This window comes from Oligoflexus sp., from assembly GCF_035712445.1.
GTDB lineage: Bacteria > Bdellovibrionota_B > Oligoflexia > Oligoflexales > Oligoflexaceae > Oligoflexus.
In genome coordinates, this window is record NZ_DASTAT010000055.1 from 55,568 (window position 1) to 111,391 (window position 55,824).

Below are 55,824 nucleotides of genomic sequence, written 5' to 3' on the forward strand. Positions count from 1 at the left end.
CCATCCCCTTGAAATGATTAACCCGTATGAGCCCACAGAACACTTCGTTCTTTGAGCCTTGCGAGCTTTTTCGCTTCCTGTAGGATGACCTTAGTGAAGGAAATTACGTTAGCGAGGAATGCCTTATGAAAATCGTTCAATCCGCTCTACTGGCCCTTATGTTCTTTGGTCCTGCCGTGATCAGCAGCTCGGCACAAGCACAATCGTTCGACTGCTATGCAACGCAAAATGAATCGGAAGAAGCCGCCTGCGCTCTTCTCGGAACCGCACGCCTGGCTTTCAATGCCTTGAGTGATCTGGATTCCAATGCCGATGTGCAGAACGCCCGTCGCTATGCGCGAAACATCATCACCGGCAGCAACACCCTCGGCGAACTGCTTTACAGCTCGGCCTCGGACACTGCGGTTTTGAACCAACTCGATAAACTCAGGACCCTCGTGCTGCAGCTCGACGCCACCAAGCGCAAGCTTGAAAACCGTTATCCGAACAATAACGAGCTGAGCACGCGTTTGACTCGCGTTCGTACAACTTACTACTATCTGGAAGGCTTGCTTCTTCCAGTTGAAGAGTGAGTTTCGATAAGTATATTGAGAATCAGGGATCGCCTGCTAAATCACGAAGGTTGAGGAGCATTCCTTCGGGTGAGCCCCTGGTTCTCGCTTTACTCCATCCCCCCGTAATCCCCCGCTTTTTCCCAATTTCTCAAGTTTTCCACGCAAAGGTCCGATAAGACTAAGACCACACTGCCAGGAGTCAACCATGCGACTGCGTTGGACTGAGCTTATTGTGTCTTTGAGCCTTTTCACGTTCTCCTGTTCAGGCGGGAATTTCAACGGCGGCTCCAGTCAAGGAGAAGCGCCGACAGCTGGCAGTATCTCCGGTTCGGAAAACTCGATACCCAACGGCGGCACCGCCGATGGCGAGCCCGCACCCTTGCCCCCGGTGGACAAGGTCGCCGAGCTGAAAGATAAATGCGCGAAGGCTCAGGAAGCCAGTTTCAAAATCGCGGAGCAAACTCTCAATTATCCCGAACGAAAGACCTGCAGCTTTGGAATGAATTCCAATCTGGCCCGTAAGGACGCCTTTGTGCAGGCTTCCGAAGTCTCCCCAGGCACCCTGACTCTGCCGGCCGGTGAAATCTGTGCGATTGACATCGATTCGCCTGCGGATGCACGGCTTCATTACGATGACTTTCTCATCCTATCCATCGATCAGCGCATTGTCTTCATGAGCAACAGCGGTCTTCAAAATTATCTGGATGCGCCTCAGCAGGGCATACTCACCTGGGATTTCACCAAGGTCGTCGGTCAGCCCATCAAGAACTTCGAAGCGGCCTCGTACTGCCTCGGCAAAGGCAGCGCCTGCGTTCTTCCAGGTCATGACAAGGAAGGCCCGGTCGCCCTGCATCTGACCGCCAACGAGATCGCGCCCATCGCCGCTTCGCTTTCGGGGAAAGCCTCGGTCTCCATGGACCTCACGGCGACCGGGGATAACGATGACACCGACTGCTATCACACAGCGCTGTCCGTCAAAGTCAAAATAAAATATCTTCCCTAATGCGTTCGATAGAAACGCCTAAGACAAGGAGCTGCCTCATGCTGCTGGAAATCGATTTTGCCAAGAAAAAGAAAAAACCGGCGCCACCCGCGGCTATCGTCATGCCGCTCTATCCGGGGCTGCCCGAGCCGCAAGCGAAGAAGAAGAAAAAAGATGTCGAGCATCTGACGCTTTCGATCTAGAGGCCTAATCTTTCCCAACGAAATACTCAAATCAGCCAGCCAGGACGAACCTTTCGTCCTGTATTTTTTTGGGCAAACCCCCGGTCTTTTGCCAGGATTTCCCGGGCCGGGGCGGCCGCCGCTCCCACACTCCGAAACAGAGCGTTACGGAGTCAGGAGACAGGCATGCCCATCAAAATCGGCTTCATCAACTTCACCGCGCTCGATGCGCCAGCGCCTACGGAATATGCCGCCTATAAGAAACTGGCCCGCATTCTGGAACCTCATGGTCATGTGAAATCGCTCGCTGAATCGCATCCTCCCATGCCGCCCATAAGATTCGAACCGCCGGCGCTGAACCGCACGCCAGACACGCGCCTTTATAAATTGGCCGCGGAACTCGCCCCCTGGATGGATGAGTTCCATCACCGCGTTCTGGATCGCGCCCGGATTCACGAGCGGCTCAAGATGATCGAGCGCACGCGCTTTCAGAATGATCTGGCGGAAATCAAATACTATCGGCAGGTGGATCGCCTGCACGCCTGGATCACCGAGCTTCTTTTCGAACGCATATACCAGCGTGTGGGCCGCAATCTTCAGATGTTCGACAAGGTCGCGCAACGCGAGTGGCAGGACCTCAAACACTGGCATGAGGTGCATAAGGAGCAGAGGCTGAAAGAGGCGAAAGCCTATCCTGAGCTGCATAAAAAAGAGCTGGTCCATCCCTATCGCTTTGAAATCAAGCTTCCCAATGATAAAAAAGCCGTGGAATTGGGCGAGGAACACATCCTAAAGGAAAGGCACATCGTCCAGGAGGCCCGCCTGCATGCGCATCAGCTGCGGCTTGTTCTGCATGACATCATCTTTGATGAGGTCAAGCAGGAGCTGAAGCGCCAGTACATGAACCGTCGCGATCATTATGAGCAGCAGGGCCGCTGGCACATGCATGATGTCCTGCGCGCCTTTGATAAGGCCTGGATGCATGCCTGGGACAGCCGTGACACCTTCCGTGAGCTGGTCCGCCGCGGCATCTTCAAACAGGCCGAGCTTTATCCGAAACTTTTCAAGCAAAGTCTGGTGGATCTCTGGGAAACGGAAATACGCGAGCCCAATGAAAAGAATCATCATCAGAAGTTTCAGGTTCATCTGGATGCCGAGCGCCGGCAGCAGAAATTGGTCCAGCTTGAAACCGAAGCTGGGCGCAAACTGCTCAAAACCAACAAGGTCGAACTGGAAAACTATCGCCAGGTCAGCAGCGAGCATATCGAAGTGGTGCAGGATGATAGCCAATGGCAAAAGCACGTCCTGGTGGAACGCAGGGATCAAAAGAACCTGGAAAGCCGGGAACACGTGAATGATGCCAAACGGGTGGAAAGCCAGGGCTACCAGCTGCTGGCCGGTCGCATGGTTCCGCAGCCGCGCTTTGGCATTGATGCCGACATCGTTACGCAGGTGCCGCTCGCTTTGGGCGTCAACGGGGACCCCCGCGCGCCTGAGCACGTCGTGCCCACACCGATTCGCATGATTCCCGCGGAGCAGAAAAAGAACTGGCAGAAGATTCATGCTGAGGCGGAAGAGGAGCTGCGCGGGGTTTTGTCGAGCGACATCAGCGGCTGGCATGAAAAGACTCAAGGCATTCGGCAAAACCTCGCGGCCCTTGATTATGCCGAGCAGTCCACGCGGGAAGTCCAAAGGCCCGAGCCCCAGACCCTGGGCGATATTCCCGGGCGCGAGGATACCGTAAAGGCCAGCGCTCGACTGGAATCCGTTGCGGAATCACGGACGGCTCTTTCCACGGATGCCCAAGCGGATCTCCCGAGTCCTGGCCCGAAGAAAGACCAAAAGGCGTCGTAGTCGTCTGTTCGTGTCCAGCCGCGGAGTTTAAGGATAAAAGGATTCAGGCGACCAAGGCTTTTTTTACGATCTGGACCAGCATATCGTGGTCATAGGGCTTCAGGACCCAACCCTGAACGCCCAGAGTCTTGGCTTTCTTCAGCACACCGACTTCGCGCACTGACGTCAGCATCACCACCGGCAGGTCCTTCCGCTGCAAACGTCCGCGAATGATCGCCAGCATCTCCAGACCGTCCATATTGGGCATTTCCACGTCGCTGATCACAAGGTCGGCCCGACCACCATTCTGCAGAAAACGAATCGCCTGGGCGGCATCTGCGGCCTCCACAACGTCGAATCCGCTTTTGCTCAAAAGGCTTCGGGTGACACTGCGCACACTGGGGGAATCATCGACGATAAGAACCGTGCGGCGACCCACTCCGGCGTCGGCCAGACGATCTTCGGCTTTGTGAAAACCGCCTTTTTCAGCCATATCGTAATAACTTTCGGCGGCTTTCTTATCCACGGGCACACCCGGAGCGCCATTTTCATAGATGACGCCAAGGTAAAGGGCCGCGACCGGATCACCGGCCTTGGCGGATTGCGCATAGAGTTTCGCAGCCTCGGCGGGACTGGCCTGCGGTATCAAACCCAATTCATTGAGCATGGCCAGGGCGCTTTGAGATTCCAGATTGCCGTTTTTGGCTTCCGCCTGCAATTCTTCGATTGGTCTTTTGGTATACTCCTGACCCATGAGCTTTGCCCTCCAGCCCCGCCATCGACAGGACCCGAGCCGGCCTTGAGGCGCTCAGCCCGTCGCGCCTTATTTTCCCTTAGAAAACGGAGTCTTACAAGGATTCAGGAGGCCTCCCGGCAGAATTCCTTGAGCACCTTGACCAGCTGAATTTCATGCCCGACATGAATTTCATGACTGGCGCCTTTGATTTCCTGAAGGGACGAACCGGGCACGAGCTTATGCATGCGCCGCGTGTTGGAATGGGGAACAAGGCCATCCAAGGATCCGTAAACGAAAAGAATGGGCACGTCCCCCTCTTTCAGGCGTCCCCGTATGGTGAAGCGTGCGGCCGCGACCAGCTGCTTCAGCACGGATTCCATAGGCAGCCCCTCCTCCTCGCGAATCGCAGCCCATTTCTGCAAAATTTCCGGGCCACGGACTTTGGCCACGGCCGAAGGTATGGTGCGAGCCAGAAGAGCCTCATGCAATTGCCCGCGAATCCGTCCGATCACAATATCCTTGATCGCCAGGGGATCCAGGCGAAAGCCCGGGTAGTCCGCGCTCGATGCATTGGCAATCACGAGGGAACGGCAGCGCGCGGCATGGCGGGAGCCGAGACGCAAAGCCACCATCCCACCCAAAGAAAGTCCAAACACATGTGCGCTTTTTATTTTCAGATGATCCAGAAGGGCGACGCAATCGTCGGCGAGATCATCCATGCTATCCGTCCACGCCATGGGCAGACTGGTGCGGCCGAGACCGCGCATATCCATCTGAATCACTTTAAAGGATTTGGCGAGCCGCTGTTCAAATCCCAGCCAGTATCGGGAGGAACGGCCGAGTCCCCGCAGCATCAGCAGCGGCTCACCCTTGCCCATGGTTTCATAATGAATCTGACCGGACTCTCTTTTTAAAAAAGCCATAAAGCCTCCGGGACGAACTTATCTCTTTGGGAGCAGTTTAACCCAGGAGGCTGATTGCACAAGAAAAATTTCAGAGAAGGGCTGCCTTTCGCCGCTTTTGGCGATAAAGCAGCAGCTGCTCCACACTCAGGCCGAGGAGCGAGATCCAGATGAGTCCAAAGCTCAGCATGCGATGCGAATCAAAGGGTTCGTTATAAAGAACGACGGCGCAGAGCAGCTGCAGGGTCGGCGCGATATACTGGAAAAACCCTAGGGTCGAGTAAGGCAAAAGCCGGGCCGCAATCCCGAAGGCAAAGAGCGGAATGAGTGTGATGATGCCGCTTAAAAAGAATAACGCATGCTCGCCAGCGGAAAGGTCGGTGTAAAAATGCGTTCCGGGATAGTGGCGATGGATAAGAAAAAAGGCGATGGGCAGCATCAGAACAGTTTCCAAACCCAGGGAAAACGCAGCATGCAGCGGCAGAAGTTTCTTCACCATCCCATAGAAGGCGAAACTGCCGGCCAGGATCAAAGAGATCCAGGGCACCTCACCATGCCCCAGGACGAGAATGGCCACAGCCAGCAAAGCCAGGGCAAAAGCCATCCAGCGGACGATGCTCAAACGCTCTTTAAAGAAGAAAATCCCGATCATGATATTGCCGAGCGGATTCAGATAGTACCCAAGGCTCGCTTCCACGATGCGGCTCTGCGTGACCGCCCAGATATAGGTGAACCAGTTGATGGAAATCAGAAGGGTCGCGACCACGATCAGCACGAGCCTTTTTCTATCGCGCAGGAATTGCAGCTGACCACGGACAAAGGCCCGATAGAGAAGGCCCAGGGCGACGAGGATACCGCACGACCACGCCACCCGGAAGCCGAGCATGGCCTCGGCCGGAAACCGCAGCAGCTGCTTCCAGAAAATCGGCGTGATGCCCCAACTCACATAAGCGATGATTGCGTAAATACTGCCTGCAAAGCTGCTCCGCGCTGCTGCCGTTTCCGTCATTCCATGCCGTCCTGAAAGTTCTTCATAAAGAGGCGCGCCACCCGCCATGCTTCATCTTCGTTTTGGGGATAATCGAGCAGTTGGTAGAAGGCCTTGAGCTTTTCCAGACGGTGCAGTTCCAGAGTCGCGCTGCGGAAGACCTGCCAAAGGGCCAAAAGCAAAAGGGTATAGCCGCGCGGCAGGCTTTCAAAGTCCTGACCGTGAAAGCCCCAGGCTTCGCGGGTGAAAGCAAAGTACCTTTGCATGAAATTTTCAAGCTGCGGCATGAAATCCTGCAAAGCCGCGCTCAGGCTGTCCTTGTTCTGCAGTCCGGCCGCGTTCAGCATGCGGATCAGGTAATCGGGAAAAAAGACCTGTGCCCCCATGCTTTTTTTCAGAGCCTGGGCCAGGCGCTGGTCCGCGCTCAACACAGCCGACGTTTCGACCAGCGTTTCAAGGCTCAGAACATCCCAGGGCAAATCCAGAGGACGGCCTTCCAAACCGGAATGCAGATCCCGCGCGTAACTTTCCATCGTCTTGCGCAGCTCGACGAATTCCGCATCCGCGATCTCAAGCAGCCCGGCCAGGCGGGAAAAGCGCCGGCGCACGGGCTGCGGCACGGCTTCCGGATATTTGTAACCCAGATCGTGTTCAATCTCGGCCCAGGCATGCTGGAGTATCGTTCGAATCTGGATCTCAAAGGGAAACTTCGCGATCAGCTCATCCCCGGGGGCCGAAAGACGGCAGACATAGTGCAGCGAACGATAACCGAAGCGACTCGGGTCTTCCTGGAGGCGCTTATCAATCGACTTCTCCCAGTCCACCGCGAAATGCTTTTCGATCAGATGCGCAACGCTTTCGATATTGTCTTCGAAATAAGTGACCACCCGCAGGCCGATCACGTCGGTGATATCATCGAGGCTTTTATAGATGCGATCCGGTCGCGAGGCCTTCTGCACGAGGCTGGCAGCGGTTTTGACTCGGGAACTGATGTCGTGGACGGGTATACCGCTTTCATCGAGCAGACGACTGAGCCGCCGCTGCAGCTCGACCGCCTGCTGCTCAAGCCCCGGCCGGTAGCGGTGGTAGGCGTCGATGAGTTTTTGATCTTGCATAGGGACTCTCCCAGCTGACCTTGCGTACTTCAGGTGCTTGATTAGATAGTATGGATGGACTCCGAAGGCAACGCCAACATTCAGACAAAAAAAAGCCCGCCCCCGAGAAGGGGCAGGCCCGAGAGGGTATAAATGCATCAGTGGCTCGTGAAAACGACGTCAACGTTGAAGTATTGATAGCTTGGGCCTGGGCCCTGCAGAAGCAGCAGCATGTTGGGGTTGTCGTGCATCTGGTCCGGCCCTTCCAAAACTTCGTCCCCGCTGCGGGTTGCAAACCCACCATACTGTTTCCGTTCGGCGCGGAAGGGCTCGAAGTCCGATTTTTCGTCCACAGTCTGGCTCGGCCTCAGCTGGAACAGGGCCTCGGCCTCGTCGAAGGTCAGGCTGGAGTTGTAGGCATCCTTCACCAGCATATATTGAATGGACCCCAGGGCAATTCCATTGCAGGTCGGTGATCCGTCATCACCGATTTTGATGGTCTTCAGACAGTCCAGGTGAAAAACGAACTGCCCGGCTCCCATGGCCGTCAAACCCACGAATTCAGTTTTCCGAATCCGAAAACCAGGGGCCTCCTGCCCTTCCATCCCGGCAGCCAGAAGGGTTTTGCTGCCTTCACTCGGGGCCGCATCGCTGCGACTCACCGTGAAATAAACATTTTCCGCGAGCGAAGGCGTGCTGGAAAGCTGATGATCGACATGCACATCGAGCGATTCCAGCGAACCATCCACGGCTTTGAAGCGGAGCGTATCGCCCGTCTTCCAATCACTTTGCGCCGAGGCGCTATGAAAAACCCGGTCCCCTATCTGAAGTTCCTGAATCGCCACGCGACAACCGATGGCCTCATCGGACAGCGTGATCCTGTTATCCTGGAAGGTTTGTTCGATCTGCCCTGTGCAGTTCACCAGGGCGAATTTTCCGCTCGCAGCGCTGAGGCCGTCTTCCAACTTTAAAAAGGCTTTGACGGTATGTTCGGGCGCCAGCCGCGTATCGGTTTCCTGTTCGTCCTTGTCTCCTTCTTCCTTATCCATGTTCTTCAGCGCCTCGGGGTCCACGCCACAGCCCACCATCAGCTCCAGCAGCGGCACACCCAGCAGAGCACTCAGTTTGTGGAACATCGGACGCATGACGATGACTCCGGTGAAAGCGCCTCACTTGAGACTTATGAATTCGATCGGGCCCCAAAGATGTCGTCTGAGTTCGGCATTTAACCCCCTGTATTGACGAGATTCCAGGACATCTTTTCAAAGGGGTAAGACGAAGACCCTTGGGTGAAAAGCTGGATTCTGCCCTCGGGAAAACATCCCAATCCCCCGCCCCTTCTTTCTTACCGGAATAAAAGTCACGGCGCGCTGTCCCTGTATTCACTCACAAAGATCAGCTGAGGTTTATGCCGAGGGCCCCGGGTCCGAGAGTTTTTACGTCTGACACTTTTGAGGAGTTTGTGTTCATGGGAAAGAAGAAAGATAAAGCTACGGAAAGTAAGAACGAGAAAGCGGAAAAGTCGAAAGCCGAAAGTTTTCTTGATAATCTCCGTCCGACGACTGGCAAGTCTGAAAATACTAGAGGAACAGGCAACACCAAGATCGAGACCAACAAACCAGCTATGAATGATAAGACCAAAAAGGCTGTAGCCGGCGGTATCGTCGCTGTAGCCATCGGTGCGCTGACGCTCGTGGGTCTGAACATGACCTCGACGCATGCACCGGATGATCCTGTTGTTCAGCAGGCGGCGCCAGCGGCCCTTGCCATCGAGCAGCAGCCTGCTCGCGCGACGAGTGAAGCTGCAGCGGCCAGCATGCTGCCACAGCCTCTGGCTCCCCAGAAGGCCCGTTTAGCGGAACCTTCGAAGGCCTCGACCGAGGTGGCGAAGCCGAGCAAAACCAGCACCAAGAAAAGCGCCAAGCTCGCAAGCAAGACCAAGGGCAAGGAGACTGTGAAAAAATCAGTCGCCAGCGCGAAGAAGCAAAAGGCCACAGCGAAGAAGCCCAAGAAGACACTCGCAGCCAAATCCATCGATTGATCTGAAATCGTGGAGCCTGGGTGAAGGTTCGCCTTCCCCAGGCTTTGCTCATTTTCAGACCAGGATGCGCGACCAGGAGTCAAGCGCCGATGACCTGTTTGATGAGCTGACGCCGACGCAGGTTCATCAATTCCGTTTCAATCTGCCTGGGCAGGAAATTGAAGTAAACGGAACCGCTGGTGGCCCCACCCATGGTGAAACCCTCGTGCAGCGCTGCAACAATTACGGCTCCCGGACTGACCGGGCGTCCCGAGTTCCATTCGATCAGCGCCCCGATACGTTCCGGCAGGCAGTTGCTTTTCTGCCATTGGGAAAAACGAGTGGATTTGCCAATACTGCGAAGGAATTCCACGGCGTCGTTGGCTTGCTGCAGATAAAGGGCATTGTTGAGGAAGTCCTGACGTTTGGAGTTGAAGTCTGCAGCCAGCGGAGAGGTGATACCATCGGCGGTAAGATGAGGCACTTTCTGTACCACCTCATTGAATTCCTTACGCATCATATAAGGTCTCCTTATTCGGACAAAGATTCACTCCAGATGGATGACAACTTCAGAAAGCAAAACTGCCAGCGGATTGATGAGAGGATCATGAACCATGGAAAGGACTTACTTTTTAAGAGGAATTGGTCGAGCTGGAATGAGTCGGAAAAGCTCAGCCGTTCCTGGGACTTGGGAAGGCCGCGCCGGGCCTGCCGCCTGGGCCGGGGCTTCACCTTTAGGCCTGATCTGCCGATATCTCCAGGGTCCCGTTCCGATTCCGTGCCATCTGGGAAAGGGTGACGCCCTTGGATAACAAACAGCTCCAGTCTTCAAAAAAATTTATCATCAAAGATTCAACGCGCAAGCGCTGCAAGATCTTTGCGGCCGATGAGGCCACTCTGCAGCAATTCCGCCCCATCAGCCTTGAGCTTTTCGCTTATCTTTGGGAAGTACCGACCATCGAGTTCTCGATCTACATCCGTGTCGAGGAGGAGATGATCGAATACATTCGTCCCTCCGAACTCAGCCCCGAGCTTTTGCAGCACGTTTGGGCAGCATCCCTGAAAGATAACGGCGGCGTGGAAGTCTTCATCGCGAAGAAGGACTATCCAAAATTCGAGCATACCCTTTCCTACGTCCGAACGCGGAAGATCAATGCCCTTTTAGAGAAAGACCCGTCCCTTGACCGCAAGACTCTGGAGATCTTCAGCGACCTCAGCGGTGCGAGCCAGATGGTTCTGCGCGGCGGCGTGAATAAGCAGGTCGCCGAACGCGTGAAGAGCGCGGCGGCCTTCATGGTGAATCAACTCATGGCCAATGACCTGGCCATGAGCACCCTCAGCCGCATGATCACCATTGACCCCTCTCTTTACGATCACAGCGCCTCCGTTGCCATGTTCTCGACCATCATGGCCAAGCAATACATAGATCCGAAGCTGCCCTTCAAGGACGCGGAAGTCATCGCCCAGTGCGGCATGTATCATGATGCAGGGAAATCTTGTATTCCTAACGCAATTTTGAATAAGCCTGGCGCTTTCACCCCGGATGAATTCGAGGTCATGAAGACCCACGTCCAGTTCGGGCACAAAGAGCTTATGAATGCGATTCAAAACGGAGCCCCGATCGACGAGATCGTCGCCCGCGTCGCGCTGGAACACCACGAGCGCTTCACCGGCAAAGGCTACCCCGCCGGCAAACGCGGCCGTTGGGAGGAAGATCCCGAACTCGGTATTCACGTCTATTCGCGCATCATTTCGATCGCAGATGCCTATTCCGCCCTTCTCATGAAGCGCGTCTACAAACCGGCGCTGCCTGCTGAAAAAGCTCTGGAACTCATGGAACGCTCCGCTCCAGATGACTTCGATCCCGAGATTTTCAAACCCTTCGTCGATGGTGTTCGCGTGAGCCTTGCTACCTTGAAAAAACGGAAGGATGTGGTCGAGGCGAACACCGGCGCGATCTTTATGATTGATTCCGATGAGAAGCTGGTGAAGCAGATCCAGGAGTCGCGCAAGCAGGCAACTGCCGCTGTGAAAAAGTCGAGTTGACCGTTTCAACATCTAATCCCATGATTTCGGCAGTATAAGGCCGGAGTTGAGCTTTTTTTCAATTAGAGCTGAAGCTCAATTGATCCCTTTTCCCCTCGATGCCCCTCGCACCGGACTCCCGGATTTCCCGCATCCTGCGCTACCATGCGGCCTGTACGCGCAGACAGAGTGGAAGCGCCCACAGGCATCAATGCGGTGACCTATTCCATTGAATGCACCAGGTCGCTGATTAAGGACGTCCTGAAGCCGACGTTTGACAACTCAGAGTTTGGGGTGCCGACTTAGTGGGCGTTTAAACACTTCTCTCGATAATTCCAGCGAATATAGCACCTGGATCAGCGGTATCTTCGGAGAAAGCGTGGATGGCTCGCAGATGCGAAAGCAGGGAATTATAGTCTCCAAAGTCGAGCGCAGCCGTCAGATTTTGGGCTCTGGCCAGCATTTTAATGTAAGCCGCTGGCTCACCAGCTCTTGTCAGCTTTCTCATGGCATCAAGGTAATTTCCGCGATAGACGGTTGTAATGATAATGGGCAACTCCCCAACTGCAAGCAGCTCACGGTTCATAAAAATTCGACTGAGTCGACCGTTTCCATCGGTGAAAGGGTGAACCTCGGCTATTAAGAACTTGAGGAAGGCTGCTCGTGAAAACCCTTCGGGCAGGGCGCGATATAGATCAAATGCTACTCGCAAAGTTCCTTGCACAAGCCCCGGCTCTACGAAAGCCGTTGATCCCGCGAAGTTTAGCTTTTGTTTGAATTCGCCAGGATAAAGCCCAGAGTGCGATGCCATGAGATGTTTATGGGTACTTTTCAATTCTTTCTGAAAATCGTCGTATCTATCAAAGGCTGCAGGCTTCTGCTCAACGTTTGTCCTGAGTAGTTCAAAAGTGGCCTTGACATCGTGCCCATCGGGCCTGTGCGGCGGGATTTTACCGTAGCGCACGATTTCGAGCGCTTCGGAGATCTCAAATTTTGTTCCTTCGATATAGTTTGAAAAATAGGCATCGAAAAAACAAAGGTTCGTCACGCCTTCACTTGTTATTTCTTTTGGCAACTCGTGCCGTTGGATGCCTCCCGCATTTACTCTAAGACTGCTGAAAAGCGTCTCGAAAAGCTTGAGACGCCCGGGATCGTAAGGATGGCCCTCGGCCCTTTTTTTGGCGAGATCGCTTTTAAGCACACCCTTTGCAGGACTCTCCCCTGAGAGAGCTTCCACGATCGCGATAAAGCGCTGAAGTGAATTCTCAAGCCCGAGCTTGTCAGCGATTTGTTCCATGATTGGAAGGCGCTCTTTTAGGGCTTCGATGCCGGACCGTCTTATCCTGGCGTCGATCTCCTCCTCTAGCGTTTCCTGGGGTAAGATCCGGCTAAAGCCATGGGCCTTGGTCGGCCGCAGGTTTTCCAGCCAGGCTCGTTCTGGTGAGGCGATGAAGAGTCCCTGGCCGATAGGCATATCCCCGTGCAGTTGCCCCTCGGGAGCTTCGACCAGGTGCACGATTAGACCAGGAAGTCTCACTTTTTTGGTGTAGCTGTAGCTGAGTACAATATGACCTTCTCGAGGACCCGTTTCTATTGCGCTCCTGTGGCTTATGACGGCTCCGGGATAGAGGTGTCCGAGTATACGGTAAAGGTTCTGTAGCAGGACCTCCTCAGGGCGAGCCTTCGAAGTCGTGTAGACAGTGGGGCAGAGTTTTTTCAGGCTCCCGTCTTTGAGGGCGGGAGCCAGGAGGCGGTTAATGGCAGCTGCTTCGGGACCCTCGCCACCAGTAAGGAGAATGTCTCCCTTCAATTTATCTCTGAGTGTCTTGTGCAGCATGGTGCCTGGCTCCTTTTTCCAAAAAGAAGATGGTTCCAGGAGAATATCGGATAAAATTATCCAAAATCAAGGCAATATTGAATAAAATTTTCCAAATACCCACCGCAGATGAACCCAGACTCAAATATCCAATAAAAACGGTATTGTACGGGAAATGCGCGGACAAATTTTCCAGAATGAAGTGCAGGGGGGAAGAATATCAGATAACATTTTCCAAATACATGTCGAATGTGAATTAAATTTTCCAACATACTTGGTGAGTCGCATGGCTCCCTGCGCATACTAGACCACTAAGATAAAGAGCTGGTCACGGGCTCGCGACTGAGCCACGTACTGCAAGTGCTTGTTCTTCCTTTCATATTCTATCAATGCCTTCTTATTCGATCGAATCCAGTCGGGAACTGGAGTCTTCTGCTCGTTATCCTCAAGAATAAACACAGATTCGAATTCCAAACCCTTGCTATTGTGCATAGTTAAAAGACTGACCGCCCCCTCATCAGCAAGGGGATTGTCCCGCTCAATAAACCGAACATCAATTCCCGCATCTCGAAATCGGGATTCAGCTTCTTCCAGAGTTCATCTAAATCTAGCGATCACAGCCAGACGATGGCGACCTTTCTTGTGCAGCTCCAAAGTTACTTCAACCAGCCAATCCATTCTCTTCGATTTTGACGAAAATTTCCTCATCTCCGGAGACGGACCGTGCCTCAAAGATTTCGGCAAATCAATCGCCTGCAATCCGCAATCGATGAGAGTATCATGGGCGACTTTGCTGATTTCTTCGGTCGTCCGATAATTCACATAGAGCTTAATGCTCCTCTTGCCGGCAACATTGATCCCGAGTGCTTTCAAAGAATACCCGGGGCCGTAGATTCTTTGCTTACCATCTTCCAACAGGGTCAATTGATTTTCGCCCGAAGCCTGCTCGGCAAGGAATGCCAAATCCACGGCTCTCAGATCCTGCACCTCATCGACGACAATGGCTTCGTCATCGTGCTTACGCAATTTCAGGTCCATGGCATAATGAGCAACCAATTCAAAAGGAATTTTCTTCTGCGCCAGCGCCAGCTGCCAGGCGCATTCATAGATATTCCAAAGATCCTCTTTTTGTTCCATCGACAGTTGGATAAGAGCACCCTTTCTCGGAGCCCGAACATAGTCACCAACCGATTTCAATTGCTGGACCGCAATGATATCCACAATTTCCCGAAACACTCCTTCCATCATTTCCTTCGTGTGCGGCAAATGTTGCGGTTGCAGTTTAGCGAATCACCTTCCGATGGGACGCTCCGCGGTGAGGGCGCGCGAAGAAGGGTTGACTCGAACCCGCCACCTGCCGCAGATAGGGTCTGGTGAAAAAATCTTAGCCCGGAGCACCCCCTCATGAATCACCTGGATACTCTCATCATCGGCGCAGGGATGGCTGGTTTAACAGCCGCGCGCCTACTGACCCATCGTTCCGAGTCCCTGGCCCTGGTCGACAAAGGCCGCGGCGTGGGTGGACGTGTGGCCACGCGCCGATGGGGTGACGCCCGAGCGGATCATGGGGCCGCGTGTTTTCGCTTGCAAGGTGAAACGCAGAAACTTTGGAACGACATATACCCGGGCCTTTCTTTGCAAGACGCACCTCACGAACTGGACCCTGGAGCCTGGACCTGCCCGGCGGGCATGAGCGCTCTGCCGAAAGCGATGGCTCAGGATTTGCCAGTAGAGCTGCAGCAAAGCATCGAAACGGTCGAACGGAAGGATGAAATCTGGATTGCACGCAGCAAAGAAGGGAAGATCTGGACCGCGCACAAGATCCTGATCACAAGCCCGCTTTGGCAAACTGCGGATTTTTTTAAGACGACGCAGCCGCAGCTGGGCCTGGAAATCCAGGACCTCGCCCGCCTTGTGGAGTATGAGCCGCAGTGGACGCTTATCATAAAGCTGCCTTCCCCTTCGCAAAGCCTGGGCGCGGTCTATCAAAAGAATCCACATCCTGACATCGCCAGTCTTTACGATCAGGGCCGCAAGGGTCTGCCCCATGCCGCGGGACTTTGGGTTCTGCATGCAAGCCAGGGCTTTTCCGCGACGCATCTCGAAGCCGACCCTTCATGGGTGATGGATCGCATGATGACCGCTCTGCGCTCGCTCGGATGGAAGCTGGAAAACGCGGAAGCCCAGGCCCATCGTTGGCGCTATGCGCGGGTGAAAAAACCACTCGGACGGAGTTTTGTCACCTTCGCGTCGGCACCAGGATTATATCTGGCCGGTGATTTCTGCCTCGGTTCCCAGGTCGAGCTTGCAGCCCAAAGCGGATGGGCCGCGGCGGATGCCCTGTGATCATTTCGTTTTTAAAATGTTTCGTACATATTATCGAGTCTTATCATTTCATGGCTCCGGCTTTAAAGTCCCCAGGAGATTAAACCCATCGTCGAAGGTCTTTGAACCTTGGGAGTGTCGTACCATGAATCGACCTTATGTTCGTTTGGATCGCAACAACGCGGCCGTGCTTCTCGTGGATCATCAGGCAGGTCTTCTGTCCCTTGTCCGCGATATTGAACCCGACAGGTTTAAAAACAATGTCCTGGCCCTTGCGGATCTTGCTCAGTATTTCAAGCTGCCCACGATACTGACCACCAGCTTTGAAGACGGGCCCAACGGTCCCCTGGTCCCCGAGCTGAAGCAAAAATTTCCTGAGTCCCCTTTCATTCCGCGTCCGGGACAGATCAACGCCTGGGATAATGCGGATTTTGTGAATGCCGTGAAGGCCAGCGGCCGGCGCCAGCTGATTCTTGCCGGCGTCGTCACCGAAGTCTGCGTGGCGTTCCCGGCGCTTTCGGCTCTTGAGGAAGGCTTTGATGTCTTTGTCGTGACGGATGCTTCAGGAACTTTCAATGAACTGACGCGACACTCGGCCTGGGAGCGCATGACCGCTGCAGGCGCTCAACTCATGACATGGTTTGGAATCGCCTGTGAATTGCATCGGGACTGGCGCAATGATGTCGAAGGGCTCGGCGCGCTCTTTTCCAATCACATTCCTGACTATCGCAATCTGATGACCAGCTATGCATCCATGAAACCCCGTTCCTAGACCCATCAAGGCCCTGTCTGCTGTTGGAAAACGCAGACAGGGATGTCGCCTCGCGAGGACTTTTGAAACGGTTCGCAGTATGAGGCTGGCATCTCGCAACGGAGAGGCGTAGGATTTCTCTGGAAGGCCTAAATCAGGAGGTCCTTATGTTCGCACTCATTTCGCTGGCTGCTGCCCTGACCATGGACCAGCCTATTCATTTTGATGAATGCTCCCATCATGCCCCGCAGAGCGAGCTTCGCATTGGTCCCACGGCCCTCGGCCCCTATGGTGTGGAATGGAAGACCACCACCTACTACGGGACCTGCGTGGCCTACGAGGTTCTGGACCTTCGCGACGATCGCTTTCTGACGACAGGATCCTTTGGTCCCGACTGCCCGAGTGGGCCGCCCATGATGCTGGCGCCCGAGGTCCTTGATAAAGATTCACCCGATTACCAACCGCACCTGGACGCCTGGATCGAGACGCTGGATCACGTGGCTCTGGGATATGCCTGTCATCCTCCCCAGCCCGAGTTGGAGCCCTTGATCGCGTATCTGCAGAAGCTGAAAGCCCGGCAGCTGGATTAGCGTCACTCCACTTCCTGCATGATCGTTTCCGCCTGAGCCATGCGTATGGAGTGATTCTGAGTTTTATCACGGCTTGATCCGATCAGAAAAAGGATCAGGTCGTCCAGCTGCAAAGTTCCCTCGTTCAGGAGCATTGCCGTCATATCCCGCACCATGCGCGATGTCCCCTGATTACGTTCCAGGACCCGCGGAATCACACCCCAGAGCAAAGATAGACGCTGATAGGTAGCATGATCCGGCGTGAACGCATAAATGGAAGAGCGTGGCCTCTCTGCTGCGATCAATCCTGCTGTATATCCTGTGCGGGTGAAGACGACGATGGCCTTGGGATTGAATTCGTGAGAGGCATGCGCGACAAGACGAGCCATGGCCGAGGCCTGCGGCTTTGCAATCTGATCCGCCAGCGGTAGACAGCCGCGTTCGAAAGGAAAGAGGTTCTGCTCGGTGGTCTCTGCAACCGCTGCCATGCTCTCGACAGCATGGACCGGGAAATTTCCTGCGGCCGTTTCACCGGAAAGCATCATCACGTCGGTGCCGTCGAGGATGCTGTTGGCGATATCGGTGACCTCGGCCCTTGTGGGCGCGACATTCATGATCATCGACTCCAGCATCTCCGTCGCTGTGATCACGGGCTTTCCGTATTGATTGGCGAGCTTGATGATCTTTTTCTGATAGAAGGGAATCCATTCCAGGCTCGCCTCCACACCCAGATCACCCCGAGCGACCATGACGCCGTCTGAAACCTTCACAATGTCGTCCAGATTATCCAGAGCTTCCACGGTTTCGATTTTGGAGACGATCGGAACATGGCCGCCTTTTTCCAAAAGCCAGTTGCGGAGTATTGTGACATCTTCGGCCTGCCTTACAAAGGACAGCGCGATGTAATCCACCCCAAGCGCGAGGCCCAGGACAGCGTCCTCGCGATCCTTTTCCGTCAGGGATGGGATACGGGTCTTGACTCCGGGAAGAAAGAGACCTTTGCGCGAGGATACAGCGCCGCCGCGATCGACCAGACAATGGATCTCTGTTCCTGCGACCCTCGTGACGGTCAAACGAATGCGGCCTTCGTCGATCAGAATTTTATTCCCAGGCTTAACGTCGAGGTGCAGTTCGGTGTAGGAGGTCGCAAAGCGTTCCGCGGTCCCTTCGATCGGGCTGGTGGTCAGGATCGTCGAGGCTCCCGTCACGAGTTCCATGTGATTGCCGCGTATCAGTCCCAGACGAATTTTAGGACCCTGAAGATCCTGCAGGATGGCCACCGAACGTCCGGCTTTTTGTGCAGCCTCGCGAATGCGTCCGTACATGGATTTATGCCAATCATGATCGCCATGCGAAAAATTAAGGCGAAAGGCATTCACACCCGCGGCGAGAAGATTTTGCACCTGGGCTTCGGTTTCCGTCGCTGGACCAAGGGTTGCGAGAATTTTTGTATGACGCATAGGAATACTCCGCAGGAAGGGGAACATTAATTGCAAGTCGCCTTTGGGGGACCGCTTGGCACCTCGGCCGAACGGATGATAGCATTTTTCCCCGCGACTCGGCTCACGTTCACCAGCATCATTTTGCAAAGGAGATCATTTATGGGTTACCCCGCACAAGACCTTCTCCTGCCAAGGTCTGCGATCCAAAGCTGGCCCCGGAAAGCTGGATTCTTCCGAAGTCTGGATTACGAGAACATAGCGCGTATGGCCGGCATAGTGGGGCTCGGCTTTCTGGCTATTCAAACGCTGAAGATGCTGGTGCGCGGCAAAGCCCGTTGAACGCACGACCCATCCCTTTTTGCGACGCTCAACTCTTGACCGCCTTCAGCAGGACATAATGCAGAAGGCCTGTGCGCAAGAGTTGGCGGGCTGCGGCCGCTGTCGCTTCGACTTTCCACCAGCCGGCTGAACATCGCTCCCGCCCCTTCAATTCCCCGCGTCGTCGCCCGACAAAACGAGTGAATCCTTCGAGCACCTCGCGATCGAGATTCTCGCATTCGAGTGCATGAAATCCCGCGGCGCCGAATAAGTCTGGCAGTTCCTCTTCGGCCACCAGACTCGCGGCGGGAATAAGGGCGCCTGCGGCAAGCTTGAAAACAAGGCTTTTTTGCCAGGATTTTGCCTGGGCCCAGTTTGACCCCATGACAAGCGTGGTGAAAGCGAGGCGGCCGCCGGATCGCAGTCTTCCGCTGCTTCCTTCAAGAAAAGCGCGCAAGCCAGTAAAGTGATAGGCCGCATCCACGACCACTATCGCATCGTATGACGTGTCCTTTGGCCAAGGCATCTTTTGCGACAGAATCGAATTCAGATCGGCCTGCCACAGATCACGCAAGGCTTCGGGGCGATCACTGTCCAGTGAAGCCAGAGCCCGCGTCTGCCGTTCGATGACATCGACCACCCGAACGCCAAAGACCTCGGACCAAACGTCAAGGCTCGCGCCGTAACCACAGGCCAGTTCAAGCAGAGTGTCGGAAGGCCCGAGTTCGGCAGCGCGACCTACGCGGCAGGCCAAAGCATGGCAGGCCGCACTGTAATCAAGCGTCCTGGACCAGTCGCCCAGATTCGACCAGGGGCGCCTCGAAAGTCCTGCATCGAGCAAATTCGTCGGGATCGCGAGTTGCTCCTGGATCTTCCGTTCCTGGCGATTCACGGTGTGGCACCCAGAATATACTGGGCCATGGTGCGATAGCCGGCCTCCTCCGCCTTGGGTTTTTGCAGCCAGGGTGTTTCCATACCAAGCTGCTGCGTGACGGCCATGGCCGACCGCACCGCGGATTCCAGCAAAGGCACGCCTGCAGCTGCCCAGGAGCCGCAGAAGAAGACCCGGCGATCAGCTTCGGCATGCAAACGTTGCAAATCCTTCCAGGCTTCGCGATTGCGCGCAGTCGTGACCGCTCTTTGCAAGGGGAGGCGGCTCATGATCGTGCCCGGCGCGAGCGGGAGTATGGGATTCCATGTTTGAAAAATCGGCTCAGCCTGAGCGAGGGAAGGTTCGACCGGATTCACCCACACGGTGAACATGGATTCCTTGAGATCCCGGCCCATCAGGTAATTCAAAGCCGTCCAATCGCTCCTGCGTTTAGGCATGAAACGCGGATCGCGATGAACGACGAGTTCCCCCGAATCAAATTCAAAACGTCCGAGCACATCCAGTTCGCGCGCGAACAGCTCACGATTTAAAAAAGCTGTTTGATTCGCCTGGGTCGCAAGGATCACGCGATCGAAACGCCCGCCCTGCCCCGCAAGGTTTTCCACGACGACGCCCGCTGCATCGGGCTCCAATTTCGCTACGGGGCTGCCGCTGCAGAAGTTCAGATCGCGACTGAGCGCATCGGCAAGCATGCGCGTGCCGCCCTTGAAACGAAGAAGAGGCAGGCCGTGCAGAATCTTGTGCAGGAGCAGAAGCAAATCGCGCGCCGGCCATTCCAAAAGATATTGTTCCCGACAGGTGCAGATGGTCGCGAGCAAAGGCAGAACGAGGCCACGGAAAAACAAGGGATCGAAGCGATAGCGCCTTGCGACCGAGCCCAATGTTTCCGTTTGATCGCCCGATTCAACCAGTTCGCGCGTGCAGGCGCTGAGTTGACGAAGACCGAGAATGATTTTCCAGGTGCTCGGTCCGAGATAACGCCATGAGCCCACAAAGGGCAGGCCGGTCTTGCCGATTCCAAGACGGCTGGTGCGAAGCCAGGTGTCCTGATCAAGCCAACTGCAGCTGACGAACGTATCTACGTTGAAAGTCGCGACACCCACACTTTCGCTCAGCGCCAGCACATTGCCCCAGGCATGAGGGCTCATGACGCGCAGAGGCACGTCGACCCAGCCTGATCCTGCCGCATGCGCAACATCCAGGGTGTGCGCGTCCATACCGCGCCGCGCCTGGCTTTCAAAAATAGTGACTTCATGACCAGCGCGGCGACAGATCCAGGCCGCCGCCAGCCCCGCCATTCCACCTCCGATGACGCCTATCCTTTGCTGCATGGGCCCTCCCCGCTTTCCAGCACCTGCTTTTCCTGTCGGAAGTTTCGCATAGTCCCGGGAGAATCTCCAAGGTCTTTGTGCAAGGGGGACGTTATCGGGACTTCATACGCGTATTGGAACGCATGGCCAGGACAGCAAAGCCGATGACTGCGATTTGAATGGGAAGGAAGAGGATATCAAGCTGTGTCTCGGATGGGCTTGGGATATGCAGGCCACTGGGGTTGAAGCCTGGGGGAAGCGGATAGCGGGACAGAACAGCAAGGGTCGTGACGACCAGCGTATCGGCAAAACCGAAATAATAAGGAAGAGGATGGCGTTTTTTGTGAAGGTGATAGAGGGCCACCATGGAACCTAAGCTCAAGGGTTCGAGCAGAAGATAGGAAAGACTGTCGAAGGCTGGCAGGGAAAGAAGCGCCAGGCGATAGCACGCATGCGCAAGGACCCACTTCAGAGGCGATGAGCGAAAGATGAAAAAACCGGAATCGAATTGCGTCGTCTGGAATTTTACCTTGGCCATTTCCTGCAGGAGCCAGACCAGGAGCACGATGCATAGCACGCGGCTGACCCTTCCGCGCAGGGTGCCGCCGTCCGGGCTGAAGATCATGATGAAGATATTCGACGTGACCGCGAGGTTGATGTAAAGCGTGAACCCGCGCAGACTTTTCGCTTGCCTTGCCTGTGACAGGGAGACGAAGGTGAGCAGGGAACCAAGACCCAAAGGCATAAGGAACATGAGTTTGATGAAACCCATGGTGTCGATCGCATCAGGCGAGGGTTTCATCGCATAGTGCACCGCCGCGACGAGCGAGAGGATGATGACGATTCCCAAAAGAATAGGCCGGGCGAAACTTGCGAGGGTGCAGACCAGCGCCACGGCAAGGGTCGCCATGAGACCGTCCCAAAGGAGCAGAGTCATATCCATCGTTTAAAATACTGTGGATTGGATGATTTTAAGATCGCTGATGAGTTGGGCCAGTTTCTCTTCGCGATGCTTCCGCTGCTTTTCGGTCACCATTTTTTCCATTTCAATCCATAGGTTAAGCTGCCGCGTCACCTGCCAGTCTTGATACATGGCATAGCGTTCACCCCTTATATTCGGCTGGCGCGCCCAACTTTTCAAAAAGGCTTCGACGCCGCCCTCTTTTACTTTCTCTTTGACCTGGCGCAGGAATTCCTTTTTGATCTCGACCAGGATGCTGACCTCGCGGGCATAATCCTCCTGGCTCATCGCGGTGATGGCGACGATCCTGGCTTTCTGCTCATCCGTCAGTGGACCGACCCAATTTTCCATTTTATCCATGATCTCGTCCTGAAGATCACGATAAGCCTTCTTGAATTTTCCCGGAGGCAGCTGGACGATTTCCACGTAGTCCTCGGAGTCCTCTTCCAGCGCCTTTTCAAAATGATCAAACTGCTGCGGCGTCAGCTGACGGAATAATTCAGCCGCATCGGCGGCCATTCGATCGGCCATGGCATTCCAGAGGGAGCGGGAGCGTTCATCCAAAAGGTTTTTCATATAAGCCGGATCAAGGGGAGCCTGCGTCGCGCGTATGCGTTCGATCTCCAGAATGAGCCCGGGAATCTGGGTCTCACCAAACCAGTTCAGATGGGTCTTGCCCTTTTTGCTGAACTGTTCGTACTGCTGGTCGGTGAGATCGAAATAATGATCCATCTTTCGCATCAAAAACCAATCGAGCTGGCTGATGATGACCTTTCGCAGCGAGCATGCGGACAAAAGAGTGAGGCAAGCCAATGCCATCAGAACCCAGCGCAGTAGTTTTCCCTTGGACATCCTGACTCCTTCGCTCGGAACGATACGCTTCGCAGACCTTAGCATGCCGCGGAAAGTCTTTCACCATCAAGCTGTCTGGTCCGAAGCCTGCACAGCTGTCCTGCCCTCAAGGCTATAGGACTGCATGTCACCTTTGCCTTTAACCGCGAACACGCCCCGCTCTGCAACCAGGAATTCAGAGCCGAGATACCGCCGCGTGGCCTCGCTGATATGAATCCCATTGATCGTGGCCTGGGCCTGGAATCGAGCGGCTATGTTAACCGTGTCCCCCCAAAGATCATAGATCAAACGTTTCTTGCCGATCACGCCTCCGACCACCGGGCCGGAGTGAAGACCGATGCGAATGTCCAACTGGAAGCCGCGCTCCTGATTATAGGTCCGCAGTTCATCGAGCATGGCCAGAGCCAGACGGGCCATGACCTCCGCATGATCGGTCCTGGGGTCCGGGACACCTGACGCCACCATGTAAGCGTCGCCTATGGTTTTGATTTTTTCCAGCCCGAAGGATTCGATCAGATCATCAAAGCGGGAAAAAAGTTCATTGAGCAGTTCGATCAGATCCCGCGGCGCGAATTCCGAGGCGACCCGCGTGAAATCGACGAGATCAGCAAAGAGGATGGTAGCTTCATCCACATGATCGGCTATGACTTCCTGATTGTTTTTGAGCCGCTCCACGACCGAGGCGGGAAGGATGTTGCAGAGCAGGCGCTCGGCCTTGCGACGCTCGGTCATGGCCAGGACTTTGGCCCGTTCCGCATTGCGATTGAAGATATGAGTCCACGTGACGATATTCAGAGCGGTGAGCGAGGTATTGATGATCCCGAGCCTCGTTAAAATCAGCGGGGAAAGCTGATAAATGGGTTCCACCTTGCGCCAGTTCATGTCGAGATAGATGAAGGTGAAGGCCGCGAGGCAGGCGAAAACGATCTTCAGATGCAGGTGGGTGGGCTGAATCAGAAAGGGCAGCATCAGCGAGAGGCCGAGATAGTACTGAAAACCGGCATCCCAGCCGATAAAAATAACAGCACAGGCCTGATGCGCCACGACTTCACAAAGAGCGAGCGTCGACGTAAGCAGAACATGCCCCCGCTCGTTGAGCCAGAGCAGAAAAAGAAATAACAAGGTGCTCCCGACGTTGAACCAGCCGAGGATGGAGATGTCGAGCATGAAGAAGAGAATAATCCAGGCCCCATGAACCGTGGCACCGAAGAGATAGGCTATCTTGCAAATAAGATAGGCGCGATTGTTCGGACTTCTGTCCTCTGGGGTTTGCCAACGCATCCAGGCGGCTCGACGCCCGCGAGTATCCTCAGGCAAGCTTTGGCTCATGTCATCTTCCTTTGAGTTTTGGCTATGAGTTTAGCATGCTGTTTTCATCCCGTCCTGGGTGAAAAGTGGGAAGGGGCGCGGATGCGGTGGGATCAAGGGCTGAAGGGCTGATGGGGAGGGAACCGCAGTCTGGCTGCGGCTCGTGAACGCGTTGATAACTGGACTTAAGCTTCCGCCTCACTGCCTCGTGAGATCGAGGGTATACTCACAAACCTTCTTTTGCCCGATGAAGGCCGAAAGGGAGCCGTTATATTTTCGGGCAGCCGTTCCGGAAAAACCACCCGTGACTGTGATGCTGAATGCGCTTGAGGCATTGAGATCCGCGACCATGTACTTGACGCCCGTATTCCTGAGGCCCGTATCCTGGGTCGAGATGATAACAGAACCTGCCTTGTAGGTCCGAGTGAAGGACGAAGGTTCTTCATTCGAAATATCCTCGAAACTGGCCAGATCGCCATCAAAATCGGACGATACGCTCCCGGGCGCTGGCGTGCTGACCTTGTAAAGGAGGATGGAGTATGGACTGAGCCACATTTTGAAGTTGCTGCTGTTGATCGCACAGTATTTCCCATTGCCAGCCGCGCCGTTGGCTTCAAGATTGGCAAGCTCCGTGACGGCCCCCGCATAGAATCCTTTGTAATCGGCCATCGCGCTGCCACCGCCGCCCCCCGTGCTGCTGCTTCCGCTCTTGCCGAGAGCCGGCCTGACCGCGGACGCAACTTCCTTCAAAGTTCCTTCACTGGCAAGATAGGCGACCTGAAAGTAGCCGAGGCCGCTGAGTGAAACCTTGAGAAAAGCCCCGACCAAATTCTCCTTGGTCAGTGGTATCAGTCCCGACTTCCAGCCCCTATCATAAATCGTGTAGATCAGGACGAGCTTGCTCGTTGCCATGACAAGGTTCGATGCCCCGATGGTTTCCAAGGGTATGGGCAGCTGAATCGTAAGGGCTTGTCCGATTTCGACCGTGGAGCCAGCGGCAGTCGGCCCTATATAAACCGGCGATCCAGCCTGCACGAGACTGTTGCTGCTCAGTTCATTCAGGATGGCCGCACTCTGATCGGTGGCCTCGCCTATGGAGATTTCCGCATCTATGGCAAGGGCTCCAGGTGGGAATGTGACCTGGGCATCGGCAGCTTTGGAAACGGCGGAAGCCACGAGGATCTGATCAGATCCGCTGGCCGAACTGATAGTGGCTGTCACCACTCCATCCGCTTCTGTGAAGGCGACGTTGCTTGTGGGCCGCTGACTCGTCACGTCCTCGATCGCACTTTCACAAGCCAGGGAAAGGGCCGTGGTCATGATCAATGTCAAAAGATTCCGAACTTTCATAAGATTTCCTCCTTCTTCAATGAATCCCGAGACACCGCATTCAAAAGAGCCAGCCCATACGCAGGAACGTAATATAAGGAAGGGTCTGTTTTCCTATCAACTCGGCGGCATCTTCGACATCCTTTTTGTTTTTGATGTAGTCCTCGGAGGTGACGACGGCTGCTTCACTGGCAGCTGAAACATTGGCGAAGGCTGTTTGCAGTTTTGATTTCGCTCCCGAAGGCATCTGCAGCCCAAGGTCGAATCCAAGCAGGAAGCCTGAATCCCAGCGGGCAAACCAGCCGAGCTGCGGGGTCAGATACGTGGATTCGATTTCAAGCCGCAAGCTGGTCGGAACTGTCAGGGGAACGCCCGATGCATCCACCTCAAGATCCACGGTTCTTTTCCCAACAATACCCTGCTGTCCATAGGCGGCGCCGACAAAGAAGGAGCCCCGGAAGGGAAACCATCGCAGCGTCAGGTCCCAGTTACGAATCTCCAGTTCGGTCTTATCCAGCTCGGTGCCGCTGCGCCCCGCTGATAAGGAAAGGCCCACGAGGTCCGCATAGACCACATCCAAGGCGCCGGTCAAAGGATGAGGCAAACCCAGGGCCACGCTCGGGCCTATACGGAAGTCCCCCAAAAGCCCTTGATTTCCCGCATGCGACGCGACTTCATTCACAGCGGTCTTTTGAGCTTCCGGTTGCGGGCTCGCTTCATCGACAGTGGATTCCGTCGTCTGCTCCTCGGCCCAAAGCGACTGAGGCAAACAGCTGAAACTTGTGAAAAGGGCCCAGGCCTTCCAATTCATAGAACCTCCTTTATGGAAAGAAGAAAAAGAACTATAGTCGCTGCATGACTAGTCCAATGTCGTGGAGATGTGATGTCGGAATCCAAAACTTTCTGCTGGCATGGTTCCCTCTGTCTTTTGGTTGAGGATCAACCACAGTTCGGCGCTTTCCTTCAGCAGGCTGTGGAGCTTGCCTTTCCGGGAATCAAGGTCATCAGATTCATGAGTCTGCGGGAAACTCGAATGTGGCTGGACGCGACCAGGATCTCCTCATCGCTGCAGTTCGCCCTCATCGATCTTGGACTCCCCGACGGTTCCGGCGTGGAACTCATCCGCGAGCTTTCCGCCAGATGGCCCGAGGTTCTGAATGTGGTGGTGACGATTTTTCGAGAGGACTCTTGTCTCTTTGAAGCCATCGCAGCTGGTGCCTTTGGTTATATCCTGAAAGATGAATGCCAGGACCTCATGGTGGATACGCTGCGGCGCCTGCAACGGCGGGAGCCGCCGATTTCCCCTTCGATAGCCCGCCGGCTCCTGGCGCATTTCCAATCGCCCCGCTTGCTGGCGAATCCATCCGTCCATCTCACCGCCCGGGAAAAGCAGACTCTGACTCTCCTCGTGCGCGGCTTCACAGTTGCCGAAGTGGCAAAGCACCTGGCGCTCAGCCCGCAGACTGTGTCGGGCTACGTGAAGATCATCCATCAGAAGCTTCATGTCTCGAATCGAGCCGAGGCGGTGCGGGAAGCGCTGCGCCTCGGCCTTGTATGACCCCTTACGCTTGTCATGCGCGTTCGGAATACCCTGTTGGCTTAAGTTTACTGTTTGCAGGAAGCAAGTCACCCCCGGTTTCGGGGGGGATGCGGGAATTTTCGCAGGGAATGATCAACTGAACGGACGTGCCCTGAGAGGATGATGCGAGCTGAACGCGGCCCCCGAGTTCGGCAATGCGTTTTTGAAGTATGGCCAGCCCGTATCCGCGGGTTTTGCCTTCAAGGATCGACGGCGGTATGCCTTGGCCATCGTCTTCGATGCAGAGTTCGACGAAGGGAGTCATGGTTTTGAGCTTGATCTGAACGCAACTGGCTTTGGCGTGCCGAATGGAATTGCTGATGATCTCGCGGAAGGCGGATCGAAGGGCTTTGTGCTCCCGGTAAGACAGGACCTTATCGAAGATGCTGTCATCGAACGAGGGGGCCCATTCCAGGGCCATGCCCGAAGCGGAAAGCCTTCGGGATGTTTCATAGCGAAGATCAGCCAGGACTTCTCCGAGCGACATGCCATCACCATTCATTTCCCCCACAAGCTCCTTGATATCGGCCATCACCGCCTGCAGGGTCGGCCGTGCGTTGTCATCGCATTGATGAAGGGCGGTGAGCAGCCGCGCCCCCACATCATCGTGCAGGTCCTGGGCCATGCGTTGCCGCTCCTCGAACACGCCCCGATCATAAGCTTTGCGACTGATTTCCGCCTGGGCCATCAGATTCACGATCTGTCGCGCCAGCTGCAGGGCGTCCGGCGAGAATAGCGTTCGCCCCGACGAGGGATAACCCAGTTTCAAAGAAGGCATGTCGCCGATAGCGGGAAGGAGAAGCGTGAGGCCCAGAGCATCGACCTGGACCTCGGACACAGGAGGATCCTGGATCGCAATCTCCAGGGGATCATAAATTCTGCGCAAAAGTTTCTGCCAATTATCCCTTTGGACGTTGGCAGATGGTGCAAAAGCAACAGGCAAAAGGGCTTCCATGAGCTGATGAGCCTTGAGGCTGGACCCGGGCCGCAGTCGGGCACCGATGAAGTCACGAAGCGGCAGATAAAAGAGACCCAGCAGAAAAAACGAAAATCCGAGAGCGGGCAAGCGCTCCCAATCCAAAGCAAAAACCAAGAGTGCGTCGAGTGCCAGAAGAAGACAGGCACCGGCTACATGGAAAAGGAAGCGATAGGCCCAGCGCCCCACCTCAAAAAGCCTGAATCGACTGATTCCCGCAGCAAGACCCAGATAAATGAAGAGAAAGGCGAGAAACGCATAGCCTTGTTCCACCGCTGCATTCCAACCCAGTACGAGGGGAACGGCATTGAAGGCGATGAAAAAGCCCGCGCCCATCATGATCGAAAGCCCCAGCCATGCGAGCGACGCTCGTTCCGCTGGCTTGCCTTTCGTTGCAAAATACTGGGCCACGAGCATACTGCAGATGCCGAGCATCTCGACCAGCGTCAAGAGGTTCACACCGGCCCAGGCCGGCAGGAAATCGCTGATGATTCCGAGCGTCCAGAGTCCAAAGAAGACCAGAACGCCTTTAAAAATGAGATGCCCACGATGGAATCGAAAGGGATGGATCATGAAAAGAGCCAGCATGGAAAGACCGAAGATCGATGCCCCTCCTTCATTCAAAGCGACAAGGGCTCGAAACGCAGCTCCCGGCAAAGCCAGGCCCCGCGTCGTATAAATCGCTGCTGAAAACGTAAAGAGCAGCGTGGCGCCACCGCTCAAAAGAAATAGGCTCGCAGCCTTGTCCCGAGGCCGAAGAGACCATATCCAGGCGGAAATGGTAAAAGCGCCCCCGCCTACGAGCAGCTGAATCCAAAATAAAAGAGGCGATGACGCAAGGGTAGTCTCAGCCAAAGGAAGAGGCTGAGACGATCCATCCCGGATAAGAGCGATCTTTGGATCCTTCAGAAGTTCGTGGAGGATATCCTGCCTTGCGAAAAAACGCCGCAAATCAGCATCGCGACTGATTTCCCCGGGCTCGCCGATCAGATCAAGAGGCTCGACGGCCAATGTTCGTTCACCAGCCTGAAGGATGTCACCGGCTTGAATCTGCACCGCGGGTCTGGTCTCTTGCCTTGCGAACATGATCGCAGCCATGAGCAGGATCATGTTGACGAAAAGCATGAAGGCGAATCGGGAGAAAGGCGAACGCAAGCATCGAACTTCCATGATGAACCCTTGGCATGATTGAAGCTATGTGCGGGTGATTATTACTGCTTCTGTAGGGAACGGCAATCGCTAAGAGTCCAGGTGAAGCCGCACGCGGGAAGACAAACGCCTGAGCAATCATACCCAGTGCACTTCTCCGCACATCGAAAATGTTTTAACTTAATTTTTATCCCACTCTAACGACTGACCTGTTTAAGCTATGTATTTCTGCGTCCATTACTTTATCAGCCTCACAACTTACGACGAGATCAGCTATGCGAAAATTCTCCTGGTTCCTGGCTCTTGGATTCGGCGTCATGGAAAATCAAATGCGAGCAGAGAGCAGCATTCAATACCACTACGGTACGCTCAAGGTGAAGTATGAAAGCTATACGGGAGCTCGCCGATCTTTGGACATGCGGATTCAGGAATTTTCCCTGGTTGATTCCAGCGGAGAATTCGGCGCCGCTCTCTCCAACGCATCCAGCCGGTATGCAGCGGAACAGGGAGCCGTGGCTGAAGAAAAAAGAAAAGTTCGCGAAGGTGAAGCCGCTCCTGGCTCGAAGATCATCAGTTACTCCTGGCAAGAGCGAGCCGCTCAGGAAGGTGATAGCAAACGCTATGGCCTGCGCCTGGGATCCACGGAGAGTGTTTTTTCTCTCGATCCCATCCTCGGCAGTGATACGGATAGGTTTAGTTCGCTGGCCGAATTCTCTTTGATCGGCGCTCTGGATAGCGACGTGCTGTGGCCCGGTGATTTTTTCCTTCTGAAGCATCAACTTTTCTGGGGATTCAGGCTTGGCTTCTTTCGCGACTTTGATATTTATTCTCCGCAAAGGACGAGCGCCATTGATAAGAAAATGGATACGGGTTACCTCTATCTGCCTTTTTCCTATCGTCTTTCCCTGCACCTGCCTTTCGATTTTGTCGGCTATGGCGAAGCAGGCATAGATCCCATCACTCTCGTGCGGCATCAGTTCAGTGATGACAATCAAAAGATACCCCATGACATTGTGCTGACTATGGGAGCGGAATATCGAGCGCTCGAATACCTTGGAATCGGCTGGCGCATGGAAGAGTATAGGGGATCGTCCATGGTTTCGACCAAGTACAAGATCCACAACCCCGAATACACGCAGAAGATGATGACGTTTTACATCAATTTCAGCGGATAGGAAGGCAGCGGTCCCACGATATACATCAAATTCAGCGGATAGGAAGGCGCTTTGAAGAGATAGCCCGGGACGAGCAAACCCATGTGAATGAGTTCAAGAATCTTCTGCAGTCGCTGCAGGCTCGCTAAAGGCGGGTCGACTTGGAACGCACACGAAAGGGCAACAAAGGGCCGCGCAAAATCTTTTGAGCGGCCTTCAGTTCACCGAGCGGATAGAATGTTCCCCGCCATATCACGCCCTGCTGCTGCGTCATGACCCAGGCCGAGCGGATGAAGGTCACGAATTGAATGAGGATGGCAGGAACGAGGAGGAACCCGCGGGTCCACGGTCCGCCCTGCCGATGGCAGTTCAGCATAAAAAGTGCGTGAGACAAAACGCAAGAAGCGAGAAAGAGCATCCCGCTGCTCTGCCAAAGCAGGAAAGATCCCAAGGGCGGCACGAGGAAAATGAGGCTTTGAAACAGCACCGCAGCGGCCAAAAGTCCCCAGGAAAATCGCAGACCGGCAAAGGCATTTTTCTCAAGCCCGCGAATATAGGCCCCAAGCCCTTCATACCAATGGATATGAGCCAGCTTATGCCCCAAAAAGAATCCCGATTTCCCGCCGTGCCGTTTGGCGAGCATTCCTAAAAAAACATCATCGACGATCTCAAGCCGCAGGGCCTTATGCCCACCGCAGCGTTCATAGAGTTCGCGCCTTATCATGTTGAAGGCCCCGATCCCTATGTAATTTTCAAGGCGGCGGGAATCAAAGACATGCTTCGGATTTTGAAAGATGTAGAAAAGAAAAGTCAGCGAAAAAACCACGGCATCCTGCAGAAAATGCTTGCTGATCATCTGTGGCGCGAGGCAGAGGTGATCGAGGCGTTCCGTCTCGGCCACTGTCACCGCCGACCGCACGCAATGCGCTTCCATCATCACATCACCATCACAGAAGATCAGCCATTCGCCGCTGGCGACCGACGCACCGCGATGCAGGGCCCAGCATTTTCCGATCCAGCCTGAGGGCAGCTCTTGATTGTGAATGACCTTCAGTTCAGGATATTCAAGCGCAAGACCATCCAGAATCTCAGACGTCCCATCCACCGAACGGTCATCGACGACGATCAGTTCTTTGCCCGGCCAGTCCTGGCGCAAAAGAGAGCGGACGCTGCCCTCGATGCGGCTGGCCTCGTCCCGCGCTGCCACGATGAGCGAAACGTTCGGACTCGAATTCAGCTGATAATCTGCAGGAAGCTCACGCAGGACGGATTTACGGAAATGCGGTATGCGGGTGATCCAGAACAGCAGAATAAGCACAGCAAGGGCTTCGAGCATAAAGCATTCACTCCGATGTCAGGCCGCTCGTAAGGGGTCACCTCCAGGAGGCGACCCTGCGTTCCATCCCTACTGCGGGGCTTGCAAAAAGCCTGCGAAGTAACTCAGGTAGGAATAGAACAAAGGACAGCTCGCATGACGGTAAGGCTGCGCCGGATCCTGGCTGGCCAGCAGTTCCTGGGAAACAGGCGCCGCCGGATTTTTCTGCAGAATGCGGCCGACCGTGGCCTGAGTCAGACCCACAGGAACAACATCATCATCCACGCAGTGAAAGAAACGGGTCGCCGTGCGCGGCGTCCAGTCACCACGCGGCAGACTGTTGGCGGCGAGCTGCTGCAAAAAAAGTTTCGCATTGCGGGTCTTCGGCTTTTCCAGGGCAAGGTCATCCACAAAGCTGGCTTCAAAGATGGTTTTGGTTTCCGTAGGCAAGGCCGGAGCGATTTCCCCCGCGATGCGATTGCCATCATAAAGGTCGCGGATGAAAGGAACATCCAGAGCGTAAACCTTGTCCAGATTCAAACGCGGCGAGAGCCAGGTTTCATAGGACAGGATAAGGTTATTCAAAAAGATGGAGCTGATCTGGGGCTGCAGCAAAGCCTGGCGGAAGGTGCTGACATCGTAAGGGCCGGCGATGGGAGCCGCAGCGACGACCGTGAATTCCTGCTTTTTATCGCTCTCAAGTCTTTGCAAAAGGGCAAGGGTCGCATATCCCCCTTCTGAATAACCCTTCAGAAAAAGCGGACCAAAGTTCAAAGCCTCAGCCTTCGAAAAGGCCCGCGCCGCCCGCAGAGCATCCAGGCCGTTTTCCTCGTAGGCCTTCGCAAAGAGATAGGCGTTATAAACGCCCGCGGCAGCTCCATAACCAAGGTTATCCGGCACAACCGCCGCAAAACCCTGCGAAGCTTCCCAAAGTCCTTCAAACGGCGCCACTGAAGGAGCCTCGCGGTCCCCGAGCACGGTGTAATGCTGAATGAGAATCCAGGGAAAGACAGGAGCCGGGACATCAGGCACGGCGATCAAAGTTGAAGCCTGGATGGGCTTTGCGGCTTTATCCGGTGTCACCGTTTCATAGACGACTCGATAGAGCTTCACCGCATTGCGGGCCTGCAAACCAAGCGGCGTAAGCTGCGCGTTCAGCTGATCCACGCTCAGCGTGCTGATTTCCTGGGAGTCCACTAACGAGCCCCGCACAGGTTTAGAACAATCCGCCGCTTCCAGAACGGTCGCTGTTATGAGGGCAAGACCCGCCATCCAGAACTTGAATCGTTGAACGAACATGGAATTGATCTCCTTTTAGGGGCGAATGCGTCTATGAAGGCTTTTACAGCCTGAACAGGTTTTGCATCAACATAAAAATACTAGGTCATTATTCTGCCTTCTTTTTTCTGTGAGGCGCTGCACATGGCCAGCAGGCAGGTGATCTTTCATTGTCGCATAGCCACTCATGGAAGCAGGACGAGAAACTTTGTGAGCTGCCACTCTGACATTTTTTTGAGCCGGAATGCTTTTTGCTTAAGGCCCGGAGCTGAATCCAATTCCAGGCACGGAGAATCCATGCAAAAGAATCAGAATATACAAAACGCGACGGTGAGTGATGAAAAAGCGGCCCTGACCACCAATCAGGGGGTTCGCATCGCCGACGATCAAAACTCTTTGAAAGCCGGCCCCCGCGGCCCTACCCTTCTGGAAGACTTCCATCTTCGGGAAAAGATCACCCACTTCGACCATGAACGCATACCCGAACGCATCGTGCATGCGCGCGGCGCCGGAGCCCATGGATACTTTCAAGTCTATAAACCCATGGCCGCCATCTCCAGGGCTGCTTTCCTGCAGGATCCTCAGAAAAAGACACCGGTGTTTGTTCGCTTTTCCACAGTCGCCGGCTCGCGCGGTTCGCCTGATCTTGCCCGTGATGCCCGCGGCTTTGCCGTTAAATTCTACACCGAAGAAGGCATCTTCGACCTTGTCGGGAACAATATGCCGGTGTTCTTCATTCAGGACGCCCTGAAGTTCCCAGACCTCGTACATGCCGTGAAACCCGAGCCGCATACTGAAATACCCCAGGCCTCATCCGCCCATGACACCTTCTGGGATTTTATCTCCCTGATGCCCGAGTCGATGCATATGATCATGTGGGTGATGTCCGATCGCGCGTTGCCCCGCAGCTATCGTATGATGGAAGGCTTCGGCGTTCATACGTTCCGTCTGATCAATGACAAAGGCCAGGCGGTCTTCGTAAAATTTCATTGGAAGCCGCTGCAGGGACTCCACGCCGTTCTTTGGGACGAGGCTCTGAAAATCAATGGCGTCGATCCCGACTTTCACCGTCGCGATCTGTGGGAAGCCATCGAGAAAGGCCAGTTCCCGGAATGGGAGCTTGGCTTTCAGATGATCTCGGAAGCGGATGCGGCCAAACTCGATTTTGATATCCTGGATGCCACCAAAATCATTCCCGAGGAAATGGTTCCAGTGACCCGCGTAGGCAAGCTGGTTCTGAATCGGAATCCCGATAACTTCTTCGCGGAAACCGAGCAGGTGGCTTTCCATCCTGGTCATGTCGTTCCCGGCATCGACTTCAGCAATGATCCCTTGCTGGCTGGCCGCCTTTTTTCTTACACGGATACTCAATTGAGCCGCCTCGGGAGCCCCAACTTTCCCGAGCTTCCGATCAACCGTCCCTTGAATCCTGTGCACAATAATCAGCGTGATGCTCACATGCGGCACACAGTCAACACAGGTCGCGTCGCCTATCAACCGAACTCCCTGGCTGGCGGCTGCCCCTTCCAATCCAAAGCGAGTGAAGGCGGTTTCCAAAGCTTTCCCGAGGGTATGACCGAAGTGAAGTCGCGCGCCCGCGGTCCTAAATTCTTCGATCATTTCAGCCAGGCGCGGCAGTTCTATATCAGTCAGACGACTTTTGAGAGAAAACACATAGCCAAGGCCCTTCAGTTTGAACTCGGCAAGGTGGAAACGACAGCCATCCGCTCGCGTATGCTGGGCCTTCTTTTGCGCGTGGATGAAGACCTCGCCAAAACCGTGGCCAGAGGCCTCGGCTTGAAAGCGGAACCCCTGCCGGACCTGGATGTGAATCACGGTGTTCCAGCCGACGCGAAAGCCGCCGATTACAAGTCCCTGCCGACCCGTTGGGATGTGGCGGAATCCCCTGCGCTGAGCATGTTAAGGCATAAGAACCCCGGCATTGCCAGCATGAAGGTCGCCGTGATCGTGGCGGATGGTTTCGATGAGGGCGCGTACAGCGCGCTTGTGAAAGCCCTGGCTGCCCATAAAGCGGAAGCCAAGGTAGTGGGCGCACACCTTGGAACCATAGCAGCTCATGAAGGTCAGGGCGTTACTGCGGATTTCTCGCTCGAAACCGCCACCTCGGTCCTCTTTGATGCCGTTTTCGTTCCGGGTGGTGAAGCCAGCGTGCGCAAGCTGGAGGTCGAACCCAACGCCCTGCGATTCATTGCCGAAGCCTTCCGCCATTGCAAAGCCATAGGGCTTGCCGGTGAAGCACGCTATCTTTTGGAAGGCGCCGGCCTTCTGCGCATTCTACCTCAGGATGTTCATGAGAAAGCCTTGGACGCGGGGCAGACCATGGAGCTGGATGGACTTTTGCTGGGTGCGGATGGCAGCGCCTTGTGCAAGGACTTTGTGCAGGCGATGCATAGCTATAGGTTCTGGGTACGCGAGGAAAAACGTCAGCCTCCGGTCTGAAATCAAGAAAGGGCAACGGGATGATTCCCGCTGCCGCCTTACTTCAGTGCAGGTGCATCACAATCTTCGTACAGGCCTGCTGCTTATCGCGGAACATTTTATAACCTTCAGGCGCATCATCCAGAGTCATGCGATGGCTGATGACGAACGAAGGATCAATCTGCCCCGCTTGTATGCGTTCCAATAAAGGACGCATGTACTTATGCGTGTGGGTTTGCCCCATTTTAAAATTCAGGCCTTTGTTGAAGGCCATTCCGAAATTGAATTTATCAATAAGACCTATGTAGACGCCCGGGACCGATACAACACCACCCTTGCGGCAACTGCGAATGGCCTGCCGAAGCGCGTGGGCACGATCCGGCTGGACGCGAAAAATCGCTTTGGCCGAGTCCATGAGTGCATCGATCGTATGGCCTTCGGCCTCCATGCCGACCGCATCAATACAAGCATCTGGACCTTGTCCACCCGTAGCTTCCTGGAGATACTCGTAGACGTCTTCGTTTTCATAATTGATGACCTCCGCTCCGGCCTCGCGTGCGAGCGCAAGGCGTTCTGGAAAACGGTCGATCGCAAAAACGCGTTCAGCCCCCAGCATGAATGCGCTGCGAATGGCAAACTGCCCGACGGGGCCCGCACCCCACACAGCCACGACGTGGCCAGGTTCGATATCGCAGTTTTCCGCGGCCATATACCCGGTTGGGAAAATATCGGAAAGAAAGAGCACCTGCTCATCGCTCAGATCATCGGGCACCACCAAGGGGCCGACGTCCGCAAAGGGCACGCGCACATACTCGGCCTGGCCGCCGGCATAACCGCCACACATATGCGTGTAACCAAAAAGCGCCGAGCAGGCCTGTCCCGTGCCCGCTTCCGAAAGCCCCGGATTGGGATTGGAGTTATCACAGGCGGAAAACATTTTGCGCTCACAGAAATAGCAGTTGCCGCAGGCTATATTGAAGGGCACCACGACCCGGTCGCCGATCTGCAGATTTTTAACGGCCGGTCCGAGTTCAACGACCTCGCCCATAAATTCATGACCGAGGATATCGCCCTTCATCAGCGTCGGCACCTTGCCTCCATAAAGATGAAGGTCCGAGCCGCAGATCGCTGTGCTGGTGACGCGGATGATCGCATCGCGCGGATTCAGAATCCGTGGATCAGGCACCCGCTCGACAGCGACAGTATTGGTTCCTTGCCAGCACAAAGCTTTCATAGCGATGCCTCCACAGCAGGCGTCAGATCCGGAACGTCCTTGTGCATTTTTTCCTGCACGGTCTCGGTGATGGTTTCCACAGCATGACCGACCGCACTGCGGCGACCGTGAGGCTGGCCTTCAATCGTGGGCACCTCGCCGGTTTCCAAAAGCGCTTTCAAACGGCGCAATTCGCCATCCAGGGCCTGCTTCATGCCGGCGATGCGCAGACGGCCGCCTTTGAATTCACTGCTGTCCTGGCTTGATGGCGAGGCGTAAAGAAAGGTGCGCTTGCCATCATGCGATTCCTTCAGCCGCAGATCCCAGAGCTGATCACCCGCGCGGATGGGAAAGAGCGTGGAGTCGGAATTCTGCCAGACCGGATCATTCTCACCCAGGATGGACCGCACCTCGTCGAGGGATTTATTGATCACGATCGACTTCTCAAAATTCAGGGGCAAACGTCCGGGTGAATCCTGCAGCGTGCTTTTGCCCATTTTTTCATACACGGGACAATAACCAGTCAGACCTCGATAGAGCAGGCCAGCGCCGCCGACGCCCTGCGTCAGACGACTGAAGGTGCCGCGCTTTCTGCCGAATAAGCTTCTGAAAAGAGCTGTGGATCCCAAGGCGATGGAGGCGAAGCGCTCCGTATTCGAAACATTGTGATGCATGGGCTTACTCCCTTGAAAATTAACAAAGTTCGCGCGGGTCAGGCCGCTCGCCGCGGAACCAGGCCTGTTATACTGAGCCTGCATGCCTGCCCCTAAAGGCTCTGGCAAAAGCCGGGCCAGCGTTCCCTGCACCTTGTTTTTAAAAGCCCCTGCAATGACCGAGTCCCGACCGGCCATCAGCGCTTCAAAGCCAGCCCGTGCAACATCGCGTGGGTCATCCTTCTTCTCGGAACCGACCTTGGTATCCTCCATGCCCGCGCGCGCGAAAAACGCAGTCTCCGTGGCTCCGGGCAGGAGTGAAGTCACAGTCACGCCGGTATCTTTCAGTTCGTAGCGAATGGCCTCGGCGAAGGATTGCAGAAAAGCCTTCGACGCGGCATAGACGGCCAAATAAGGGCCGGGACTGGTGGCGGCAATGGATGACGTGAAAAGGATGCGGCCCTGTCCACGAGCCTTCATGCCGGGAATCAATCGTTTCGCCAGATGAACTGCCGAGACAACATTCAAATGGATGAGGTTTATTTCGGCACGCAGATCCGTATCGCTAAAAGCTCCTGAGACGCCGACGCCGGCATTGATCGCGGCAGCATCCACGGGTCGTCCCAGCTCTTCGATGACCTGCATGAGAGTCTCGACGCCTTCATACGATGCAAGATCCACCTGTATGCCTTTGATGAACGCATCGTTGCCGTTGAATGATCGTTCGGCATCGAAGATCCCCGGATCTTCAGCGGCGAGTAAGAGATCAAAGCCATGCTGATGGAATTCCCGAGCCAATTCAAAGCCGATGCCACTGGATGCTCCAGTAATGACGGCGAACGGTCTCTGCGTATTTTTTTCCAAAATTCTGCCCTCCTGCCTGACGGGATCGTCAGGAGGATGGTGCATAAATCTTGCCAAAATCGCGGGGATTTACTCGGGTTTTTTGCGACAGCGAACAATGCCGCTATCAACGAATCCACGGGTTTCAGGGGAACGGAAGATCAATCCTTCCACATGCGGAGCCGGATCAGCCAGCACCGCGAGGCACTGATCCAAAGTCTTGAGCGCGGGGAGAACGAGGACTTTCGGAGAAATAAATGCGCGGGGCAGAAGCGCGTAACGTTCGCCATAGGTGCGCGCGTCGAGCAGCTGATCCTCATGCTTCAGAAAATCGAAAACGAAAAGTCTGTCATCGGCTTTCAGCCATTCGGCATCGATGACATTCCAGCCTTTGTTCGGGGCGAAGATGCGCATCACTTCCCGCAGGGTATCCGGTGGCAGCACCTTGCGATGCGGCTGGCCCTGGCGGTTGAACACCACGGCATCACCAGCATTCTCGCTCGGAATATGAATCTGCGCGCGATGGCCGTGGATTTTGACCTGCCCCCACCAGCCGCGATCCAGAATGCGCTGGATGGCATCCCGCGAAGGCGCGATTTCCGTTTTGGGATGGATGGGGCGTATATGTTTTGGGCCGCTGACCATGTGCCTGCCACCGCTGAAGATCGTCGAATCAAAAATGCCAGGCAACATCCGCGTCCCGCTTTTTCCCAGTCGTCACTCATTCATCGAGCGACCATTACTACACGGGTTGTGCGGGCCTGACAACTGCTCTAGCGTACGTAATTTCTTAATTTCAGATGTCTAATAATCTCACGAAGTTCCTCGGCGCTCTTCACGTGACGGCGTGCCAGCTCCGCAGCACCGGAACGCGCTTTCATGGCCATGGGCTTGAAGAGATTTTCCAGAACTTCCGGGGGCAGAGTTTGCAGAGCTGCGACGACAGCGTCGTAGTTGGCTTCCAGAACGGCCTCATTGAAGCGAATGCTGCCAAAATCCCGAACGACGAGATCCTGAGCGGCGCGTTCGCCCCAGCGCTCTGTAAATTCCTCCACGTCCTCTTCACTGATACCGGCACTGGCATCCTGCACGACATACATGGCCATCGTTTCGACGCCTTGTATTTTAAAGCCGCTGCCTTCGCCGGTGAATAAACGCCGCGCATACTCTTCGGCTGCGTAATTGAGGATGGTGTTCTTATGGACGGTGGCTTCACCTTCATAAAACTTCGCCTGATCCTGCGCCGCACGGAACGCATCGACAGCTTCGGCGACGTCATCAGGAGGGGTCATGACGTTATCAGCCTGCCTGGTCGGCACCCGCGATTTTTTGGTCTTAAAAGGATCTTTCGCTGCAGATCCCTTGGGCGACGTGGATTTGGCCTCTGCTGCCGCACTGGTTCGCGCTTTGGTCGCTCGGGATTTACCCGCGGCCTTGGCCGGTGACGATCCTGTCTTTTTTCCCTTGCTAGGAGCCATGAAACACCTCCTCAGCCCTTATCGACTGGCCGGCGCGGGGGTTTAGGCAATTTTTTCCCAGTCTGAACGAGGGCATCCAGAGCTTTTTGACAGTCGGAAAGCGAAACCGCCGCGGCATCCATGTCCTGCCAGAGGTCGCCCCATTTTGCGAGACGCTTTGGCAATGTCGTGATGGTAAAGATTCCCGGATCCAGCCCGGCTTTGACCTCGGTCCAGCGCAGCGGGGTCGAGACCGTGGCCTTGGGTTTCGGGCGAACGGAATAGACGGCGGCCATGGTCTGGCCTATGCGATTCTGCAGATAGTCGAGATAAATTTTGTTCGCGCGGCGCTCGGGAGACCTTTCCAGGCTTGTCGTATCGGGATGCAGGCGGTGGACTTCCTCGGAAAATTTTTGGGCGAAGAGGCGGGCCTCATCAAAACTGGAGGCATCCTTGATCGGCACATAGATATGCAGGCCGCGGGAACCGGAGGTTTTGCAGTAGCCCGGGGCCTTCAGCTTATCGAGCAATTTTTTGATGGTGCGCGCGACCTCGATCACCGCATCAAAAGGAATTTTTCCAGGATCAAGATCAAACACTATAAAATCAGGGGAATTGATGGCCGAAACCCGGGACAGCCAGGTATTGATTTCAATGCAGCCCATGTTCGCGAGGAACAAAAGATCAGCTTCCGTTTGGCAAAGGGCATAGGTCACCGTTTTTCCCGAGCGTCCCGAGCCGATCGTCGCCGTTTCCATCCAGCCCGGCACCGCACCTGACACTTCCTTTTGAAAAAAGCTGGTGCCGTTTATGCCATTGGGATGACGGTTCAGGGACTGCGGTCTATCTCTGAGATGGGGCAGCATGAACTTTGCGACATTTTTATAGTAATCGAGCAGCTGGCCTTTGGTGATTTTTTCCTGCGGCCAGTAAATCTTTTCAAGGTTGGTGAGCGCCACCTGCTGCCGTGCTCCGGGCCTTGCGGTCCGGCCTAAAACTTCATGACGGGAACCTGGCATCGCTTCTTTCTCGTGCACAGCCTCCCTTTGCGGACGGGCTTCGCGATGACCCCGCGCGGTCCGCGGCAGGTTTTTGCCGTGATATGTTTCATCGGCAAGTCTTTGCAACACACCAATCGTCGATTCCGATTCGTCCGCACTGTCTTCGAAGCGGAGATCATCACAGATCAGCTGCAGGTCCTGGATGGCGCTTAAACGGTCCTTCAGCTTCAGACCGGCCAGATCATATCCATCAACATGGAGAATGTCATAGATATAAAAGGCGTGTCGCAGTTCAGCCTTGGCCGCAGCGCGACCGCGACGTCGGGGCTCGCCGCCCTCGTTCAGGGGAACCACCAGCCCATCGAGCAGCAAAGGTCCCTCAAGGCCTTTCAGAGCCTTTAAAAGCCGGGGGAAACGCTTGCTGAGGGACAGTCCGGTTTTCGCGGTCAGACCGATATCCCCGTCCTCATCCACACGCAAAAGAGCCCGGTATCCATCATAGAGGGGAAAGGTCACCGTGTTCTTCAGATCCGGCAGAGCTGCTGCAGGTTTCCAGGCGATGGGTTTTCCCGTCGCTAAAGAGGCCGCTTCGGCCTTTTTCTGAAGGGCTGGAGCCAGTTTTTTCCGCTTGAGACTGGGAGTTTTCGAACGAACAGGTTTGTCCTTCTTCTTCTCCTCCACCTTCATTGTCTTCTTCTGCGAACCCCAGATCTTTCCTTCTGAAGGCGCCAGGGCTGCGATCTCTCCCATGGTGCGGCCACTGCGGACGGAACGATCAGCGTGGGTGATCTCGCTGCGACTGGCCATCGCATCATGTTTTTTTACAAGTAGCCAGTTATCCCCATCACTCTTCGCCAATCGAATCAAAGCAAACTCCCCCTTGAGCTTGCTGCCTTCCATGATGAAGGTGATATGTCCCTTTTCAAGTCCGCGCCGTAAAGCATCCTCATCATTTTGCGCCGGATACTCCACGGCCCGCGCCCTATAGGTGCCTTCATCCCAGATCATGACCACCCCGGCTCCATAGTTGCCGGGCGGAATCACGCCCTCAAAATCGTTATACTCGATGGGGTGATCTTCCACCTGAACCGCCAGGCGTCGCTCCATGGGATCCAGGCTCGGCCCTTTGGGAACCGCCCAGCTTTTCATGGTGCCATCCATTTCAAGGCGCAGATCATAGTGCCTGCGCGAAGCCTCGTGCAGCTGAACCACAAAACGCAGGGCCGGGCTCGCCTTCTTGCTGGACTTTGATCCATCCGGCTCGGGCGTGCTCTTGAAGTTGCGTTTATTGCGGTACTGCTGAAGGCCCATGCGATCCTTTCAGGCGCTTTTTTTCCGCGTCCTGGGCTTGGCTTTCTTTTTGACTTTGATGGTCTTTTTGGTTTTGGCTTTTTTGGCTTTGGTCACTTTCTTTTCTTTCAGCGCCGGCTGCCAGGCATCCACGCTTCGCTCGGGCAGGATTCCCTCCTGCTTCAGCAGCGTGATCATACTGAGCGCATTCAAAGGCGCTGTTTCCTTCACATCATTGTCAAAGTATGCGAAGACCGTGCGCGGCATCGGCGTCGGCTGTCCTGGAACCACCAGGGCCGCATCCTCAGGTTGCGATCCCAGCGACCAGGTCTTGATGCGCTGCCCCCAGTATTCCAGGCTTTTTTTCGTATATCCGTTCGGATATTTCACTTCATCCGCATGCAGGCGAAGATACATGAAATCCGTGGTGACATCCTCGATCAAGGGCCAGCGTCCCGCGGTATCACCAACGACGATCGCGATCCCATACTGCTTTGCGAGTTCCACGAAAAGCGGATCACGAAAACTCGGATGCCGACCTTCCACAGCATGCCGCAGGCGGTGATTCTCCTGCACATCCAGAAAGGTGCGGCCATCAAGCCAGGAGGAATGCCCCTGCCCCATCGCGGCCGCCGTCTTCATATCATGCGGCAGAGCGGCAAAGAAAGGTTCGAAGCGTTCCCTGGTGAAGGGCATAGTGGGGGGGAATTGCCAAAGGATGCAGCCCAATTTTTCCCGCAGAGCAAGGATGCCTGATGCGAGAAAATTATTCAGAGGCGTTTGAAAATCCTTCAAACGCCGCTCGTGGGTGATGTACTTGGGACCTTTCAGCGAAAAATTAAAATCCGCGGGAGTCTCGGCATACCAGCCAAGGTAAGACGTCGGTCGAAAAAGGGAATAGAAGGTGCCGTTGACTTCGATGGTATGAATGCGGCGGCTCGCATGAGCCAGCTCATCTTTCTGCTTCAAGCCTTCCGGATAAAAGCTGCCCCGCCAACCATCAAAGGACCACCCTGCCATGCCTACGAAAATCGAAAACATATCTCAAGCCTCCTGCTCATTTATCGGGGAGGAAGGGCAAAGCATGAGGCTGGGGTTTTGACAGCAAGACTTTTCATTTTCATGCTTATTCTGCCGATACTTCTGAGGCCCAGACAAAGGAAAAGAGCGTGTCGTTCATCAAAGCCGCAGAACAATCAGGATCCATCCCTAAGCTCCTTAGGCTCTTGGGACTTCTGCTCGTTTTTTCGCTTCCTTTGATGAACAGTCCAGCCTTTGCGGGCCAGCATGTGACGGCCAAGGCTGGAGAATTGGATGCCAGCGCCTGGGACCCCGATCAGATTTATACGCTTTATGGAGAATGGTATTTCGTTGGCAACGAACTGCTCGCGCCCGATGATTTCTTGCGTCGACAAAGGGAGGGGGATCGTCTACCCACCACGCGCATAGGTCTTTCCATGCAGCAGAGCGCTCCCGATCGCCTGAAGAGTGAGCGCGGCTACGGAACTTACATCCTGCGCCTCAAAAACCTGCCCCCGGCTCAAATATTTGCGATAGCGGAAACGGCGGCTTATGTCAGCGCCCGTATCTATGTCTTCGACAGCGAGGGTCGAGGCGGCCAAGCCCCCGTGGAAAATCTGGGGCATGTCGCGGAGGATGCCGCTCAGTCCAAATCCGAGCTATCCCAGCGGCAGGTCATACCCTTTCTCACGGCGGCCCAGGGTGATACCTACCTCATGATTCAAGTCGCCAATCACGTCCATGCCTGGGGCGGACTCTGGTATCCCCCGACTATTGGCTATGCAGCACCTGTGATGAATTCCGTGAACTCAGCGCTCAAGAGCAACTCGGTCGCGTTCGGTGTGATGCTCTTCATCGGCTTTTACAATCTGATGTTCTTTTTCTATAGACCGAAGGATAAAGGCAGCCTCTATCTGACTTTTATCGCGGCCACTCTCCTGGCGCGCACCTGGATCTTCAATCATTATGGTCTCGATTATTTCGGGGATGGCTACTGGGGACTTCAGCTCTCCTTCAAGATCATTTACATCACTCTTTTCACCTTGCCCTGGGCCGCCTTCTGTTCGGTGCGCGGTTTCTTCCCCAAACTCGCTGCGTCCTGGATGACGCAACTCGTTTCCAAAGTGAGTTTGATCGGTATCCTTTTCGTGCTCCTGACCCCTTCTCACATTTTTGGAGCGGTGGGCAACGTCCTCTTTATCACGGGAATCCTTCTGGGATTTTTCTCAGGCTATCTGGCCTTGCGAGCTGTCCTCGCCGGGGAACCGGACGCTCGCATCGTGCTCTTCGGGATCAGCGCGATCGTCATCGCCTCTCTTTTTGAACTACTCAATGCCCTGAATTTCATCCAGTTTGGCCGTAACGGGATGACCTTCGGCATGGCGATCTTCGCCGCCTGCCAAAGCCAGATCATCAGCAAGCAATTCGCCCAGGCGCTGAACCGTTCCGAACATCTCAGCGCCGAACTGCATACGGAAGTGCAAAGGCAAACGCGTGATATACGCTCCCTGCTCGACAACCTGAACCAGGGCATCTTCACCCTGACAGCCGGGTCACAGAAAATCGGTTCGCTTTTTTCCGCCTCTCTTCGCACGATCATCGGCCGCGATCACATTGAGGGCGCAACGATCAAAGAGCTGCTGCTGGATCGAAGTGATCTGAAGCCGGATCACAAGGCGCGCATGGAGTCGGCCCTGGCCGCATCGCTCGGCGAAGATCGGATCGCCTTCGAACTGAATGCGTCCAACCTCGTGCAGGAATTCAGCTATTCCAACGAAGCGACAGGAAAAACCCAGCAGCTCGAACTCGATTGGGCGCCGATTCATGATCAAGCGGACAGGGTTGAACAGATTCTGATTTCCGTGCGGGACGTGAGCGAAATTCGCGAGTTGAAAAAACAGGCCCGTCAGCGTCAGGAGGATATTGAAATCCTGCAGGAGCTGGTCGATGTCGCCGAGGATCGCTTCATCCGCTTCCTGCAGAAGGCCCAGGATTTTTTGAACGACAATCAGCGCATCATCGCTGAACCCTATAAGTCCGAGGCCCTGCAGAGCCTCTTCATCAATATGCATACGCTCAAAGGCATAGCGCGTTCCTACCACTTCACGCACCTGGCCCATGTCGTTCACCTCGCCGAGGAGACACTCAGCGAGATTCGACAGGGACGTCAGGATTGGGACCCTTTGAAACTGGAAGACGACCGGCGGAACGTGGCCAGCGTCTGCGAGCACTACGGGAAAATCGCCCGTGAAAAGCTCGGCTGGACGACCTCGGGTGCGACCCTGCGCCTTAAAAAGCAGCAGATCGAAGGCATGATCAGCTACATTCAAAAAGCGGCTCTTTCGCTCTCCCGCGATGAGTCGCGTTTGCAATTGGCCGCCTTGGAAAAAACGCTTTTGGAAATCCGCTATCATCCCCTGCCCCTGGTCCTTGACGAAGCCTCGCGGGGACTGGATTCCCTGGCCCGAAGCATTGGGAAGCTGCCGCCGACGCTTCACGTCACAGCCGATGACGTCATCCTTTTGGAAGGCAGCGCTGCGACACTCCACGGAGTTTTCACCCATCTTCTGCGCAATAGCCTGGATCACGGCTTGGAAGAACCGGCCCAGCGGGAAGCGGCGGGCAAAGCACGGCACGGTATCATTCGCATCGAGACCCGGGTGACGGATGATGAACTGCACATTTTTTATGAAGACGACGGCCGCGGCCTTGATCTTTTGGATTTGGAGCGCCGGGCTGCGGATTCTTCCGTCTTGAACAATGATGAGGCGCGTGCCCAGCTCATGTTCGTTCCGGGCCTGAGCACCAAAAACCAAAGCACCGAGCTGTCCGGTCGCGGTGTGGGTATGGATGCGGTACGCTCCCTGCTGCAAAGCCTCGGCGGGGATATCCGCATCGAGCTTCTGGGTGCGGCTGCTCATGGGCGCAGAAACTTCCGTCTTATCCTGCGTATACCTGCCCAGTGCCTGGTGCAGCCAGCCCTTCTGGTTCCTGAAGATATACGATTGCGAAACAGTTCCGGATTCTGATCATCACCCTCGCATCCTCTCCGATATCAAATTATGACGTTTGGGAGGTGGTGTATGCGCGCGGTTTTTCAGATCCTCTTGCTTATTGCGGCCTGGCTCGGCACGCCGCTTGCGGCTCAGAGTCAGATCATTTTGGATCTGAGTCAGCAGGCCTTCGATCAAAATAAAGTGCACCGCGTGAACACAGACTGGGAGGTCTACTGGGGTGAATTACTGACTCCTCAGGACTTTGCCCAGAGCCCACGCACACCCTCCGAACATCGCCCCTACAGCATGGGTTTCAGCCCGGACAAGGCTCTGAATAACGGCCTACCCAATACCTTCAAACACGGTACGTTCCGCCTGCAGTTGACCCTGCCGCCGCACGATCTGCCGTTTGCGATTTGGGTTCCGGAAATTCGCGGCGCCTCACGGATCTGGGTGAACGGCGTGGAGCAGGCGCGCAACGGTATCGTAGGAACCGACCTGGAATCGGAAACTGTGAAGATGCGGATTCAAACCATCAATATTCCATTCGGAACAAGGAACGTGGATCTGATCGTTCAAACCTCCAGCTATGGTTTCGGCAAACTGGGTCCTTTCAATCCCTTTACAGTGGGCCCCCGCATCAGTGTGGATTCCACCCGCTGGCATGCGATGATTCGTGACACCTTCACGCTCAGCGCCATCCTTATCATGGCCTTCTATCATATCGCTCTTTACCTCGTTCGCGGCAAGGGCGTGGAGCCCGTACTCTTCGCAGTGTTCTGCCTCGCCATGAGCGGCATCACCCTGACCCGTTCGGAAGGTCTTCTGATCTTCCATCTCTTCCAGGATCCGAACACGACCCTCATCTATAAATATGAATTTTTCTCGTTCCCCCTGGCCACGGGCATGATGGGCTATTACACCTATCGACTGTATCCACAGCATCTGCCGCGCTGGCTTTGGAAAAGCGTCGCCGTCGGCACTTCGACCTTTGCCAGCATCGTCCTCCTGGGACCGCTTCGCGCGATCGACCACAGCCTGCTTTTTTTCCAGATCTTCATGCTGAGCACCAGCTTTCTCTACATCGGTTACCTCGTGCGGGCCGCAACACACCGGGCCGATGGCGCCAAACTCTTCCTCGCCGGCTTTGTGATCATCATCATGGGCGCTGTGAATGATATCCTCCGCACGATCGGGGTGATACAGACCATCGCTGTGTCCCACATGACGCTTTTTTGCTTCATCCTGATCCAGTCGATCATTCTCTCCAAACGCTTTGCCAAAGCCTTCACGATGCTGGAAGAAGCCGAGGGGGAAATTCGCGTCCTGAATACGGGACTGGAAAAGAAGGTCCAGGACCGCACAGCCACGATTCGGATGATCCTGGATAATGTCCGCTCCGGCTTCCTCTTGATCGATAGTACCTTCAAAGTCCAGCCCGGTTTCACCAAATCCTGCGCCGAGATTCTGGAGCAGCCATTGGCCGCGGGCGATGACTTCGCAAAGCTCTTCAGCCTCAATGACCGTCAGCGTGGTGACCTGGAGCTGGCTCTGGGCCAGGTCTTCGATGATATTCTTCCCGATTCCGTGACGCTGTCGATGATCAAAAGCCGCCTGCCTGTTCAAAACCGCCAGGTGATGATCCAAAGCGCGGTGATCCGTGACGAGCAGCAGAAGATTCAGTCCATCCTGATTACGCTGACCGATGCGACCCATGTCGCCCAGATGGAAAAGGAAGCCAAGCTCAGCCAGACTCTGATCAAGATCCTTCAGGCCATGGTCAACTTCAAATCGCTTTTGGGTGAGTCCTTCGTGGATCTGGAGCGGGCCCGCGGTCTTCTGAACGAGGATGGCCAGAAGGCTGTTCGCATGATCCTCCACACGATCAAAGGCAATTTCGGGAGCTTCGGCCTGGATGAAATCTCGCACGCGATCCATGAGCTTGAGGATAAAGCCAGAATTCAGGTCGAAGATCTGGACGAGCTGGTTCAGAACATCCATCAGTTCCTCGAATCCTATAAGGATATCCTGAAAATAGATCCGACCTCCCTGCACGAAAAGTCCTATCGTCTGCACGACAGCCATCTGATCCGCCTGTCTGATCGCCTGAAGAACAAGGGTGCTTCGCGCGAAGTGCTGGACACCTATTCGGATTGGATGGAAGAGATCAAGCAGATTTCCTTCGATGAACTCATAGGGCCGATTGGCAAGAAAGCACGGCGGATCGGCGAGAGCCTGGGGAAAAAAGTCGATCTGACCATCGAGGGCGGTTCGATCGCCGTTGATGCCGATCGTCTGCAGGGCGTGATCCACAGCCTCATTCACCTCGTCAGGAACAGTATCGACCACGGTCTTGAATTTCCAGATGAACGCGGAGAGAAACCCGAAACGGGCACCATTTTCATTCGCGTGCGTCGCGACGAGAAAGCGTTCCACATCGAAGCGGGTGATGACGGCCGCGGTATCAATCCCGAGCTGATCCGTAAAGTGGCGATGAATAAGGGTCTGATCAAAGCCGAGGAAGCCGCGAAGCTTTCCGATCAGGATTCGCTGGCTCTTATTTTCCGTGCGGGATTCTCGACGCGCGACGAGGTCACATCCTTGTCCGGTCGTGGTGTGGGCATGTCAGCCATAGAAACGGCTGTCCTGGAGCTGGGCGGGAAGATTGCGATTCAAACGAAACTCGGTCAGGGGACCTGCTTCCATATCCAAATACCGGAAGTCACCCACCTGGCCGAGCGTCGGAAATCAGCCTGAAACCTGATCAAGATTGAGGCCGGCCCGCGTGGTGGTGACCGGCTCCTCATCAAAATGCGTCGGCTGACCCGCACGGGAGCCGCGCAGGTACACCTGCTCGAAGCTTTGGCGAACCTGCTGCGTTTCTTCGATATCCCGGCGCAGACGATCCACGTCGGACTTTTTCTGAATGATCATCTCTTCCAGCTCGCGAATCTCGGCCCGGAGCTTATCGTTCTTGCTCTGAAGGCTCTCGATTTTCTTCGCGGCTTTCTCCAGAATGCTCTTGATGTCTATCTTCGCGGAAACCAGCGTTTTCTGGACGATCAGGATCACCATTTCCTTTTTGTTGTCCGGAAGGTCACGCATGAGTTGAATGACATCTTCGATGCCGTAGGTAAGCTTGGATGCCTCGGGGATCGGGCTTTCCGACTTCAGAGTCGGGGGCGCGGCCGGCGGCGCTTTCGGAGGGTTCACCGCTGTTTTTTGAGGCGCGGACGTCGACTGGGTACGATCCCGCCGCCGCTGCGATTCTTCAAGTTCCATTGCCGCTGCCTCGTAGCTATTGCCTTTGGAAAATAGCCCCATAGCCGTTTCTCCCTCTATTGGTGGACCCTACTCTATCGGTTCGGCCTTCGGGGAAATTCAAAAAATCGGATAAACCACTATTAAAACAAGGTATTTTAAGGCCTAATTCACGCAGGATGGTGGCTTAAGTTTTCCGCAAGGGAGCCGATAAAAAGGAATCGAACGTCAACGTTTCCTCTCGCGCCGGCACACCCGTGGGATGGACTGTGTGTCAACCTATGAGGGAAACTCCATGTTGCGGGCGAGCCTACTGAGCACTATGCTTCTTTGTGCCGGATGCGGATCCGGTTTGGATCCAGCCGAGCGTCGCGATACCAGCCAGTACAATAAAAGCAGTCGACCCAAAATAATTTTGGCCTATGAAGTGAAACGCCAGGACGGGGAAACCATGCGGGCGATCAGTCAACGCTTTCACATACCGCTGAAGTTACTGGAACGCTTCAACCCTCGCGCTGTTCCCGAACGTCGCCCGGCCATCGTTTATGTGCCGGTGGCGCAGACCAAAACCCTGGAAGGAAACGCTTCGGTTAAAAAATCATGGCCGATTGTGAAACTGCAGCGTGATCCCTTTCTACGACCGATTAAAATAGGTCTTTGGTCGGCTCTGGAAGAGGAGCGGTATCACACCTTGGATGAATGGTTTCTGCCCGATGAAGAGCAAAGGCTGAGCTTTCCCGTCGAAGGCTACATCTCCTCCGGCTTTTCCTGGCGTTGGAATCGCTTTCATAAAGGGCTCGATATCGCCGCGAGAGCCGGCTCGCCCATCCTCGCGGCCCAGGATGGAAAAGTTATTTTTCGCGGCTGGCGCTCCGGTTTCGGTCTTCTTGTCATCATTCAGCATAAGCAGGGCCGGACGTACTACGCGCATTGCCAGTCGACGAAGGTCAAGGCGGGGCAGATCGTATCCCGAGGTGATCTGATCGCAAGCGTGGGTGCCACCGGTCAATCACGAGGCCCGCATCTTCATTTTGAATTCCGTGATAACAAAAATCAGCCGCTCGATCCCACAGCGTTTCTGCAGCCGCCCTGTTCACGTCCGGTGGCGCTCTCCGCCCAGCCTGGACCGTCCCTGGCGGGGGTGACGGGCTGGTCCGCAAAATCTTCCCCATGTCAGTCCTCCGATCTTTAAGCCCGGCATTAATTTTGAATATAGATCTTGTTTTTCAGGGCCGATTGAGTGAAGTTACGGTTATCCCCAATGGCCTTCCATCCCGCAAAATACCCAGATCAACGAGGGGCTCGCAATGCCCGGATGGCTCAAAAATCTCGCACTCAGCGTGCTGCTGCTCGGATGGATGCTGCCGCTTGCGGCCGAAGATGCCCGAGCGATCACCTTTGTCACGGGCTATGGTCATGACACCTTGCTCTTCCGGCGTTTTGAGCTCCTCTATAGGGATGCGTTCCAACGTCTGGGCTTGTCCTTCAAACTCATCAGCCAGCCCAAGGACCAGGCTCTCCATAACGCCAATTCTGGCGTTTTCGATGGCGACACGAGCCGGGTTCCCGAGCTTCATGGCCAGCCGGACTATGCGAACCTCATCCGCGTGGATGTCATCGTCAATCGCAGTCATCATGTGGCGTTCACAAAGAACCCGCGCCTGAAGATTTACGACTGGGAGGACATCAAAGCTCAGAATCTGACGATCGCCTTCCCCCGGGGCCAGTTCTATGCGTCCCAGCAGGTGAAGGCGCGGCAGCTGCCTTGGGCGAAAGTCATGATCAGCAGCAACTGTGACGAACTCTTGAAATGGGTGGATTCCGGACGGGTCGATGTTTATATCGACAATCTTGGAAACTGCTGGGGTCCAAGGCACACCGACCGCTTCAAGACCATCCGCGTGGCTACCATTCTGGGCGAGGACCTTAACTATCCCTACCTTCATAAAAAGCACAAGGACCTCGTGCCCCGATTCAGCGAGGCCCTGAAAGCGTCCCTGGAGAGTCCTGAGGTCCACGCGAAGCTCGCCCTTTTGGAAAGGGAGCATATGCCCCGGTCAGGCCACGGGACCAAGGTCCAGCTCTATACGCCTTATGATTTTGAACCCTTTATCACGGATCGCCCCACCCAGCAGGGCCTCATCTATGATTTGCAGCGCTATCTGAACGACCTGGCCGATGGCGTTTATCACTTCGAAGTGCAGACCGTGCCGCGCATACCGGTCGAACGCCTGGAACAAATGCGGGAATTGGCCATCGTTCCCTTCGTCACGCCGGCCTGGTTCAATGATGACAAGGAACAGCGTTTTGATTGGACCAGGGCTTTGGTCGAAGACGAGACTGTGATCGTCTCCCCCAAACGGCTTTCCTTGGAGGGCCTGCATCCCGAGCTGCTGCGGGGCAAGACCCTTTGCGGCAGTTCCACCCTCAGGCGCGACGCGGCTGTTCAAAAGCTCCTGAACGAGGGAATCGTGAAGCAGACGCTCGTTCCCAACACGTCCCACTGCCTGCAGATGCTGATTCACGGCCGAGCCGATTTCAATGTCTCAGGGCGCCTGCTGATCAGCTATTTTATGCAAAAGCCCGAGCTGGCGACTCAGCTTCATACGAGCAGTTCGCTTATCGAGCACTTTACGCGCCGGATTTTGATCACCCCCAGAAAAAGCCAGCTGCTGGGCTGGCTCAACCAGAAAATCGAGATCCTGGGCAGGAGCCAGAGCTGGGAGGACGTGATGAAATCCTATCACCTGGCCTATGATGTTTCTTTCAGCAGAAATCGGTAAAATGAAAGAGGCGGATGCCTCGCTTAACAGTCAATGCGGAGTGTTTGATGCGAATTCGTGACACTCTCGGCCTTGTCCTGCTGCTCGCATGCGGCGGCGTGGGCCATGCCGATTCTCAAGAAGGCGGCTTGCGCGATAAGATGCGTGAGAAATGGATCAAACGGCAGGAAAGCAAACCCGCGCCTGATGGTCTGACGGATCCTCGCTCGAAGCTGCAAAAACCGGGAACCTACACCTTTCAGATCGTGCATGATGCGGTGCCGCGCTTTTATACGGTCCACGTTCCGGCCCGATTGAATCCGGCCACGCCCGCCCCGCTGCTAATGATTCTGCATGGCGGCGGCGGTGACATGCGCATTCAGGCGAGCGATGCCTATTATGGGCATATTTCCAAAGCGGAAGCGGAGGGCTTCATAGCCGTATTCCCCAATGGAGCGAGCAAATTCGCATCGGGCAAGCTTGCAACCTGGAACGCGGGCCGCTGCTGTGCCTATGCCCGGGACAAAAACGTGGATGATGTCGGCTTTATTCGCGAGATCATTAAAACGCTGGGTGAGCAGATCGCTTTCGATAAGAATCGCGTTTATGCCAGCGGCATGTCCAATGGCGGGATGATGGCCTATCGTCTGGCCTGTGAAATGCCCGGAACCTTCAAGGCGATCGCGGCCGTGGCCGGCACCGATAATACCGTAGAGTGCCGTCCATCCGCGCCGGTCTCCATTCTGCACATCCATGCGCGGGATGATGATCACGTTCTTTTCCATGGCGGCGCGGGTCAAACCTTCCGCGATAAATCCACCGTCACCGAATTCACCTCCGTGCCCGATACGATCGCGAAGTGGGTGAAGCTCAATGGCTGTGTGGGAACACCGAAGCGCGTTCTGGAAAAAAAGGGAGCAACCTGCGAACGCTATACCGGCTGTCGCAACGAGGCCTCCGTTCAGCTCTGCGTGACGGAAACCGGCGGGCATTCCTGGCCCGGCGGAAAAAAACCCCGGATGCTGGCGAGCGGGCATCCCTCGATGGATATCGTGGCCAATGATGTGATGTGGGACTTCTTCAATGGGCATTGAGGTCAAGCGGCAGGAGCACTTCAGTGCCGAGGATTGGCTGGGATATTACCGTTTAAATCAGGCTATTTTCCAGGAAACGTATCCTTACCGCGATATGGTGAGCGAGGAGCAATTCCTCCGCGATCCCCGGCCGCTTTTTCTGATGAATTCGGGACTGCGCTGCCTGGTTTTGTTCCGAAACGGCCGCATGATCGCCCTGAGTCACTACCGTTTGGATAGCTCTCATTCCGTGTGTACGGCGGAAGTCAAATTTCTGCAGGCTGGCTTCGATGACCTGTCCTCGAAAGAAATGGTGAAGACCCTGCTTGCGATCAGGGATGAGAATCAGCTCGAAATTCTTCAAATGATCGTTGAGAATGCGCAAGTCGTTCAGCATTACCAGAATACGGGACACTTTCAAAAGGTCGGCCAGGTGCGAGAGTCGGTTCTCGACCTTCAGCAGTTGGATTTAAATCTGATGGCGTCCTGGCAAAGTCAGAATCAAGGTTTCACGTTAAAAGCACTCTCGTGGAATGATGCACGTGACGTCGCGGCCCTGGTTGATATTTACAATGAAAGCAACGCCGATGTCCCCTTTCAAAATGCAGTCGGCATGGTGCGAACGCGCGAGGCTTCGTATTTTTTGGATTGGGTCGCGCGCCTGCAGGTAAACGACATGACCATGCCGGCCTTTGGTCTTTATTGTCAGGATCAGATCGCAGGGCTGGCTTTGTTTGAACTCCGCGCCGCGAATCCCATGACGGCCACCATCATTTACACCGGCGTCGCTCGTATCTTCCGCAAACGCGGTCTGGGGCGGCACTTAAAAGCTTCGAGCACGCTTCATCTGCTGGGGATTTTTCCTGGCCTTCGCTTTATTGTGACAGCCAATGAGGAAACGAATCTGCCTATGTTGAACATCAACATAGCCATGGGCTTTGCCGTGAAGTCGGAGTTTACGATGCTGCGCTATATCTGAAGCATGCAGATGCCCGAGAGGGACAGGCTCACAGCCGCCCGGGCTATTCGTCAGCTTCGAATCTTGGTACGCAGCGTTTTGAAGACCCCTGATTCGCGCAAGCAACTCACCTGAGAGAGACCACAGCAGTGCTCCTCAACCACTCGGTGAGAAAACGAGCCCGTTCAGTACCACCGCAGCACCTTGCTCCCATTGGCCTTCCGAGACTCCTTGCAGACCAATCGGCGAAGGAGTATAGAGCGGCCTTTAAGGAGGACCCCAATGCTTCCCCTGGTGAACCGCAGCATCCTTATCCTTGCCTTGATAACGAGTTTGAGTTCGGGCGCACTCGCTCAAAATCGCTTTACTGAAACGGAGTTGCCTGAAGCCTTCAGCGAGATTTTGAACCCCTTTCTCAACAGTGCGCAGAGCGAGGCTTTTATAGGCACGGGCGGCAAGTCCCTGCAGTCTTACCGATGGCTGCGGAATGACGCGCGAGCCCATATCCTGATCCTGACCGGATTTTCAGAAAACGTCCTAAAATACCGTGAACTCGCCTATCTCTTTTATCAGGAAGGCTACAGCGTTCACCTGTATGAACACCGGGGACATGGTCGATCCGAGCTGCTGACCGACGAACGCCAGAAAATGTATGTGACTGATTTTGAGGACTACGTCAAAGACCTTGGCATCTATCTTCAGACCTTCCTCGCGAGCGAGGAATTGCCTATTCTTGCCCTCACCCACTCCATGGGTGGGACCGTCCTCACAAGGCATCTGCAGCAGAACGCCAATTCTCCGATTAAGGCCGCTTACATGGCCTCACCGATGTTCGACCTTTTCACCGATGGTTACCCACGCCCCGTCCTGACCGCTTTGACCAAAGCTGCGATTCTTGCAGGCCAAGGTCAGCAGTATGTCTTCGGACGCGGTCCTCTCGATCCTGGCACGCTGACCATCGACGCATTTGGAGACAATACCTCAGAGGTTCGCTTCCAAGCATACATTCAGGATTCAGCGAAAGCCGGAGTTCTGCAAGGCAATGCAACATTCGGTTGGACCTACGCGGCGCTCAAGGCGACTGGGCAGCTCATGAAGGAAAAGAACATTAAGAAAATCAACCGGCCTCTTTTTATAGCGCAGGCCGAATTCGATACCGTGGTCCGTTCGGACGCTCAAACAAAATTTTGCGCGCTCCTCAGTCAGTGCCGCATTCAATCGTTCCCGGGCCGGCATGCTTTGATCTACGAAAAGGACGAGATTTTCGTTCCCTTCACCGAGAGCGTGCTCCTGTATTTCACGGAGCAGCTGAACACCCCCTGACGTTCCATCACTCAGGCCCAGGGCCTTTGAAAGGAGAAAAGCTCGGCGTCAGGGTGCTTATACCCCTGAAGCCCTGCCGTGATGATCTCCGCGGCGATCATGCTGTAGACGATCCCATTCCCGCCGTAGCACATGGCAAAGGAACTATGGGGCACTTTTCGGCAAAACGCGATCACGTGCTGCAGGATTTCGGAAAGGGATATCCTCGCCGCCCATCAGAGCCCGACCATCTGCGGTCGTACGGGCATGGAAATAAGGCCGCGCTGTTTCCCAGATCAGAGTTTTCTCATGCCACCCTGGGAAGACTTTGAGTGGTTCCGATACAAACGCGAAGGAACTATGGAGGCACGCAACTCGATCCGGACAGTATTGAGTCGTCTCGTAACCGCACGCGAGGACCACACTGGTAGACGTCCGCTTCGGCCGCCTTGTACGACATGATGCCAAGCCCTGCCGGCATATCAAACTGCGCGCGCCTCAGGTCTCTGTGCAACTTCCGTGCTGAGGTTTCGAATAAATGCTTAAGGACGAGCAGACGCTGCATCAGCAAGGGTTTGCGCGTTTGGGGCGGCAGCGGCGCGAGGAAGTGGATAGGCAGACTCGTGACCTCAAGCACGACTTGAGGCCCGACCAACAGACTGTTCCACAGGCAATGAAATTTTACGACAGGCTCATCTCCTGGCCGCTCTCAGTGGTCTTCCCATCAAAATGCTCCTCTTGAGACTCAGCATCCGCCTTGCTTGCGTGGATAACGCCATCCCGATGTTCGGGAGGACCATAGAGAGTATAGAGCTTGAGAGGTTTATCGCCTCTATTGATGACATTATGCCGCGCGCCAGTGGGCACAATCACGACATCGTCAGCTTTGACCTCAGTCTTACGACCATCGATAACG

The 55,824-nt window shown here is 55.1% G+C and carries 48 protein-coding genes; 20 read left to right on the forward strand and 28 right to left on the reverse strand.

From position 1 onward, the window contains the following. Positions 1 to 125 precede the first annotated feature (125 nt). The 4 genes from VFO10_RS11225 (at position 126) to VFO10_RS11240 (ending at position 3,572) form a co-directional block, all read left to right on the forward strand. Complete coding sequence (locus tag VFO10_RS11225; RefSeq protein ID WP_325140066.1) at positions 126 to 572, forward strand: hypothetical protein; 447 nt, start codon at positions 126 to 128, stop codon at positions 570 to 572. 187 nt (positions 573 to 759) lie between these two features. Continuing rightward, entirely contained in the window at positions 760 to 1,557 is a 798-nt protein-coding gene (locus VFO10_RS11230) for a hypothetical protein (RefSeq protein ID WP_325140068.1), read from the forward strand. Positions 1,558 to 1,595: 38 nt separating this feature from the next. Next, positions 1,596 to 1,739, forward strand: coding sequence for a hypothetical protein (locus VFO10_RS11235; RefSeq protein ID WP_325140070.1), 144 nt, complete (start codon positions 1,596 to 1,598; stop codon positions 1,737 to 1,739). A 165-nt stretch (positions 1,740 to 1,904) separates the two neighbouring features. Further along, positions 1,905 to 3,572, forward strand: coding sequence for a hypothetical protein (locus tag VFO10_RS11240; protein WP_325140071.1), 1,668 nt, complete (start codon positions 1,905 to 1,907; stop codon positions 3,570 to 3,572). 43 nt (positions 3,573 to 3,615) lie between these two features. On the opposite strand, the gene VFO10_RS11245 is transcribed toward VFO10_RS11240, so the two are convergent. The 5 genes from VFO10_RS11245 to VFO10_RS11265 all read right to left on the reverse strand — a co-directional run bounded on the left by VFO10_RS11245 (position 3,616) and on the right by VFO10_RS11265 (position 8,416). Further along, positions 3,616 to 4,305: a response regulator gene (locus VFO10_RS11245; protein WP_325140074.1), complete on the reverse strand. Its 690-nt coding sequence runs from the start codon at positions 4,303 to 4,305 to the stop codon at positions 3,616 to 3,618. Between the two features lie 104 nt (positions 4,306 to 4,409). Further along, complete coding sequence (locus VFO10_RS11250; RefSeq protein ID WP_325140076.1) at positions 4,410 to 5,210, reverse strand: alpha/beta hydrolase; 801 nt, start codon at positions 5,208 to 5,210, stop codon at positions 4,410 to 4,412. A gap of 70 nt (positions 5,211 to 5,280) precedes the next feature. Beyond that, entirely contained in the window at positions 5,281 to 6,198 is a 918-nt protein-coding gene (gene rarD, locus VFO10_RS11255) for an EamA family transporter RarD (protein ID WP_325140077.1), read from the reverse strand. Next, positions 6,195 to 7,292, reverse strand: coding sequence for a hypothetical protein (locus VFO10_RS11260; protein ID WP_325140079.1), 1,098 nt, complete (start codon positions 7,290 to 7,292; stop codon positions 6,195 to 6,197). The genes rarD and VFO10_RS11260 overlap by 4 nt, the downstream gene beginning before the upstream one ends. A gap of 137 nt (positions 7,293 to 7,429) precedes the next feature. Next, a complete protein-coding gene (locus VFO10_RS11265; RefSeq protein ID WP_325140081.1) occupies positions 7,430 to 8,416 on the reverse strand; it encodes a hypothetical protein in 987 nt (328 codons plus the stop codon). Between the two features lie 323 nt (positions 8,417 to 8,739). On the opposite strand from VFO10_RS11265, the gene VFO10_RS11270 reads away from it, so the two are divergent. After that, positions 8,740 to 9,312: a hypothetical protein gene (locus tag VFO10_RS11270; RefSeq protein ID WP_325140083.1), complete on the forward strand. Its 573-nt coding sequence runs from the start codon at positions 8,740 to 8,742 to the stop codon at positions 9,310 to 9,312. A gap of 79 nt (positions 9,313 to 9,391) precedes the next feature. Here VFO10_RS11270 and VFO10_RS11275 read toward each other — a convergent pair whose 3' ends face one another. Next, entirely contained in the window at positions 9,392 to 9,811 is a 420-nt protein-coding gene (locus VFO10_RS11275) for a hypothetical protein (RefSeq protein WP_325140085.1), read from the reverse strand. Between the two features lie 284 nt (positions 9,812 to 10,095). Between VFO10_RS11275 and VFO10_RS11280 the strand changes: the two genes are divergently transcribed. Continuing rightward, complete coding sequence (locus VFO10_RS11280) at positions 10,096 to 11,337, forward strand: HD-GYP domain-containing protein (protein ID WP_325140087.1); 1,242 nt, start codon at positions 10,096 to 10,098, stop codon at positions 11,335 to 11,337. Between the two features lie 292 nt (positions 11,338 to 11,629). Here VFO10_RS11280 and VFO10_RS11285 read toward each other — a convergent pair whose 3' ends face one another. The 3 genes from VFO10_RS11285 to VFO10_RS11290 form a co-directional block, all read right to left on the reverse strand. Beyond that, positions 11,630 to 13,153: a Fic family protein gene (locus VFO10_RS11285; protein WP_325140089.1), complete on the reverse strand. Its 1,524-nt coding sequence runs from the start codon at positions 13,151 to 13,153 to the stop codon at positions 11,630 to 11,632. A gap of 282 nt (positions 13,154 to 13,435) precedes the next feature. Further along, positions 13,436 to 13,726 (reverse strand): 3'-5' exonuclease, encoded by a 291-nt coding sequence (locus tag VFO10_RS31415; protein ID WP_414697024.1) that lies wholly within the window; start codon positions 13,724 to 13,726, stop codon positions 13,436 to 13,438. Between the two features lie 3 nt (positions 13,727 to 13,729). Continuing rightward, entirely contained in the window at positions 13,730 to 14,353 is a 624-nt protein-coding gene (locus tag VFO10_RS11290; RefSeq protein WP_325140091.1) for a hypothetical protein, read from the reverse strand. A 183-nt stretch (positions 14,354 to 14,536) separates the two neighbouring features. Here VFO10_RS11290 and VFO10_RS11295 point away from each other — a divergent pair, with 183 nt between their 5' ends. The 3 genes from VFO10_RS11295 (at position 14,537) to VFO10_RS11305 (ending at position 16,798) form a co-directional block, all read left to right on the forward strand. Next, entirely contained in the window at positions 14,537 to 15,478 is a 942-nt protein-coding gene (locus tag VFO10_RS11295) for an NAD(P)/FAD-dependent oxidoreductase (protein WP_325140093.1), read from the forward strand. Between the two features lie 124 nt (positions 15,479 to 15,602). Further along, a complete protein-coding gene (gene ycaC / locus VFO10_RS11300; protein ID WP_325140095.1) occupies positions 15,603 to 16,229 on the forward strand; it encodes an isochorismate family cysteine hydrolase YcaC in 627 nt (208 codons plus the stop codon). 146 nt (positions 16,230 to 16,375) lie between these two features. After that, a complete protein-coding gene (locus VFO10_RS11305; protein WP_325140097.1) occupies positions 16,376 to 16,798 on the forward strand; it encodes a hypothetical protein in 423 nt (140 codons plus the stop codon). Positions 16,799 to 16,800: 2 nt separating this feature from the next. On the opposite strand, the gene pyk is transcribed toward VFO10_RS11305, so the two are convergent. Continuing rightward, positions 16,801 to 18,237 (reverse strand): pyruvate kinase, encoded by a 1,437-nt coding sequence (gene pyk, locus VFO10_RS11310; RefSeq protein ID WP_325140099.1) that lies wholly within the window; start codon positions 18,235 to 18,237, stop codon positions 16,801 to 16,803. A gap of 141 nt (positions 18,238 to 18,378) precedes the next feature. Here pyk and VFO10_RS11315 point away from each other — a divergent pair, with 141 nt between their 5' ends. Continuing rightward, a complete protein-coding gene (locus VFO10_RS11315) occupies positions 18,379 to 18,558 on the forward strand; it encodes a hypothetical protein (protein WP_325140101.1) in 180 nt (59 codons plus the stop codon). A gap of 28 nt (positions 18,559 to 18,586) precedes the next feature. Here the strand turns inward: VFO10_RS11315 and VFO10_RS11320 are convergent, their stop codons facing one another. From VFO10_RS11320 to VFO10_RS11350, 7 genes are all read right to left on the reverse strand, one after another. Then, on the reverse strand, positions 18,587 to 19,429 hold the full coding sequence (locus VFO10_RS11320; RefSeq protein WP_325140103.1) for an SAM-dependent methyltransferase: 843 nt from the start codon (positions 19,427 to 19,429) through the stop codon (positions 18,587 to 18,589). After that, positions 19,426 to 20,760, reverse strand: coding sequence for an FAD-dependent oxidoreductase (locus tag VFO10_RS11325; protein WP_325140105.1), 1,335 nt, complete (start codon positions 20,758 to 20,760; stop codon positions 19,426 to 19,428). The genes VFO10_RS11320 and VFO10_RS11325 overlap by 4 nt, the downstream gene beginning before the upstream one ends. A 91-nt stretch (positions 20,761 to 20,851) precedes the next feature. Beyond that, positions 20,852 to 21,649 carry a hypothetical protein gene (locus VFO10_RS11330; protein ID WP_325140106.1) on the reverse strand — a complete coding sequence of 266 codons (798 nt, stop codon included), beginning with the start codon at positions 21,647 to 21,649 and terminating at the stop codon, positions 20,852 to 20,854. A 36-nt stretch (positions 21,650 to 21,685) separates the two neighbouring features. Beyond that, on the reverse strand, positions 21,686 to 22,552 hold the full coding sequence (locus VFO10_RS11335; RefSeq protein ID WP_325140108.1) for a DUF6279 family lipoprotein: 867 nt from the start codon (positions 22,550 to 22,552) through the stop codon (positions 21,686 to 21,688). A gap of 66 nt (positions 22,553 to 22,618) precedes the next feature. After that, positions 22,619 to 23,881, reverse strand: a complete 1,263-nt coding sequence (locus VFO10_RS11340; protein ID WP_325140110.1) for an adenylate/guanylate cyclase domain-containing protein — start codon at positions 23,879 to 23,881, stop codon at positions 22,619 to 22,621. A 177-nt stretch (positions 23,882 to 24,058) separates the two neighbouring features. Beyond that, positions 24,059 to 25,210, reverse strand: a complete 1,152-nt coding sequence (locus VFO10_RS11345) for a hypothetical protein (RefSeq protein WP_325140112.1) — start codon at positions 25,208 to 25,210, stop codon at positions 24,059 to 24,061. A gap of 40 nt (positions 25,211 to 25,250) precedes the next feature. Next, positions 25,251 to 26,000 (reverse strand): hypothetical protein, encoded by a 750-nt coding sequence (locus VFO10_RS11350; protein WP_325140114.1) that lies wholly within the window; start codon positions 25,998 to 26,000, stop codon positions 25,251 to 25,253. 72 nt (positions 26,001 to 26,072) lie between these two features. Here VFO10_RS11350 and VFO10_RS11355 point away from each other — a divergent pair, with 72 nt between their 5' ends. Beyond that, positions 26,073 to 26,747 carry a response regulator transcription factor gene (locus VFO10_RS11355; protein ID WP_325140115.1) on the forward strand — a complete coding sequence of 225 codons (675 nt, stop codon included), beginning with the start codon at positions 26,073 to 26,075 and terminating at the stop codon, positions 26,745 to 26,747. A 13-nt stretch (positions 26,748 to 26,760) separates the two neighbouring features. Here the strand turns inward: VFO10_RS11355 and VFO10_RS11360 are convergent, their stop codons facing one another. Next, complete coding sequence (locus VFO10_RS11360; RefSeq protein ID WP_325140117.1) at positions 26,761 to 28,914, reverse strand: ATP-binding protein; 2,154 nt, start codon at positions 28,912 to 28,914, stop codon at positions 26,761 to 26,763. Between the two features lie 254 nt (positions 28,915 to 29,168). Here VFO10_RS11360 and VFO10_RS11365 point away from each other — a divergent pair, with 254 nt between their 5' ends. Next, complete coding sequence (locus VFO10_RS11365; protein ID WP_325140119.1) at positions 29,169 to 30,068, forward strand: hypothetical protein; 900 nt, start codon at positions 29,169 to 29,171, stop codon at positions 30,066 to 30,068. Positions 30,069 to 30,192: 124 nt separating this feature from the next. On the opposite strand, the gene VFO10_RS11370 is transcribed toward VFO10_RS11365, so the two are convergent. Together VFO10_RS11370 and VFO10_RS11375 are read right to left on the reverse strand one after the other, a co-directional pair. Next, entirely contained in the window at positions 30,193 to 31,383 is a 1,191-nt protein-coding gene (locus tag VFO10_RS11370; protein ID WP_325140121.1) for a glycosyltransferase family 2 protein, read from the reverse strand. A 69-nt stretch (positions 31,384 to 31,452) separates the two neighbouring features. Then, on the reverse strand, positions 31,453 to 32,661 hold the full coding sequence (locus tag VFO10_RS11375; protein ID WP_325140123.1) for a hypothetical protein: 1,209 nt from the start codon (positions 32,659 to 32,661) through the stop codon (positions 31,453 to 31,455). A 276-nt stretch (positions 32,662 to 32,937) separates the two neighbouring features. On the opposite strand from VFO10_RS11375, the gene VFO10_RS11380 reads away from it, so the two are divergent. After that, a complete protein-coding gene (locus VFO10_RS11380) occupies positions 32,938 to 35,100 on the forward strand; it encodes a catalase (protein WP_325140125.1) in 2,163 nt (720 codons plus the stop codon). 43 nt (positions 35,101 to 35,143) lie between these two features. Here the strand turns inward: VFO10_RS11380 and VFO10_RS11385 are convergent, their stop codons facing one another. The 6 genes from VFO10_RS11385 to VFO10_RS11410 form a co-directional block, all read right to left on the reverse strand. Further along, complete coding sequence (locus VFO10_RS11385; RefSeq protein ID WP_325140127.1) at positions 35,144 to 36,313, reverse strand: zinc-dependent alcohol dehydrogenase; 1,170 nt, start codon at positions 36,311 to 36,313, stop codon at positions 35,144 to 35,146. Next, positions 36,310 to 37,809, reverse strand: a complete 1,500-nt coding sequence (locus tag VFO10_RS11390; RefSeq protein WP_325140129.1) for an SDR family NAD(P)-dependent oxidoreductase — start codon at positions 37,807 to 37,809, stop codon at positions 36,310 to 36,312. Before VFO10_RS11390 ends, VFO10_RS11385 begins: the two co-directional genes overlap by 4 nt. A gap of 69 nt (positions 37,810 to 37,878) precedes the next feature. After that, positions 37,879 to 38,433: a hypothetical protein gene (locus VFO10_RS11395; RefSeq protein WP_325140131.1), complete on the reverse strand. Its 555-nt coding sequence runs from the start codon at positions 38,431 to 38,433 to the stop codon at positions 37,879 to 37,881. A 128-nt stretch (positions 38,434 to 38,561) separates the two neighbouring features. Further along, positions 38,562 to 39,266: a hypothetical protein gene (locus VFO10_RS11400; RefSeq protein WP_325140133.1), complete on the reverse strand. Its 705-nt coding sequence runs from the start codon at positions 39,264 to 39,266 to the stop codon at positions 38,562 to 38,564. An 11-nt stretch (positions 39,267 to 39,277) separates the two neighbouring features. Continuing rightward, complete coding sequence (ligD, locus tag VFO10_RS11405) at positions 39,278 to 41,557, reverse strand: non-homologous end-joining DNA ligase (protein WP_325140135.1); 2,280 nt, start codon at positions 41,555 to 41,557, stop codon at positions 39,278 to 39,280. 9 nt (positions 41,558 to 41,566) lie between these two features. Then, positions 41,567 to 42,577, reverse strand: a complete 1,011-nt coding sequence (locus VFO10_RS11410) for a DUF72 domain-containing protein (RefSeq protein ID WP_325140137.1) — start codon at positions 42,575 to 42,577, stop codon at positions 41,567 to 41,569. A 128-nt stretch (positions 42,578 to 42,705) separates the two neighbouring features. Between VFO10_RS11410 and VFO10_RS11415 the strand changes: the two genes are divergently transcribed. Beyond that, a complete protein-coding gene (locus tag VFO10_RS11415; RefSeq protein WP_325140139.1) occupies positions 42,706 to 45,585 on the forward strand; it encodes a 7TM diverse intracellular signaling domain-containing protein in 2,880 nt (959 codons plus the stop codon). 54 nt (positions 45,586 to 45,639) lie between these two features. Beyond that, positions 45,640 to 48,309 carry a 7TM diverse intracellular signaling domain-containing protein gene (locus VFO10_RS11420; RefSeq protein WP_325140141.1) on the forward strand — a complete coding sequence of 890 codons (2,670 nt, stop codon included), beginning with the start codon at positions 45,640 to 45,642 and terminating at the stop codon, positions 48,307 to 48,309. On the opposite strand, the gene VFO10_RS11425 is transcribed toward VFO10_RS11420, so the two are convergent. Continuing rightward, entirely contained in the window at positions 48,301 to 48,876 is a 576-nt protein-coding gene (locus VFO10_RS11425; protein WP_325140143.1) for a hypothetical protein, read from the reverse strand. The two genes, VFO10_RS11420 and VFO10_RS11425, sit on opposite strands and share 9 nt — an antisense overlap. A 232-nt stretch (positions 48,877 to 49,108) precedes the next feature. On the opposite strand from VFO10_RS11425, the gene VFO10_RS11430 reads away from it, so the two are divergent. The 5 genes from VFO10_RS11430 (at position 49,109) to VFO10_RS11450 (ending at position 54,929) form a co-directional block, all read left to right on the forward strand. Beyond that, the gene (locus tag VFO10_RS11430) at positions 49,109 to 50,005 is read left to right on the forward strand and encodes a M23 family metallopeptidase (protein ID WP_325140145.1); all 897 of its coding nucleotides are present in this window, start codon (positions 49,109 to 49,111) and stop codon (positions 50,003 to 50,005) included. Positions 50,006 to 50,120: 115 nt separating this feature from the next. Beyond that, complete coding sequence (locus VFO10_RS11435; RefSeq protein ID WP_325140147.1) at positions 50,121 to 51,596, forward strand: transporter substrate-binding domain-containing protein; 1,476 nt, start codon at positions 50,121 to 50,123, stop codon at positions 51,594 to 51,596. A 47-nt stretch (positions 51,597 to 51,643) separates the two neighbouring features. Continuing rightward, entirely contained in the window at positions 51,644 to 52,669 is a 1,026-nt protein-coding gene (locus tag VFO10_RS11440) for an alpha/beta hydrolase family esterase (protein ID WP_325140150.1), read from the forward strand. Beyond that, positions 52,659 to 53,627, forward strand: a complete 969-nt coding sequence (locus VFO10_RS11445) for a hypothetical protein (protein WP_325140153.1) — start codon at positions 52,659 to 52,661, stop codon at positions 53,625 to 53,627. The genes VFO10_RS11440 and VFO10_RS11445 overlap by 11 nt, the downstream gene beginning before the upstream one ends. A 261-nt stretch (positions 53,628 to 53,888) precedes the next feature. Then, on the forward strand, positions 53,889 to 54,929 hold the full coding sequence (locus VFO10_RS11450) for an alpha/beta hydrolase (RefSeq protein ID WP_325140155.1): 1,041 nt from the start codon (positions 53,889 to 53,891) through the stop codon (positions 54,927 to 54,929). Positions 54,930 to 55,589: 660 nt separating this feature from the next. On the opposite strand, the gene VFO10_RS11455 is transcribed toward VFO10_RS11450, so the two are convergent. After that, positions 55,590 to 55,824, reverse strand: a 235-nt coding sequence (locus tag VFO10_RS11455) for a cupin domain-containing protein (RefSeq protein WP_325140157.1), incomplete at its 5' end; no start/stop codon positions are given.

Bases quoted from the DNA above. Each gene is read 5' to 3' on its own strand.
- VFO10_RS11225 (WP_325140066.1), top strand. From the start codon at position 126: ATGAAAATCGTTCAATCCGCTCTACTGGCCCTTATGTTCTTTGGTCCT.
- VFO10_RS11230 (WP_325140068.1), top strand. From the start codon at position 760: ATGCGACTGCGTTGGACTGAGCTTATTGTGTCTTTGAGCCTTTTCACG.
- VFO10_RS11235 (WP_325140070.1), top strand. From the start codon at position 1,596: ATGCTGCTGGAAATCGATTTTGCCAAGAAAAAGAAAAAACCGGCGCCA.
- VFO10_RS11240 (WP_325140071.1), top strand. From the start codon at position 1,905: ATGCCCATCAAAATCGGCTTCATCAACTTCACCGCGCTCGATGCGCCA.
- VFO10_RS11245 (WP_325140074.1), bottom strand. From the start codon at position 4,305: ATGGGTCAGGAGTATACCAAAAGACCAATCGAAGAATTGCAGGCGGAA.
- VFO10_RS11250 (WP_325140076.1), bottom strand. From the start codon at position 5,210: ATGGCTTTTTTAAAAAGAGAGTCCGGTCAGATTCATTATGAAACCATG.
- rarD (WP_325140077.1), bottom strand. From the start codon at position 6,198: ATGACGGAAACGGCAGCAGCGCGGAGCAGCTTTGCAGGCAGTATTTAC.
- VFO10_RS11260 (WP_325140079.1), bottom strand. From the start codon at position 7,292: ATGCAAGATCAAAAACTCATCGACGCCTACCACCGCTACCGGCCGGGG.
- VFO10_RS11265 (WP_325140081.1), bottom strand. From the start codon at position 8,416: ATGCGTCCGATGTTCCACAAACTGAGTGCTCTGCTGGGTGTGCCGCTG.
- VFO10_RS11270 (WP_325140083.1), top strand. From the start codon at position 8,740: ATGGGAAAGAAGAAAGATAAAGCTACGGAAAGTAAGAACGAGAAAGCG.
- VFO10_RS11275 (WP_325140085.1), bottom strand. From the start codon at position 9,811: ATGATGCGTAAGGAATTCAATGAGGTGGTACAGAAAGTGCCTCATCTT.
- VFO10_RS11285 (WP_325140089.1), bottom strand. From the start codon at position 13,153: ATGCTGCACAAGACACTCAGAGATAAATTGAAGGGAGACATTCTCCTT.
- VFO10_RS11295 (WP_325140093.1), top strand. From the start codon at position 14,537: ATGAATCACCTGGATACTCTCATCATCGGCGCAGGGATGGCTGGTTTA.
- ycaC (WP_325140095.1), top strand. From the start codon at position 15,603: ATGAATCGACCTTATGTTCGTTTGGATCGCAACAACGCGGCCGTGCTT.
- VFO10_RS11305 (WP_325140097.1), top strand. From the start codon at position 16,376: ATGTTCGCACTCATTTCGCTGGCTGCTGCCCTGACCATGGACCAGCCT.
- pyk (WP_325140099.1), bottom strand. From the start codon at position 18,237: ATGCGTCATACAAAAATTCTCGCAACCCTTGGTCCAGCGACGGAAACC.
- VFO10_RS11315 (WP_325140101.1), top strand. From the start codon at position 18,379: ATGGGTTACCCCGCACAAGACCTTCTCCTGCCAAGGTCTGCGATCCAA.
- VFO10_RS11325 (WP_325140105.1), bottom strand. From the start codon at position 20,760: ATGCAGCAAAGGATAGGCGTCATCGGAGGTGGAATGGCGGGGCTGGCG.
- VFO10_RS11330 (WP_325140106.1), bottom strand. From the start codon at position 21,649: ATGGCGACCCTTGCCGTGGCGCTGGTCTGCACCCTCGCAAGTTTCGCC.
- VFO10_RS11335 (WP_325140108.1), bottom strand. From the start codon at position 22,552: ATGTCCAAGGGAAAACTACTGCGCTGGGTTCTGATGGCATTGGCTTGC.
- VFO10_RS11340 (WP_325140110.1), bottom strand. From the start codon at position 23,881: ATGAGCCAAAGCTTGCCTGAGGATACTCGCGGGCGTCGAGCCGCCTGG.
- VFO10_RS11345 (WP_325140112.1), bottom strand. From the start codon at position 25,210: ATGAAAGTTCGGAATCTTTTGACATTGATCATGACCACGGCCCTTTCC.
- VFO10_RS11350 (WP_325140114.1), bottom strand. From the start codon at position 26,000: ATGAATTGGAAGGCCTGGGCCCTTTTCACAAGTTTCAGCTGTTTGCCT.
- VFO10_RS11355 (WP_325140115.1), top strand. From the start codon at position 26,073: ATGTCGGAATCCAAAACTTTCTGCTGGCATGGTTCCCTCTGTCTTTTG.
- VFO10_RS11360 (WP_325140117.1), bottom strand. From the start codon at position 28,914: ATGGAAGTTCGATGCTTGCGTTCGCCTTTCTCCCGATTCGCCTTCATG.
- VFO10_RS11365 (WP_325140119.1), top strand. From the start codon at position 29,169: ATGCGAAAATTCTCCTGGTTCCTGGCTCTTGGATTCGGCGTCATGGAA.
- VFO10_RS11370 (WP_325140121.1), bottom strand. From the start codon at position 31,383: ATGCTCGAAGCCCTTGCTGTGCTTATTCTGCTGTTCTGGATCACCCGC.
- VFO10_RS11375 (WP_325140123.1), bottom strand. From the start codon at position 32,661: ATGTTCGTTCAACGATTCAAGTTCTGGATGGCGGGTCTTGCCCTCATA.
- VFO10_RS11380 (WP_325140125.1), top strand. From the start codon at position 32,938: ATGCAAAAGAATCAGAATATACAAAACGCGACGGTGAGTGATGAAAAA.
- VFO10_RS11385 (WP_325140127.1), bottom strand. From the start codon at position 36,313: ATGAAAGCTTTGTGCTGGCAAGGAACCAATACTGTCGCTGTCGAGCGG.
- VFO10_RS11395 (WP_325140131.1), bottom strand. From the start codon at position 38,433: ATGGTCAGCGGCCCAAAACATATACGCCCCATCCATCCCAAAACGGAA.
- VFO10_RS11400 (WP_325140133.1), bottom strand. From the start codon at position 39,266: ATGGCTCCTAGCAAGGGAAAAAAGACAGGATCGTCACCGGCCAAGGCC.
- ligD (WP_325140135.1), bottom strand. From the start codon at position 41,557: ATGGGCCTTCAGCAGTACCGCAATAAACGCAACTTCAAGAGCACGCCC.
- VFO10_RS11410 (WP_325140137.1), bottom strand. From the start codon at position 42,577: ATGTTTTCGATTTTCGTAGGCATGGCAGGGTGGTCCTTTGATGGTTGG.
- VFO10_RS11420 (WP_325140141.1), top strand. From the start codon at position 45,640: ATGCGCGCGGTTTTTCAGATCCTCTTGCTTATTGCGGCCTGGCTCGGC.
- VFO10_RS11425 (WP_325140143.1), bottom strand. From the start codon at position 48,876: ATGGGGCTATTTTCCAAAGGCAATAGCTACGAGGCAGCGGCAATGGAA.
- VFO10_RS11430 (WP_325140145.1), top strand. From the start codon at position 49,109: ATGTTGCGGGCGAGCCTACTGAGCACTATGCTTCTTTGTGCCGGATGC.
- VFO10_RS11435 (WP_325140147.1), top strand. From the start codon at position 50,121: ATGCCCGGATGGCTCAAAAATCTCGCACTCAGCGTGCTGCTGCTCGGA.
- VFO10_RS11440 (WP_325140150.1), top strand. From the start codon at position 51,644: ATGCGAATTCGTGACACTCTCGGCCTTGTCCTGCTGCTCGCATGCGGC.
- VFO10_RS11445 (WP_325140153.1), top strand. From the start codon at position 52,659: ATGGGCATTGAGGTCAAGCGGCAGGAGCACTTCAGTGCCGAGGATTGG.
- VFO10_RS11450 (WP_325140155.1), top strand. From the start codon at position 53,889: ATGCTTCCCCTGGTGAACCGCAGCATCCTTATCCTTGCCTTGATAACG.